This window comes from Streptomyces asoensis (assembly GCF_016860545.1).
Lineage (GTDB): Bacteria > Actinomycetota > Actinomycetes > Streptomycetales > Streptomycetaceae > Streptomyces > Streptomyces asoensis.
This window is the reverse complement of sequence record NZ_BNEB01000003.1, coordinates 739,299-795,088: the sequence shown is the minus strand read 5'-3', so window position 1 is coordinate 795,088 and position 55,790 is coordinate 739,299. Positions and strand designations below refer to the sequence as shown.

General features: G+C 69.1%; 52 protein-coding genes, 1 tRNA gene and 1 riboswitch (1 of these 54 only partly in view). Of the genes, 28 read left to right on the top strand and 25 right to left on the bottom strand.

Annotated elements, in window-relative coordinates; all coding sequences use genetic code 11:
* Positions 1-920: the 3' portion of an MFS transporter gene (locus Saso_RS16245; protein ID WP_189920938.1), read on the top strand. 277 nt of this gene lie to the left of the window's left edge; only the last 920 of its 1,197 coding nucleotides appear in the window; its start codon lies beyond the left edge, outside the window; the stop codon is at positions 918-920.
* Here the strand turns inward: Saso_RS16245 and Saso_RS16240 are convergent.
* Positions 835-1,335, bottom strand: a complete 501-nt coding sequence (locus Saso_RS16240; protein ID WP_189921423.1) for a MarR family winged helix-turn-helix transcriptional regulator — start codon at positions 1,333-1,335, stop codon at positions 835-837. The two genes, Saso_RS16245 and Saso_RS16240, sit on opposite strands and share 86 nt — an antisense overlap.
* Before the next feature lie 134 nt (positions 1,336-1,469).
* Positions 1,470-1,991 (bottom strand): DUF4396 domain-containing protein, encoded by a 522-nt coding sequence (locus Saso_RS16235; RefSeq protein ID WP_189920937.1) that lies wholly within the window; start codon positions 1,989-1,991, stop codon positions 1,470-1,472.
* Positions 1,992-2,235: 244 nt separating this feature from the next.
* On the opposite strand from Saso_RS16235, the gene Saso_RS16230 reads away from it, so the two are divergent.
* Positions 2,236-3,381 carry an acyltransferase family protein gene (locus Saso_RS16230; RefSeq protein ID WP_229901238.1) on the top strand — a complete coding sequence of 382 codons (1,146 nt, stop codon included), beginning with the start codon at positions 2,236-2,238 and terminating at the stop codon, positions 3,379-3,381.
* A gap of 28 nt (positions 3,382-3,409) precedes the next feature.
* On the opposite strand, the gene Saso_RS16225 is transcribed toward Saso_RS16230, so the two are convergent.
* Positions 3,410-5,134, bottom strand: coding sequence for a dolichyl-phosphate-mannose--protein mannosyltransferase (locus tag Saso_RS16225; protein WP_189920935.1), 1,725 nt, complete (start codon positions 5,132-5,134; stop codon positions 3,410-3,412).
* Between the two features lie 954 nt (positions 5,135-6,088).
* On the opposite strand from Saso_RS16225, the gene chvE reads away from it, so the two are divergent.
* On the top strand, positions 6,089-7,186 hold the full coding sequence (chvE, locus tag Saso_RS16220; protein WP_189920933.1) for a multiple monosaccharide ABC transporter substrate-binding protein: 1,098 nt from the start codon (positions 6,089-6,091) through the stop codon (positions 7,184-7,186).
* A gap of 77 nt (positions 7,187-7,263) precedes the next feature.
* On the opposite strand, the gene Saso_RS16215 is transcribed toward chvE, so the two are convergent.
* Positions 7,264-7,623 (bottom strand): hypothetical protein, encoded by a 360-nt coding sequence (locus Saso_RS16215; protein WP_189920931.1) that lies wholly within the window; start codon positions 7,621-7,623, stop codon positions 7,264-7,266.
* 396 nt (positions 7,624-8,019) lie between these two features.
* On the opposite strand from Saso_RS16215, the gene Saso_RS16210 reads away from it, so the two are divergent.
* Positions 8,020-9,042, top strand: coding sequence for a peptidoglycan recognition protein family protein (locus Saso_RS16210; RefSeq protein WP_189920929.1), 1,023 nt, complete (start codon positions 8,020-8,022; stop codon positions 9,040-9,042).
* A gap of 102 nt (positions 9,043-9,144) precedes the next feature.
* Here the strand turns inward: Saso_RS16210 and Saso_RS16205 are convergent, their stop codons facing one another.
* The 6 genes from Saso_RS16205 to Saso_RS16180 form a co-directional block, all read right to left on the bottom strand.
* On the bottom strand, positions 9,145-9,726 hold the full coding sequence (locus Saso_RS16205; protein ID WP_189920927.1) for a hypothetical protein: 582 nt from the start codon (positions 9,724-9,726) through the stop codon (positions 9,145-9,147).
* Between the two features lie 154 nt (positions 9,727-9,880).
* On the bottom strand, positions 9,881-10,141 hold the full coding sequence (locus tag Saso_RS16200) for a DUF7660 family protein (protein WP_189920925.1): 261 nt from the start codon (positions 10,139-10,141) through the stop codon (positions 9,881-9,883).
* Positions 10,142-10,588: 447 nt separating this feature from the next.
* The gene (locus tag Saso_RS16195; protein ID WP_189920924.1) at positions 10,589-10,789 is read right to left on the bottom strand and encodes a dehydrogenase; all 201 of its coding nucleotides are present in this window, start codon (positions 10,787-10,789) and stop codon (positions 10,589-10,591) included.
* Between the two features lie 1,342 nt (positions 10,790-12,131).
* A complete protein-coding gene (locus Saso_RS16190; protein WP_189920923.1) occupies positions 12,132-14,195 on the bottom strand; it encodes an ATP-binding protein in 2,064 nt (687 codons plus the stop codon).
* 12 nt (positions 14,196-14,207) lie between these two features.
* The gene (locus Saso_RS16185) at positions 14,208-14,690 is read right to left on the bottom strand and encodes a hypothetical protein (protein ID WP_189920922.1); all 483 of its coding nucleotides are present in this window, start codon (positions 14,688-14,690) and stop codon (positions 14,208-14,210) included.
* Positions 14,691-14,692: 2 nt separating this feature from the next.
* Positions 14,693-15,628 carry a hypothetical protein gene (locus Saso_RS16180; protein WP_189920921.1) on the bottom strand — a complete coding sequence of 312 codons (936 nt, stop codon included), beginning with the start codon at positions 15,626-15,628 and terminating at the stop codon, positions 14,693-14,695.
* Between the two features lie 233 nt (positions 15,629-15,861).
* Between Saso_RS16180 and Saso_RS16175 the strand changes: the two genes are divergently transcribed.
* Both Saso_RS16175 and Saso_RS16170 read left to right on the top strand, forming a co-directional pair.
* A complete protein-coding gene (locus Saso_RS16175; protein WP_189920920.1) occupies positions 15,862-16,041 on the top strand; it encodes a hypothetical protein in 180 nt (59 codons plus the stop codon).
* Between the two features lie 364 nt (positions 16,042-16,405).
* Positions 16,406-16,581: riboswitch (cyclic di-AMP (ydaO/yuaA leader) on the top strand.
* 8 nt (positions 16,582-16,589) lie between these two features.
* On the top strand, positions 16,590-16,892 hold the full coding sequence (locus tag Saso_RS16170) for a hypothetical protein (protein ID WP_189920918.1): 303 nt from the start codon (positions 16,590-16,592) through the stop codon (positions 16,890-16,892).
* 116 nt (positions 16,893-17,008) lie between these two features.
* Here the strand turns inward: Saso_RS16170 and Saso_RS16165 are convergent, their stop codons facing one another.
* Positions 17,009-17,695, bottom strand: a complete 687-nt coding sequence (locus Saso_RS16165) for a hypothetical protein (protein ID WP_189920916.1) — start codon at positions 17,693-17,695, stop codon at positions 17,009-17,011.
* Positions 17,696-18,865: 1,170 nt separating this feature from the next.
* Between Saso_RS16165 and Saso_RS16160 the strand changes: the two genes are divergently transcribed.
* Complete coding sequence (locus tag Saso_RS16160; RefSeq protein ID WP_189920914.1) at positions 18,866-19,399, top strand: NUDIX hydrolase; 534 nt, start codon at positions 18,866-18,868, stop codon at positions 19,397-19,399.
* Here Saso_RS16160 and Saso_RS16155 read toward each other — a convergent pair.
* Positions 19,377-20,717, bottom strand: a complete 1,341-nt coding sequence (locus tag Saso_RS16155) for a helix-turn-helix domain-containing protein (RefSeq protein ID WP_189920912.1) — start codon at positions 20,715-20,717, stop codon at positions 19,377-19,379. The two genes, Saso_RS16160 and Saso_RS16155, sit on opposite strands and share 23 nt — an antisense overlap.
* Before the next feature lie 114 nt (positions 20,718-20,831).
* Between Saso_RS16155 and Saso_RS16150 the strand changes: the two genes are divergently transcribed.
* From Saso_RS16150 to Saso_RS16140, 3 genes are all read left to right on the top strand, one after another.
* Positions 20,832-21,074, top strand: a complete 243-nt coding sequence (locus Saso_RS16150) for a hypothetical protein (protein ID WP_189920911.1) — start codon at positions 20,832-20,834, stop codon at positions 21,072-21,074.
* Positions 21,075-21,280: 206 nt separating this feature from the next.
* Positions 21,281-21,724: a glycine-rich domain-containing protein gene (locus tag Saso_RS16145; protein WP_189920909.1), complete on the top strand. Its 444-nt coding sequence runs from the start codon at positions 21,281-21,283 to the stop codon at positions 21,722-21,724.
* A 69-nt stretch (positions 21,725-21,793) separates the two neighbouring features.
* Entirely contained in the window at positions 21,794-22,630 is an 837-nt protein-coding gene (locus tag Saso_RS16140; protein ID WP_189920907.1) for a protein kinase domain-containing protein, read from the top strand.
* Between the two features lie 859 nt (positions 22,631-23,489).
* Here Saso_RS16140 and Saso_RS16135 read toward each other — a convergent pair.
* Entirely contained in the window at positions 23,490-23,981 is a 492-nt protein-coding gene (locus tag Saso_RS16135; RefSeq protein ID WP_189920905.1) for a GntR family transcriptional regulator, read from the bottom strand.
* A gap of 171 nt (positions 23,982-24,152) precedes the next feature.
* On the opposite strand from Saso_RS16135, the gene Saso_RS16130 reads away from it, so the two are divergent.
* The 7 genes from Saso_RS16130 to Saso_RS16100 all read left to right on the top strand — a co-directional run bounded on the left by Saso_RS16130 (position 24,153) and on the right by Saso_RS16100 (position 29,891).
* Positions 24,153-24,503 (top strand): SCO3933 family regulatory protein, encoded by a 351-nt coding sequence (locus Saso_RS16130; protein WP_189920904.1) that lies wholly within the window; start codon positions 24,153-24,155, stop codon positions 24,501-24,503.
* The gene (locus Saso_RS16125) at positions 24,500-24,712 is read left to right on the top strand and encodes a hypothetical protein (RefSeq protein WP_189920903.1); all 213 of its coding nucleotides are present in this window, start codon (positions 24,500-24,502) and stop codon (positions 24,710-24,712) included. Before Saso_RS16130 ends, Saso_RS16125 begins: the two co-directional genes overlap by 4 nt.
* Positions 24,709-26,115 (top strand): FtsK/SpoIIIE domain-containing protein, encoded by a 1,407-nt coding sequence (locus tag Saso_RS16120; RefSeq protein ID WP_189920902.1) that lies wholly within the window; start codon positions 24,709-24,711, stop codon positions 26,113-26,115. Before Saso_RS16125 ends, Saso_RS16120 begins: the two co-directional genes overlap by 4 nt.
* A gap of 56 nt (positions 26,116-26,171) precedes the next feature.
* A complete protein-coding gene (locus Saso_RS16115) occupies positions 26,172-26,870 on the top strand; it encodes a DUF2637 domain-containing protein (protein ID WP_189920901.1) in 699 nt (232 codons plus the stop codon).
* 151 nt (positions 26,871-27,021) lie between these two features.
* Positions 27,022-28,485, top strand: coding sequence for a replication initiator (locus Saso_RS16110; protein WP_189920900.1), 1,464 nt, complete (start codon positions 27,022-27,024; stop codon positions 28,483-28,485).
* Between the two features lie 60 nt (positions 28,486-28,545).
* Positions 28,546-28,728, top strand: a complete 183-nt coding sequence (locus Saso_RS16105) for a helix-turn-helix domain-containing protein (protein WP_189920899.1) — start codon at positions 28,546-28,548, stop codon at positions 28,726-28,728.
* Positions 28,728-29,891, top strand: a complete 1,164-nt coding sequence (locus Saso_RS16100; RefSeq protein ID WP_189920897.1) for a tyrosine-type recombinase/integrase — start codon at positions 28,728-28,730, stop codon at positions 29,889-29,891. Before Saso_RS16105 ends, Saso_RS16100 begins: the two co-directional genes overlap by 1 nt.
* Before the next feature lie 91 nt (positions 29,892-29,982).
* Here the strand turns inward: Saso_RS16100 and Saso_RS16095 are convergent.
* From Saso_RS16095 to Saso_RS16085, 3 genes are all read right to left on the bottom strand, one after another.
* Positions 29,983-30,055 (bottom strand) — tRNA-Arg (locus Saso_RS16095).
* A gap of 63 nt (positions 30,056-30,118) precedes the next feature.
* Positions 30,119-31,750, bottom strand: a complete 1,632-nt coding sequence (locus Saso_RS16090; RefSeq protein WP_189920895.1) for an IclR family transcriptional regulator domain-containing protein — start codon at positions 31,748-31,750, stop codon at positions 30,119-30,121.
* A gap of 230 nt (positions 31,751-31,980) precedes the next feature.
* Complete coding sequence (locus Saso_RS16085; protein WP_189920894.1) at positions 31,981-33,306, bottom strand: M6 family metalloprotease domain-containing protein; 1,326 nt, start codon at positions 33,304-33,306, stop codon at positions 31,981-31,983.
* 504 nt (positions 33,307-33,810) lie between these two features.
* On the opposite strand from Saso_RS16085, the gene Saso_RS16080 reads away from it, so the two are divergent.
* Both Saso_RS16080 and Saso_RS16075 read left to right on the top strand, forming a co-directional pair.
* On the top strand, positions 33,811-34,461 hold the full coding sequence (locus Saso_RS16080) for a TetR/AcrR family transcriptional regulator (RefSeq protein ID WP_189920893.1): 651 nt from the start codon (positions 33,811-33,813) through the stop codon (positions 34,459-34,461).
* A 326-nt stretch (positions 34,462-34,787) separates the two neighbouring features.
* Positions 34,788-36,326 carry an MFS transporter gene (locus Saso_RS16075; protein ID WP_189920892.1) on the top strand — a complete coding sequence of 513 codons (1,539 nt, stop codon included), beginning with the start codon at positions 34,788-34,790 and terminating at the stop codon, positions 36,324-36,326.
* A gap of 48 nt (positions 36,327-36,374) precedes the next feature.
* Here Saso_RS16075 and Saso_RS16070 read toward each other — a convergent pair whose 3' ends face one another.
* Positions 36,375-36,884 (bottom strand): MarR family winged helix-turn-helix transcriptional regulator, encoded by a 510-nt coding sequence (locus tag Saso_RS16070; RefSeq protein WP_189920891.1) that lies wholly within the window; start codon positions 36,882-36,884, stop codon positions 36,375-36,377.
* A gap of 231 nt (positions 36,885-37,115) precedes the next feature.
* Between Saso_RS16070 and Saso_RS16065 the strand changes: the two genes are divergently transcribed.
* Positions 37,116-37,925, top strand: coding sequence for a dioxygenase family protein (locus Saso_RS16065; protein ID WP_229901216.1), 810 nt, complete (start codon positions 37,116-37,118; stop codon positions 37,923-37,925).
* A gap of 101 nt (positions 37,926-38,026) precedes the next feature.
* On the opposite strand, the gene Saso_RS16060 is transcribed toward Saso_RS16065, so the two are convergent.
* Positions 38,027-38,566: a GNAT family N-acetyltransferase gene (locus Saso_RS16060; RefSeq protein ID WP_189920890.1), complete on the bottom strand. Its 540-nt coding sequence runs from the start codon at positions 38,564-38,566 to the stop codon at positions 38,027-38,029.
* A 180-nt stretch (positions 38,567-38,746) separates the two neighbouring features.
* Between Saso_RS16060 and Saso_RS16055 the strand changes: the two genes are divergently transcribed.
* Positions 38,747-39,745 carry a sigma-70 family RNA polymerase sigma factor gene (locus Saso_RS16055; protein WP_189920889.1) on the top strand — a complete coding sequence of 333 codons (999 nt, stop codon included), beginning with the start codon at positions 38,747-38,749 and terminating at the stop codon, positions 39,743-39,745.
* A 970-nt stretch (positions 39,746-40,715) separates the two neighbouring features.
* Positions 40,716-41,378, top strand: coding sequence for a TetR/AcrR family transcriptional regulator (locus Saso_RS16050; RefSeq protein WP_189921418.1), 663 nt, complete (start codon positions 40,716-40,718; stop codon positions 41,376-41,378).
* A gap of 125 nt (positions 41,379-41,503) precedes the next feature.
* On the opposite strand, the gene Saso_RS16045 is transcribed toward Saso_RS16050, so the two are convergent.
* On the bottom strand, positions 41,504-42,607 hold the full coding sequence (locus tag Saso_RS16045) for a helix-turn-helix transcriptional regulator (protein ID WP_189920888.1): 1,104 nt from the start codon (positions 42,605-42,607) through the stop codon (positions 41,504-41,506).
* A gap of 254 nt (positions 42,608-42,861) precedes the next feature.
* Between Saso_RS16045 and Saso_RS16040 the strand changes: the two genes are divergently transcribed.
* The 5 genes from Saso_RS16040 (at position 42,862) to Saso_RS16020 (ending at position 49,163) form a co-directional block, all read left to right on the top strand.
* On the top strand, positions 42,862-44,310 hold the full coding sequence (locus Saso_RS16040; protein ID WP_229901237.1) for an MFS transporter: 1,449 nt from the start codon (positions 42,862-42,864) through the stop codon (positions 44,308-44,310).
* 228 nt (positions 44,311-44,538) lie between these two features.
* Positions 44,539-45,300 carry a DeoR/GlpR family DNA-binding transcription regulator gene (locus Saso_RS16035; protein ID WP_189920886.1) on the top strand — a complete coding sequence of 254 codons (762 nt, stop codon included), beginning with the start codon at positions 44,539-44,541 and terminating at the stop codon, positions 45,298-45,300.
* Positions 45,301-45,461: 161 nt separating this feature from the next.
* The gene (gene pfkB, locus Saso_RS16030; protein ID WP_189921415.1) at positions 45,462-46,409 is read left to right on the top strand and encodes a 1-phosphofructokinase; all 948 of its coding nucleotides are present in this window, start codon (positions 45,462-45,464) and stop codon (positions 46,407-46,409) included.
* Positions 46,410-46,563: 154 nt separating this feature from the next.
* On the top strand, positions 46,564-48,702 hold the full coding sequence (locus tag Saso_RS16025) for a PTS fructose transporter subunit IIABC (protein WP_189920885.1): 2,139 nt from the start codon (positions 46,564-46,566) through the stop codon (positions 48,700-48,702).
* Between the two features lie 179 nt (positions 48,703-48,881).
* The gene (locus tag Saso_RS16020) at positions 48,882-49,163 is read left to right on the top strand and encodes a hypothetical protein (RefSeq protein ID WP_189920883.1); all 282 of its coding nucleotides are present in this window, start codon (positions 48,882-48,884) and stop codon (positions 49,161-49,163) included.
* A 44-nt stretch (positions 49,164-49,207) separates the two neighbouring features.
* Here Saso_RS16020 and Saso_RS16015 read toward each other — a convergent pair whose 3' ends face one another.
* The 4 genes from Saso_RS16015 to Saso_RS16000 all read right to left on the bottom strand — a co-directional run bounded on the left by Saso_RS16015 (position 49,208) and on the right by Saso_RS16000 (position 53,932).
* Complete coding sequence (locus Saso_RS16015) at positions 49,208-49,966, bottom strand: DUF6227 family protein (RefSeq protein ID WP_189920881.1); 759 nt, start codon at positions 49,964-49,966, stop codon at positions 49,208-49,210.
* Between the two features lie 177 nt (positions 49,967-50,143).
* Positions 50,144-51,334, bottom strand: a complete 1,191-nt coding sequence (locus Saso_RS16010; RefSeq protein ID WP_189920879.1) for a L,D-transpeptidase — start codon at positions 51,332-51,334, stop codon at positions 50,144-50,146.
* Positions 51,335-51,584: 250 nt separating this feature from the next.
* Complete coding sequence (locus Saso_RS16005; protein ID WP_189920877.1) at positions 51,585-52,613, bottom strand: P1 family peptidase; 1,029 nt, start codon at positions 52,611-52,613, stop codon at positions 51,585-51,587.
* 50 nt (positions 52,614-52,663) lie between these two features.
* Positions 52,664-53,932 carry a low temperature requirement protein A gene (locus tag Saso_RS16000; protein WP_189920875.1) on the bottom strand — a complete coding sequence of 423 codons (1,269 nt, stop codon included), beginning with the start codon at positions 53,930-53,932 and terminating at the stop codon, positions 52,664-52,666.
* 122 nt (positions 53,933-54,054) lie between these two features.
* Between Saso_RS16000 and Saso_RS15995 the strand changes: the two genes are divergently transcribed.
* Positions 54,055-54,237, top strand: a complete 183-nt coding sequence (locus Saso_RS15995; RefSeq protein WP_189920872.1) for a hypothetical protein — start codon at positions 54,055-54,057, stop codon at positions 54,235-54,237.
* A gap of 79 nt (positions 54,238-54,316) precedes the next feature.
* On the opposite strand, the gene mscL is transcribed toward Saso_RS15995, so the two are convergent.
* Together mscL and Saso_RS15985 are read right to left on the bottom strand one after the other, a co-directional pair.
* Positions 54,317-54,784, bottom strand: a complete 468-nt coding sequence (gene mscL / locus Saso_RS15990) for a large conductance mechanosensitive channel protein MscL (protein WP_189920870.1) — start codon at positions 54,782-54,784, stop codon at positions 54,317-54,319.
* A 108-nt stretch (positions 54,785-54,892) separates the two neighbouring features.
* Positions 54,893-55,555, bottom strand: coding sequence for a hypothetical protein (locus Saso_RS15985; RefSeq protein WP_189920868.1), 663 nt, complete (start codon positions 55,553-55,555; stop codon positions 54,893-54,895).
* Positions 55,556-55,790 lie beyond the last annotated feature (235 nt).

The window sequence follows — 55,790 nt, the reverse complement described above, 5'->3', positions numbered from 1 at the left end:
CCGTCCTGGCCCTGCCGGGCCTGCCGGTGTGGGGGGTCTTCGCCGTCGTCCTCCTCCAGGGACTGGTCGCCTCGCTCGGCGGCGGTGTCCGCTGGGGCCTGCTGAACGAGATCCTCACCAAGGACGGCTACCTGCCGGGGCGTTCGCTGTTCAACATGGTGAACGGGCTCATGCAGATCGTCGGGTTCGCCACCGGCGGCGCGCTCGTCACCACGCTCTCCCCGCGCCCCGTCCTGCTGCTCGCCACCGCCTTGTACGCCGTCGCCGCCGCGGTGACCCGGCTCGGCCTCACCGCCCGCCCGCCGCGGGCCTCCGGCCGCCCCTCGTTCGCGGCGACCCGGCGCTCGAACGCCGTCCTGTGGTCCTTGCGCCCCCGCCGCCTGACCTATCTTGGCCTGTGGATCCCCAACGGCCTGGTCGTCGGCTGCGAGGCCCTCTACGTGCCCTACGCCCCCGACGCGGCGGGCCTGCTGTTCGCGTGCGGGGCGCTCGGCATGCTGGTCGGGGACGTGACCGTGGGCCGTCTCGTCCCGGCGTCGCTGCGCCCCCGGCTGGCCACGCCCCTCCTGCTGCTCCTGGCCACTCCGTACGCCTTCTTCGTGCTGCGTCCCGCGCCCGCGACGGCCGCGGTGTGCGCCGCCCTCGCCTCCGTCGGGTTCGGCGCGGGCCTGGTCCAGCAGGAACGGCTGATGGCCCTCACCCCGCCCGAACTCAGCGGCCACGCACTGGGGTTGCACTCGGCCGGCATGCTCACGATGCAGGGGGTGAGCGCGGCCCTCGCCGGAGGACTGGCCCAACTCGCCTCGCCCGCGACCGCGATGACGGTCATGGCCGTCACGTCGATCGTCGTGACCCTGGCCCTGTGGGCACAGCGGGAGGATGCCGGACGCCCGGAGCCGGTCGGACCTCCGGTCCGGTGAAGACCCCGGGTGCCTCGTTGTCGAGGACGACACGGGCCAACAGCGCGGCGAGCCGGTCGCGTTCGTCCGTGTCCAGCCCCGAGGGCAGGTCCTCGACACGGCGGCACGTCTCGTCGTGGAAGAGCCGCGCGAGCCGGTCGCCCGCCTCGGTGAGGGCGACGCGGACGGCCCGTCCGTCCCGCGGATCCGGCTCGCGCCGGACCAGTCCGCGCCCGACCGTACGGTCCACGAGTCCCGTCAGGCTCGACCTGCCGAGCCCCAGCATCTCTCCGAGTTCGCTCATGCCGTACGGCTGCGGCATCAGGGCGCACAGCAGCCGGCCCTGCTGGGGAGTGATGCCGTGGACGCGGCCGGCCTCGGTGTAGACGGCGTTGACGAGGAACGCCGACCGCACCAACGCGCTCGCGACGGCCATCTGCCCACCCGCGGTTCTCCCCATGGGGGGACACAGTAGTGCGCGGGTCCGCGCCGGACGGGCCGTGCGCGGGCCCGGGGGAGTGGTCGGGAGACGCCCGGGAAGCGCCCGGGGGGAGCGGCGGCGGGCCGGGTTCAGGCGTGGCCCGCGTGGGCGACGGCGTGCCCCTTGCCGCGGCCGATCATCCACTTGTTCACGGGCGTGGTGACCAGGAAGGCGACCACGAAACCGCCGAGGAGGGTCGCCCAGAAGAGGCCGTCGGAGAGCTGGGCCTCCATCGCGCCCGGGGTGAGCGCGACGACGCCGTTGTCGACCAGTTCCATCACGGCGATCGACACGGTGTCGGCGGCCAGCGCCACCTTGACGGCGGCCCGGAGGTCCAGCCCGGCCCGGCGCAGCCCGAAGAGCGTCAGGGAGTAGCCGAAGAAGAACGCGAGGACGATCGCGGTGACCATGGTGGGCACATTGCCCCAGCCGAGGGCGGTGCCGATGACCATGCCGAGGATCTCGCCGATGGCACAGCCGGTCAGGCAGTGCAGGGTCGCCCTGGCCGCCATCGCCCAGGAGGCGTGCCGGTCCCCGTCGCCGTGCTGCGCGTGCTGCTGGTGGTGCTCGTGCTGCACCTGCTGCTGGTGGTGGTGCTGGTCGTGGTCCATGCCTCCTGTATACCCCCTAGGGGTATCCAAGGCAACGGTGGACGATGACCTGGGTCACCACCGCGCGCCGAAGGGTTTGCGCGAGCGGGAGAAGGCAAGCAGCGCCCCGGAAGAGGTCCGGACGTTTCCGCTCCCCTCGACACCCGCGTGCTCAGGACGGCGCCGCGGGCACTCCCGAGGCCGTGGGGCGGAAGCACGAGCGGGTAAGAGGTGTTCTGGTCTGTCCGCGTCGCGCCAGCAGGTCATCGGGCAGGACACCCTGCCCCCGAGCGGTACCGGGCCGGTACCGGCGGGGACCGCGCGGGAGGACCCGGGCCGAGACCCGTCGGACCGGGGCGCTCCGGAGCGGGGTGATCCGGCGCCGGACCGGGACGCGTTCTTCGACAACGTGAAGTACCTGGCCATCCTGCTGGTCGCGGTGGGCCACGCCTGGGAACCCCTGCGCGAGGGCAGCCGCACCGTCACCGCGCTCTACACGCTGGTGTACGCCTTCCACATGCCGGCGTTCATCGTCGTCTCGGGCTACTTCTCACGGGGCTTCGACGGCAGCCCGCGCCGCGTCAGGCGGCTGATCACCGGCGTGGCCGTGCCGTACGTGGTCTTCGAGGTGGCCTACACCCTCGTCACGCGGTGGACCGACGACGCCCCGGACCGTGCCGTCAGCCTGCTGGACCCGCTCTACCTGACCTGGTTCCTGGCCGCGCTGTTCGTCTGGCGGCTGACGACGCCGCTCTGGCGCGTCGTACGGTGGCCCCTGCCGCTGGCCCTGGCCGTCGCGATGCTGGCGACCCTCTCACCCGCCATCGGCAAGGACCTCGACCTCCAGCGGGTCCTCCAGTTCCTGCCCTTTTTCGTCCTCGGCCTGCTGCTCCGGCCGGAGCACTTCCGCCTGGTGCGCCGCCGTGCGGTCCGCGTGCTGTCCGTGCCGGTCTTCGCGGGCGTCGCGGCCGTGGCGTACTGGGCGGCGCCGCGCGGGATCTACCCCTGGTTCTTCCACGACGACAGCGCCACGCAGCTCGGGGCGCCCGCGTGGTACGGCCCGGTGACGACCCTGGCCACCTTCGGCTGTTCCCTCGTCCTGGTGGCCTGCTTCCTGGCCTGGGTACCGGGCCGCCGGACCTGGTTCACCTCCCTCGGCGCCGCCACGCTCTACGGCTACCTCCTGCACGGCTTCGTCAAGCAGGCCGCCGGTCCCGCCCACTGGTACGACCACCCCTGGATCCACCGGCCGCTCGGCGCCGCCGTCGTCACCGCGGTCGCCGCCGTCACCGTCACCCTGCTGTGCACTGCGCCCGTCCGGCGGGCCCTGCGGTGGGTGGTGGAACCGAAGGCCGCGTGGGCGTTCAAGGACGACGACGCGGCCGGCGCCGCCGCACGCGCGGTGCGGTAGGGCCCGGACGCCGCTCGGATCCAGGTGTTCAGATCCAGGTGTCGAGCCACATCCTGGCGTGCCAGTCGTCGTACGGGATCGTCCGCCCGGTGTAGAGCGGGAAGAAGTACACGAAGTTCCAGGCGATGAGCAGCACCACCACGCCCGCGGCCACCAGCCCGCGCACGCGCCGCCGCGGCCCGGCCCCCGGCGGACCCGCCAGCGCGCCCAGCAGCATCGCCACCGCCAGGCACAGGTACGGCACGAAGGCGACCGCGTAGAAGGAGAAGATCGTCCGGTCCTGGTACAGGAACCAGGGCAGGTAGCCGGCGGCCACCGCGCACAGGACGGCGCCCGCCCGCCAGTCGCGGCGCAGCGCCCACCGGTAGAGCAGGTACACGAGCGCGCAGCACGCCGTCCACCACAGCAGCGGCGTGCCCAGCGCCAGGACGGCCTGGGAGCAGGAGCCCGCCGTGTGACACCCGTCCTCACCCGGCTTCGGCGACTGGTAGTCGAACAGCACCGGGCGCCCCATGACCAGCCAACTCCACGGGTTGGACTCGTACTTGTGCGGGGTGTGCAGCCCCACGTTGAACCGGTACACCCCGTACTCGTAGTGCCACAGGCTGCGCAGCGCGGCCGGGACCCACGACCAGCTGCCGCCTCGGCCGTCCGCCCAGTGCCGCCCGTACCCGTCGTCGGACAGCAGCCACCCCGTCCACGAGGCCAGGTACGTCAGCGCCGCGACCGGGACGACGGTCAGCAGCGACCCGCCCAGTTCCTTGCGCAGCACCGCCCGGTAGGGGTGGCGGGCGCCCGCCACCCGGCGAGCGCCGACGTCCCACAGCAGGGTCAGGACCAGGAAGAAGGCGAGGAAGTACAGGCCGTTCCACTTGGTCGCGGCCGCCAGCCCCAGGAACGCGCCGGCCGCGAGCCGCCAGGGACGTATGCCCGTCCCGGCGTGGTCGCCGGTCGCCCGGTGCGGACGCGCACGGCCGTCGGCGTCCAGCGGGAGGGCCGCGGCGAGCCGGGCCCGCGCCCGGTCACGGTCGAGCAGCAGACACGCGAAGGCGGCCAGCACGAAGAACATCACGACGAGGTCCAGCAGCGCGGAACGGCTCATCACCAGGTGCAGACCGTCGATCGCCATCAGCGCCCCGGCCAGGCAGCCCAGCGACGTCGACCGGAACAGGCGGCGCCCCGTCCGGCAGAGCATCAGGACGGACAGGGTGCCCAGCAGCGCCGTCATGAACCGCCAGCCGAACGGCGTCAGGCCGAACGCCCACTCGCCGAGCGCGATCACCCACTTGCCCATCGGCGGGTGCGCGACGAACGCGCCGGTGTCGGAGAGCGGGATCACCTGCGGGTGCGCCAGGAGCTGCGGGTCGGCGATCTTCCGGTCCGGCCAGGTGCCCTCGTACCCGAGCCGCAGCAGCGCCCAGGCGTCCTTGGCGTAGTACGTCTCGTCGAAGACGAGGTCCCGGGGCTGTCCCAGTCGCCGGAAACGGATCACCCCGGCCAGCACGGCGACCAGGAGCGGCCACAGCCATTCCATCGCCTTCGCCGCGCGAAAGGCCCGCGCCCGGTCCAGCCCCGCCCTTTCCCAGAGCCGGGTGGACGGCGTCGGAAAAGGCGGAACAAGACGCTCGCGGACATCGACGCCGGGCAGCCCGGCATATCCGAACCGGCGCAGTCGGATCTGCCAGGGGCCGGGTTCCGCAGCGGGACGGGCGCTGTCGAGGACCGGGGAGCGCGGCGCGCTGCTACTCGTCACCGGACGACCCTAGACGGTGGCCCCCGACGCCAAGTGCACCGGGCGGCAGAGGAAGTTGGCTGGAAAGCGCTCCCCATGCGGGCGGCTTCCGGCGCGGGATGCACAGCGGATCCACAGCCGCGAACGACCCGCCCACGCTTTGCAGTATTCGACTCGAAAGCGCCAATGACCAGCGGACATGTGAATGAGCAAAGAGAATTTACGAGGTCGGTGCAAAGGCGGCCGGGGAGATGGAAAGCGATCTCGGTCACCTTCTGGAGCCGTTTCCGTTCGCACCGTTGACACCTCCCGCACCCCCTCTTATTGTCGCGCCACTATTCCGACCCCGTGACGAAATTTCGAACGGCTGAAAGGCAAGTGTCCTGCGCGCCACCGAAATCAGCACATACGTGACAGGAGCGCCCCCGTGCGGCCTGACGTGTGGACGGGTGCGCACCCCCGACGGCGCACTCCAGGGCGCCGACGCCATCCGGTCGCGCGGCCGCACCCGCGCACCGGCGGGCGGTGCACGACGCCTGCCGGCGCATGCGCACCGAGGGGCACGCCGTGCCGGACGGCCCGACCGTCAGTCGGTCACGCGGGACCCCCCACCGGCACACCACGCCCGCACCGTGCACCGGTGAGACCCGCGCGGTCGCGGTCCGGACGGCCGGGCGTACCGCCTCACCCCGTCCCCGGTCCGGCGGGACGCACCACCCCAGCGTGACGCCGACGCCCTCCGGGACACCCGGCCGGAACGCGCACGGCACCCCTTGCGCCACCCGAACCCCCCACACCCCGGCACACGGTGACGCTCCGTCGGACCCGCACGTCCGGACGGCCGCCGCCCGTCCCGGTCCGGCGTCCACCCGCGCCGGCCGCTCACCCCGCCCCGCCAACGGTTCCCCACGACCGGCCCCGACATCCGCTACGCCGCAATTCTCTCAACGACGAGAAGAACGAGGAACGATCCCCATGCTCAACCGAAGAGCTGCCCTCGCCGCCACCTCCACGGCCGCCTCCCTCGCCCTCACCCTGTCGGGCTGCGGCGAGAGCACCGGCAGCGGCGAGAGCGGCGCCAAGGGCGACACCATCGGCATCGCCATGCCGACCCAGGCCTCCGAGCGCTGGCTCACGGACGGCAAGAGCGTCGTCGACAACCTGAAGGCCGACGGCTACCAGACCAAGCTGGTCTACGGCCAGGACAGCCCGAAGACCCAGGTCGCCCAGATCGAGGCACTGATCAAGCAGGGTGTCGACGCGCTGATCATCGCCGCCATCGACAACAAGTCCCTGAACAACGTGCTCCAGAAGGCCGCCGACGCGGACATCCCGGTGATCTCCTACGACCGCCTCATCCTCGGCACCCCGAACGTCGACTACTACGTCTCCTTCGACAACGAGCAGGTGGGCCGCTTCCAGGCGCGCTACATCATCGACAAGCTCGGCCTGGAGGACGGCGCCGGCCCGTTCAACGTCGAGCTGTTCGCGGGCTCCCCCGACGACAACAACACCAAGTACTTCTTCGACGGCGCGATGCACCTGCTCCAGCCCTACCTGGACACCAAGCAGCTGGTGGTCCGGTCCGGCCAGACCGGGCTCAAGGACGTCACCACCCTGCGCTGGGACGGCCCCACCGCCAAGAAGCGGATGACCGGCATCCTCTCCGACTCCTACCGCAGCAAGAAGGTCGACGCCGTCCTGTCGCCGTACGACGGCATCTCCATCGGCGTCCTGAACGCGCTGAAGGAGAACGGCTACGGCTCCGGCAACAAGCCCCTGCCGATCATCACCGGGCAGGACGCCGAACTGGCCTCCGTGAAGTCGATCATCGCGGGTGAGCAGTCCCAGACCGTCTACAAGGACCTCCGCGAACTCGCCGCTGTGGCCGCGGACATGGCCGACGACATCCTCAACCACAAGACGCCCAAGGTGAACAACCGGCGGGCCTACAACAACGGCGTCAAGGCCGTGCCGGCGTTCCTGCTCCAGCCGACCACCGTCGACAAGAGCAACTACGAGTACGTCCTCGTGGCGGGCGGCTACTACACGGACGCCGAACTGAAGAAGTGACCACCGGACCCGGCCGGAACGCCCACCGCGCAGCCCGCGGCGGGCGTTCCCCTTTTCCGGCGTCCCCTTGTCCGGCGTCAGTACTTCCAGCACCAGAACTGACCCCAGGGCGTGAACGTCAGTCCCGCCCTCCGGCGCGGTTTCGCGTAATAGGCCTGAGCGGCGCACACCGTGACGGCGCTCTGGCACACGCCCAGTGCAAGCACCTTCCCGCCGATACCGGAATTCCAGCAGATGACGGTCGCCCCCCAAAGACTCCGGCGGGCCTGCTCGGTTTCGTACGAGTCCATCAACAGGTCGATCTGACCGGCCTTCGCACCGGGCCGCACGGTCGTGGCCTGCGCCGACTCGGGCACGGCCAGCGTGAGCGAGAGCGCCAGAGCCGTACCGGCCACGAGGGACGTCCCGGCCCTTTTGAACGCGGACTTAAATGCCATATTCACCTCTACTGCTTTTCGGGCGATCGACGGAACCGTAGTGCGTTCGGCGCAGAATCCACAATCGAGAAAATGAGTTCTAGAATGGATTGTTTGTTCGGCAGGTCCGGGGGCTGGAAATAGCCCGGGGGCGGGAACAGTACGAGTACGAGATACGAGTACGAGAGCGGCGAAAGCGGGGGCCCGGCCGGGGGTGGGGAGGGCCGGCGGGATGGGGGAGCGGAGAGCCGGGGCGCTTGCGTGGGCCGGCGGAGCCGCAGGGTGGCAGAGCCGCGGGGCGGCAGGGCGGTAAGACCGACGGACGGCAGGCTTGTCCGCTAAATCCCACGGTGGTGATTCCATCGACGGGGAAGCTGCATGGGTACGGGGGCACGGCTTCTCCGAAAGGAACCACCCATGGCAACTCCCCTCACGGCAGCCCGAGTTCTCGCCGCTCTCAGAGCCGAGGGCGTCACCGTCGTCGAGGTCGGCAACTGGCGCACCCACAACCGGGCCGGGCACGGCGCGTGGGGCCCGGTCGCGGGCGTGGTCGTCCACCACACCGTGACGTCCGGGACCGCCGCGTCGGTGGCCATATGCCGCGACGGCTACGCCGGACTACCAGGACCCTTGTGTCACGGCGTCATCGACAAACAGGGCGTCGTGCACCTGGTCGGCTGGGGCCGCGCCAACCACGCCGGCAAGGGCGACGGCGACGTACTGGCGGCGGTCGCCGCGGAGAAGGCGCTGCCCACGCCGAACGAGAACGACACGGACGGCAACGTCCACTTCTACGGCTTCGAGTGCATCAACCTCGGCGACGGCAAGGACCCCTGGCCCGACGCCCAGCTCGAAGGCATGGTCCGGGCCTGTGCCGCGCTGTGCCGGGCGCACGGCTGGTCGGCCGGCTCGGTGATCGGCCACAAGGAATGGACGAACACGAAGACCGACCCGCGCGGCTTCACCATGGCCGGCTTCCGCGCCAGGGTCGCCGCCCGGCTGCGCACGGCCCCCGGAACCACCACCCCCACGACCCCGCCCCAGGAGGACGACGTGCCCAACCCGATGATGCTCAACGAGTCGAACGCGACGGATGTGGAACTGCCCCCCGGCAAGTGGGTCGGCCTGGCCTTCGCGGACCCGGTCCTCCACTCGGGCCCGCGCCTGCACCACACCCTGGTGCACGTCACCCTCGACGCCGCCGCCCCGGACGACGCGCTCGTCGAGGGCCGCTTCTACCTGACGGACACGGCGGGCAAGCATCCGTCGGCCTTCCAGACCGTGACCCGCTACGGCGGCGGCGGCCACCAGTTCGCCCTCTCCGGCACGGTCCCGGCGGGCAAGCACCTGCGCTTCGAACTCCGAGCCAAAACCTCCGACGCCACGTCCCTCACCCTCCTCCACCGCACAGCCACGGGCCCGTACTGGCAAACCCCCTGACCCCAGCCCGGGGAAAGACAGCAGGGTGTCACCTCCGCAACATCCGGAGGTGACACCCCGGGACGGCCTTGAGGACGCCGGTGAAGACGAGCCCGCGGGCGTTCAGTCGAGGAAAGAGGACCAGAAAGGGATCGTGGCGTAGCGATGGTCGTCGGGTGTCGGCCCAGGGTGACCGAACTCGTGGTGGAAGTAGTCGACCAGATCGGCGCCGTAATAAATGATGTCCGTCTGGTACATCGACAGCACAGGGGTACCTGTGCGATCCGGGTCGGCCAGCAGGTACCGGTGTGAGTAGACCGGCACCATGACCGGGACCTTCGCCAAGTACGTGCGGGCCAGTTCCAAGGCATCCTGAGGACCCGCGGGCCGAGGCTCCCAGTCCGGATGCCAGAAAGAGTTGTGCTCCACGTCGAACAGCACCCCGTCCACCGGCCACGCCAACCGCTTCGCCAGGCCCTCCGGCTCACCGTCCCGCCAATCGGGCCAATTACGGCCCCCCGTGGGCAGCCCCGCCCCCAGCAGGGTCCGATGCTCCGGCGCGAAGCGGAACCCCCAGCGCTCCTCGACGTGGTCCAGTTCCCGCTCGCTCATACCTGGCTGCACATCGGCACGGGCGGAGATCATGGCAAGCAACGCCTCGGCGTCCTGGGAAGTCAACGGGCTCTCGGGGCTGATCGAAGTCATGCGTCGAACCGTAGGACACCCCAAGGAGCCCGGCTCCCTTCGGAAGGGTGGCCGGACCGACCCGCGGCGAGCAGGTGAGTGACCCGACGAGCCGACCTTCCGTCCCCCGCGACTCGCCCCGTGGCCACCGCCCGACTGGGCAGCATTGCCGGGGTCACTCGTAGACGACGGCGGCCCCCAACGCGCGTGCGAAGAACGCCCAGTCCCCATGCGGCGGCATCTCCCGCTGGAAGTTCTTGTACAGGTTGGGCGAAGCATCGATCCAGGCGGCCAGTGCTTCCAGAAAGCAGTCCAGGGTGGGGTTCTCCCACTGCTCACCTCGTTCTGCGAAGTCATCGCGGAGATGAGCGATGAAGGCCACCAGATCTTCCCTGCTGGTGACGGCGTCTTCCGGGTTTGGCGGCAACTGCACCATGACGACACCCTAGGCCGGTCCACCACTCGAGGACCCCGCCTCAGGAGTTCGACCCCCTCCCGTTCCAGTGCCGTCAGCCCGAAGAGGAGCAGCGACGGAAGCGGTCACCATTCGCCCCGGTCGAGCCACGGGCACGTACACGCTCCGACTGTGGTGGTGGTCCCGGGGCCCTCGCCGTCCGTCTCAGTTCCCGCCTCGTTCAGCGCCGTGCACAGCCGTTCAGACGGGACCGAAGCCGGTAGTCGCTCAACGACGAAGGGCCAGCCTGGGAGGAAACCCTCCTGAGCTGGCCCTTTTGCTGTGCCCCCGGCAGGATTCGAACCTGCGACACCCGCTTTAGGAGTTCGATCTCCTCTCGCCCTGGATGGGGCCCACTTCGGTCACCGGTGCCACACGTGGGTGCTGAGTGTCGCCGCCGTCCGGGGGCGTTGATGTCAACGTTGGATGTCAGCGGAAGAGCTCCGGCACGGGGCAGGGCTCCAAAGGCTCGTCCGGCCGGTCGGCCCAGTTCCACCAGACATGCCGACCGCTGCACCCCCACAACGTCCGGCAGGTCCGCCGGCCGTCGTCCTCCCGCCCGCAGAGGACGAAGCCGCCGGACTTCATGGGCTGGCTGCACTCGGGACAAGCCGGGGCGTCGTCGGTCATGCCGCGCACCTTAGCGGAGCGACCTCTTCGTCCCGAAGCAACTTGGGCGGGGGCGCTGCCTTGGGCTGGTGTGCCTCGCACCTGCGCTGATGGTCCGCAGACGTCCGTGGTTGTCCGCTGCTGTTCGTCGGCGTTGTCACGCAGTTAGACACTCACCCGGTGTGGTGCTCGTGCAGAGGAACCACCGGTGAGGGTCTCTTGAGTGCTGTCCTGCGAGCCCGCTGCCCCTCTTCGTCCGGCCTGGCGAGTGCCGTAGCGCCCTGAATCGCAGGGGGAGGGCTGGGCAAGCATGCCGCGGGGCAGACTACTTGGCGGCACACGGAAGGGAGCGATTGCGTAGTTCGATCTGAGATTCACCGATCTATTTGGGGGACATGTGAGCTTGGCTGTTCAACTCCCAACTCTGATAGGCGTCGTGATCGGCGGGGTTGTCTCCTTCGCTGGCAGTGCGCTATCTGAGCGATTCCGATGGAAGCGGGAAGTGCAACGCGAGTGGAGCCAGCGCCGATTCGAGGCGTACCGAGAGCTAATCCATGTAGCACATGTTCAGGTTGGTGCTGCGCGTTCGCTTGCTACCACAAGGAATCTCCTCGAAGGGCCCCCTCCTGTTTCCACTGAAGATGGGATGAAAGAGATTGCTGAATCTGACAGGCGCCTGGCACTCGCCTACGAAACGGTACAAATGATCGGAGATGAGCAAGTCGGTAGGGCTGCACATGCGTTTCGCTCGTCCTTGTGGCAATTGAGCGACTATGCACGCGGATTGATTGAGGCGGACGCAGCGGAGTGGGAAAGGGCATATAAGAGATACCGGATATCGCGCGACGGATTCCATTCCGCGATTCGCCACGATCTCGGCATAGCTGGGCGAGGGTATCAGCGCAATACAGCAGGACTTTCCTCTCGGCCCCCCACCGTTGAGTCCCCGTGAGGACGGGCAGAAACTGCTTCCGAGATCGCCCCTGTTAAAGCCCCGCTTTAGGAGAGAGGCTGGGTAGTAAGGCAGGTGACCTGCGGATACCCCGGCCACGCTAGTCGACACGATGCTGCCTGCCACTCACCCCTGGTAACCGCGGCTGACCCCTGCATCTGGCACGACTGTGGCACGTGCCGGGCAGACGGCTCGGAGACCAGCCGGCGTCGCCGTCGTTCGTACAGTGGCGCGCTCCACCTTGACGCCCTGAACCACGCCCGCTCCACGGTGTATGGGTCGACGGCAGACGGGATGGGAGCCAGGGAAAGCGGTGGGCCGAGGAATGGCCATGTCAGCCGGCAAAACTCATCACCTTTGACCTCACGGACCTCGCTACAAAGGGGTTCGCATCGGGAAGTTCGATCAGTCTCAGCTATAGGAGAGCAATTTGTCCTCAATGTTGATAATTGAGTAGTTGAAACCAGAAAGCCATTCTGCGATGACTTCTGGTTTCTCGCTGAGTGTCAGAATGATCTGAGACCTACGTCCTTGCACCGGGAGATCTGCGCACGTCTGAAGGAAAGGCTTCATTGCTGATGCCTCGACGTCATACATTCGTGGTCCATCAAGCAAAAGCAATCCAGGGTGGCATCCCCCCGTTGCACTGCTTGACTGAACGAGGCTCAGCATGTAGGCCCAGCGCATCTTAAGTCCATCGCTGGCGGATCCCTGGAATCCTAGATCGCCCTGCATGTGGGTTGGCCGCATCGTCTGAGGATCAATTGAGATCTCAGAAGGTGAGAATACGCCGAAGTGGAAAGCGGAGAGCATGACGCGCAGCGCGCTTTGCCACAAATCGAACTTCTCTAGATCTGCCGCGCTAAATACCTCATCACCCAGGCCATCGAGTTCCGTCTTCACGGCCACGGCTCGCCGTTGAGCGTCAATGAGGTCATTGCAAGTGACCTGGGCACTATCGCGAAGTCGCACTAGCTCTTGCAACCGCGCCTCTTCGACGATTCTCTTCTGGATCTGCGCAATTGAAGCACGTGGGGCATGCCCCTCAAGGTCGTCCTGGATAGCCCTGATGCGCGCCCGAATTTCCCCAGATTCGCGTTCCAGAGTTCCTCGAATTGCTTCATTGGTACGGGCGCTGCGCTCGGCGTCACCGATGATCGTAGTTATGGTCTGGATCTGCTGGTCTACGAGGGCAGCGCTCTCCAAGGTAGATAGGGCTGGCGCTCCAGACATCAGCTCAGTACCTTCAAGCGACTGCTGGCATGTTGGACAATCGTGATGGGCAATCGCATGTCGGGAAAACTCAGCACCTAGACTTTCTAGCGAACTGATGTCTTTGTATCGACGCTGCTCCTGCTCCAGCAGTCGGTGGCGTTTAGCCAAAGTGCCTCGCTGCATATCGAGCATATTTGCTGAGTCATCAAGCGCTTGCAGTTCGGCTGTGATCGAACGAAGTCTTTCCCTTGCCTCATGGAGCTCGACTCCTAGAGTTGCAGACTCCGGCCCTAGAATGGGATTGCGCTCTTCAGCGGCTAGAGTTTGGATGCTAATTTGCAAGCGCAGCAGGTTGGCATTGAGCGATTCCCAGTGATCGTCTTGATACAGGGTGATGACTGTGCCAACGTCGACGGTATCCGACGTGGCGCCAAATAGGGGTGTTCTATAGAAAGCCGATGTGCCGAATTCATTAGTTGGCATAACTCGCGCATTGGAAAGGTGTGCAGCAGCGTCTAGCGCACCACGTAGGCTGGCGTACTCAGCGCGAATTACAGAAAGTCCTTGCTGTAGTTCAGCTCGCCTACGAGCACGCTCTAACACGTCGAGTCTGAGGTAGAACTCGATAGAGCGCCTTAGGGGCTCCCGAATCTGATATTGCGTTGGAAGCTTTGGGACGATGCCTGACCAACCTTGTTTTTGCTCCACAAAGAAGAGTGCAGCCAGGACTTGGAGATAGAGCGGCACTTCTTTTCCGTTATATGTTGGAACCTGAGGGAGGTTCCAACTCAGAAAGCGGGCGAGGAAGTGATGAAATCCTGCTTCGTTCTGCGCGGTTCCACCGCGGCCTACGTAATAGTGCCGCGGCTGTGGAACAGCTTCTGCTGCCCTCGAAAGTAGTGCCTGATCCCAGACAGTGATTAGTCCGGGCTTAATGCCGTCCGGCGGCAACGCGTATCGCCGAACCGTAATGTGCGAGGTCCCGTTCGAGATTTCGAGATCGATCCAAGATTGCCGTATTGGATGTTCTCTTCCATTTACGGTCACTGTCTTGGTAAGGGCGGTGGTCAGTACGCCTTGCTTACCTGGCTGCAGGGTGCCTTCCAGGCCGAGAGCGTACATCATCGAATTGAGCAGCAGAGTCTTGCCAGAAGTATTCTTGGCACGGATCACGGTAAGCCCATCCGTGAACTGTGTTGAAAAGGAAGCCGTTCCAACTGCTGTAACAGAATTGATGGAAATTGCAGTGATACGCAGCATGGCCGGCGCCCCTTAACGAATGAGCGCCATGGCGCGAGTCAGTTTAGCGGTGGAGATCGGGACAATGCTTTCAAGGAACTGTTTTTCCTCCGTGAGGACGTCGTCCTCACGGGCGATCGCTAGCGCAAACTGCATGCCCGGTTCCAGGAGCTTGATTCTTCCTTTTGGGGAAACGGAAACCAGCCCATCGGCGTGGGCAAGCCTGATCGTGATTTCTAGAGATGGCTCCAGGTTGAACGATCCGATGCCTGCTACGAATGATCCCTCCCACCATGCTACAAATCGAGCGCGTGTCGTAGGAGTGCGCAGCGAATGCATCAGGATGTTCAGGTGGTCCGCACTTGCAGAGGAACCATGAAATTTACTCAGCGTGAGGATCAAGGCAGAAATGCGCCATGCGGTGACGCTGGTTGGGGGAACGGGACGAGGGCGGCTCCTGAAAATGATGGGTTGCTGATTAATTTCCGAGTTGATCGAAGTGTCACCTTCTCGCATCTCTAGCCAGCCTCCTCAAAATCAAGCGGACAGAGTTGCAGCCATTCGACAACTGCCATGTAGGCGATACTTTCAGCATTGCTGCGGGCGATTCCAGGGACTACTTGTTCGACTCGCTCTCGAACCTCATCTACTACCCCTCCTAGTACCTTGTGGGGCAAATCGCCCGGACCGTACGCCAAGAGGAGCCCTCTCTCGACACTTTCGATGCAATCCAAAATCTGTTGATGCACCTCGGGGATGGATTCCAGATAGCGATCAAGAAGGCCTTCACCGGCAAGGTGGCTCCCCAAGAGATTTCCCCGAAAAGTTGCGCGTTTCTCGGCGTTCACCAGTTGGGGAATCTTGGCAAGCTTCTCGTCCATTTTTGAGATGAGAGGGCTATTTACGAGACGAAAGTCAATGCCGTCGGCGCTCTGCCGTGGCACGGTCGCCGGGATTCTGACAGGTGCTGGAAGTACGGGGCCGCGATTTAGGATCTCGGCAGATTCCTTATAGTCGGCAAGTTCATGGACATCTACAATGAAATCTGCTGTCACGTAAGGGAGGTTCGCCGCACGCACTAGAGCTGCCTTATCTGCGCAATGCTGGACCGCTCTATAAGATTCGTGCCGTGGCGTAAAAAGAATCCAGCTTCTGATTTTCACACTGCGCAACAAGCGAATCAGCTCGTCCTTGTTGCCGATGAATTTCTTAATGTCGGCGGTAATCTTGTTTCGGTGATTTTCATAGAGTGCGCGGGGTGCAAGGTCCGGATTCTCCGGACAGTAGCATTGATAGACGATTCCGCTGCGTGTGAAGCATTCGATTCCGAGATCCCCGCCATCCTGGTCTGGGACCTTGAAGACGTTGTCTGCGCCGTATTGTTGGCGAAGAAGTCTGATGGACCACTCTTGCCATGAGTCCGGATCCCAGATCCAGCCAGTTACCCCAGTCACGGAACAGATCATAGAGAGCGCCGCGCCTGTGCGCGATGGGTCTGTCACAGAAAGCTAGGTCTCCTGCCGTGCGCAGTGGTGATGGGCGGGGCCGTGGGGTCGGCCGGCGGAGGGAGCCGTCGACTCTGTATCCCACTGAAGGCCAACGGCGGCCAGTTCGCACGAGCTCTGCGGGCCGCAGCGCCCCGATACCGCGCGGTCTGTGCCCCGAGCACTGGGAAGCCGCCCGTCAGTTGCGGGACAACCACTACGACTTCCGCAACCCCTCCGAGTGGCCCGGCGGAAGTCACATCCTCGACTCCCGGACCACCCACGACGAGCGGGAGGCCGAGTGGGACCGGAAGAACCTGGCGCAGATGGCGTTCGCCGTGTCCCTGCGCCGTCGGCAGTGCGCGGGGGCGCGCACCCCCTGACGTCCGTCGTACGCCCGGAGCCCCCTCCCGGAAGCCCGTCAGACGTCGATCTGCCTGACACAGGTAACAACTCCTGGACCCCGGAGTCCGCCCTCTGGCGATCTGTCTGTGGCACGACGTCCCGAAGGTGTCTACGCGCATCTACCAGGTACTTCCCCGATATTGAGCTGACGCATCGTCAACACCGTTATGACCTGCGGTTATTAGTCATACTGGCGCGGCACTGAGTGTCAGTCGTGAGTAACCCCACAAACGCCCGGTTCCGTTGGGATTTTCGGACATCGGTGAGCCAAGATCTCCCTCACGACAAGCCCCCGCCGCAGACTCGGTGGGGCCATCCGGGCGGAGCGCCGAATCCTGCCGCCGCGTACGGATGCCCAGTCGATGATCAAAGGGAACGGCAGGAGCGGGGGACCCAGGTAGGTGCCGACAGCTCACAGTCGGCTAGGGGTGAAGCCGCATCTCTCCCAGGGGTGCGGCCGGGCAACTCAACCGGCCCGAATCCGACAGCTCACCTCGTAGGCGCGCTAAAGAAGGATCGGTTGCAAATGAATGCGGCGCACAGCAGCCCGCAGGTTCCGGTACCGAGCGTTGGTAACGGTGGCGGTAGCGGTAGCAGCTCCGGCGGTAGCAGCGGCCACAACGGAGACGACGGCGGCAAGAAGCTCCGGAAGTACGAGATCTGGATCATTCTGCTGACTGGGGGTTTCGTCGGCTTCGTGGCCGGGACCCTCAAGCGGATGATGGATCACGTTTCGTACTTCGAGGCCATCGCCACCGGGGTCGTGGTGGGGTTCGCCCTTCCCGGCTTCATCATCATGATCATCAGGTTCATCCGGAACCAGTCCTGACCTAGCAGCACAGGTGCACCCGAAGGTCGTCCTCCACCCTTAAGGGTCGACTAGGGCAACGACACGGAGACCCCGTGCGAGGCACAAGCAGACAGCGGAAGGCCCTGACATACCAGTCAGGGCCTTTCCTGCGTTTTGGGCTCAGCCCTGCTGCTGCCCGTCGGGGGAGAAGGATGGACGGGCAACCTGTCGCGCATTTGTTTCTCCAGAAGAGTCAGGTTGCTACGGACGTATTCATGCCTCTGAAGAACCCTGTGCAAGCGGACCGCCCTGCTGGTCACCTCCCGGCCGTTGGTGAGCGTGACGCGGAGCCTGATCATCCCGAAGGCCTCTGGTGACCACACATCCAGCGAGTCGCGTGAGTCGGGTAGCAGCGAGTCGTTCACGACCCAACGTGCCCCTCCATAGGGCTCGATGCGCATCTTGTCTGCCCCGTCCAGCCAGACCACCCCGGTCCGAAGGGCTCTCGCTCCGCCTGGTCGAGACACGAACTTCCGAAGGAGGATCTTCCCGGGGAAGAGGGCCAGTCTCACCAGACGCGGTGGGATCCAAGGGGTGACTTCAACCTTCTCCACCTCGATCGCTGCTGCCCCTGTGTTAGCCACGTGCACATGCCAGGACACCCGCATCCTGGAGGGATCTGTTGCCCCCTCCTTTGGGAGGAGTCCATACGGAGCGAACTGGACCTTGACCTTCAGCCGCGGTCCGCCCCTCCGGTAGGTAGCCATGGAGGTCAACCAGTTCGCCAACGTGAAACTGGCACTGGCGACAGAGATGCACATGGCGATGACCGGAAGCGACATGGGCCAAGGATGCCCAACCGCACTCTCGCAGCACGCGACTTGAGGAACATCAGCGGTTCCCGTCCACGCCTCCCCTACCAGGATCACCGTGATTTCCCCGAGCGCTTCAAGCCGAGGCGAGATGTTGAAAGGACGTAACGAGGCGCACCACAAGCGCACCAGATCAGGCGGGGAACAGCGGGGAAGCGACACGGCAGAGGGAGGCCCGCACCCCTACCGTCCGCCCGGGTCGGCCCCTATGAGCAACAAATGCTCGCAGCATCCCAGGCTGAGGGCCTTCTGAGGCGCACAGCTCCGATCGGCGCCCCGGTCTGACAGGTGGTTACGCGTACTGCTGCACGGGGTCTGCTGGCCCACCCCAAGTCACGGCAGGGGCACACTGATCGCCTCTGGCTGCCCCTCCCAGACAACCCATACCTCGCCCGGCAAAGGGTTGCCGAACGTAGGAGCCATTAAGAACTGCAGGGACTCGCCGGGGCGCACCGTGGCGTTCTCGGGCATGTTGCGAACGATGGGCGTCGCTCTATTGCGATCAACATGAACGCCTGTTGCCGTGGCCGTACCCACATTCCGCAGCAAGTAGGAGTGCTTCCCCCGCCGCTCCAAGTTCCAACGGACTGCGCCAGGTCCGCCCGACATGGCAGGCGTAGGGGGTGCCTCTGTGAGGCCACGCTCAGCCAACAGGCGCAGAGCCTCAGCGAGGCTGTCCTCAACGGCAACTGCCCTCCGCTGAGCTGCTTCGACCTGCTCTTGGCTCGCAATGTTTGCCTCGTCCGCGATACGCGCCTGCCTGCGTGACTGGACATATGTCGCCACTGAGATACCAAGGGTGATCAGAACGCCCACCCATGTAGCGATGTCTCCAGCTTCCATGCCGGCACACTACTTTCCCCGAGCCTGCTTCGTACCCAGCGCTGAGATTCATCCGAAGCACTGGCTGCGAGTGCCGATCGCCCCGTCCCGACTGAGCCAGCCGTGGCCTATCCATGGACTCGTCCCGCCTCCCTTTCCACGTGGAAGGTTGTGGCCTGCTGCGTTGCTCATGACCCATGCAGCCTCCGGAGCCGTGTGCACGGCGGCTTCTCGTCAAGCTGACATGAAAGAGGTGAACTTGCGTCCGCCTTCGGATCGGTCTGAGATCCTGGAGTCCGATCGAGAGGGGCCGCAGGTATGGAGTGGAAGACCCACGGTGAGCGACAGATCTACACCAACCCTTGGGTGAATCTGTGTCTGGTCGACGTCCAGCAGCCTGACGGGCGCAGGTGGGAGTATCACGTCGTTCGCCTGCGGCACCTGGCCGTGGCCGCCGTCGTCAATGACCGCCAAGAGGTGCTGATGATGTGGCGGCACCGCTTCATCACGGACTCCTGGGCCTGGGAGTTGCCCATGGGCCTGGTCGAGGAGGGCGAGACTCCTGAGGAGGCGGCGGCCCGCGAAGTCCTGGAGGAGACGGGCTGGCGGCCTGGGCCCATCAAGCCCCTGATCTACGCCGAGCCGGCCAACGGCATCACGGACTCGCAGCACCACGTCTTTCGTGCGGACGGGGCAACTTACGAGGGTCCGCCCACGGAGAAGAACGAGTCTGACCGCATCGAGTGGATACCCCTCAGCGAGATACGGGGGATGATCGACCGCCGCGAGATCGTGAGTAGCGGATCCCTCGTCGGCCTCCTGTACCTGCTCATGGATGAAGCGATCCGCTGACTGTTGGCAGGAGCTCCCGTAGCCGTGACTCGAAGGCCAGGGCTACGGGCTCCTGCCTGTGTGGGGCCAACTGGTCGTAGAACTCCCTGAGGTGGCCCGACACCCGCTCCGAAGCCACCGCCGATGCGGGCTCCAGAGCTTGCGTGGCGGTGTGGCACGCCTGATCGAGCTTGCCTTGGTCCAGCTGCGTACGAGCCAGCCAGAACGCGTGAAACGCGCGGCCCCGCTGGTTGGTGTGGGCTTCCCGGCGCAAGGCGTCCGCGATCAACGGTTCAGCGGTCGCTGCTTCGCCCAGTCGGCCGTGGGCAATGCCCGTATCCACGATGAGCTTCGGCTCATCGAAGTAGGCCACCCACGACGGGTCCGGGTCGCTCGCCTGGATCTGCTCGAACTGGCGGTGCGCTTCCGTGATCGCCCGGTGAGTGGACGTCTTGCTGCCGAGCGTGGCATGGGCGAACGCTTCGCGCATGGACAGCATCGACAGAACGCGCGGGGTGGTGTCGCTGGCTGAGCGGGCCTGGTCCTGGGCGGCGGTCACGAGTGCCAGGGAGTCCGCGGGCTTGTCCTGGTAGGTCGCCTGCAAGCTCATGCAGGCGAGGACGTTGGCCATGAACTGGCGGTCGTCGATGGCCTTCGCGAGTTGCAGTGCCTCGGTGAAGTAGGCGCGCGCCTGGTTGTACTGGCGGGCGTCGAAGTAGGTCCAGCCGGTGAGGCGTGCGAGCTCGGCCGCGATTCCGTACAGGCCGTTCTGGATGGCCGGCGGTCGGCTTTCCTTCAGAAGTCCGACCACATACCGGAGCTGTCCGACGACGGCCGGCCTGAGAGCTTCCCCGCCGTGTTGGTCGTCTCGTCGCCAGTAGTCCTCGATAGATGACCGGAAGGCTGCAAGTGTGGCTGCGCTGAGGTTGGTTCGCGTGGTCAGCGCAAGGATGCTGTCCACGTCGGGGCCCGGAAGCGACGCGGGAGGCTGCTGTTCCGGCCCCGCCACCTGGGGTGCCTCGCGCTCGGTGACGACGAGAGCCTGAGGTGTCTCCCACGTGCGCCGGGCGAGCCCGAGCATGTGCCCTGGAATGCGTAGGCCGTCGGCGATGCGCTCGACAACGTCCATGTGGAGCAACTGGCGACGGCCTGCAATGACTTCACCAACACGGCTGGGCGTCAGCTCGCATCGCCTGGCGATCATCGACGGGTAGATGCCCGCTCTGGTCTTCACCAGCCGGAAGACTCTGCCGAAGTCCCGTACCCGGCACGCATTGATCATCTCGGGATCGGTGAGCAGCCGGGCAGGGAGCTCCTGTGGCCGGTCGGCGTCGGGCATTGGGCAAGCTCCCACACTGCGAGGGCTACGCAACGTCGCGGATTCTCTACTTGTCGCGATGTTACCCAAGTTGGGTAATCAGCCTGACCTTTTGGCGGTGGTGCCCGGCTCGCGATGCTCGTGTGCATGGCGAGCAATCAGCAGACCAGACCAGACATCGGTGAACTGGCGAAAGACAGTGTCACCGGGCATATCGGTGTCGTCATGGGTGAGATCGGTGGCCGAGTGCAGATGCGGCCGGTCCGTGGCGGCAAGGAGTGGGATGCCCTGCCCAGCAATGTGGTGGCACCCAGTGCGCGGGAAGAGCTGAGCGCACGTCTGGCCGCGCGGAACGGCAACAGTCAGGTCCCGCTGTGAAGCGCGTCATCGGCTTATGTGCCGGGGCCTTGTTCTTCCTCGGCGCCAGCCAGTAGACCGGCCGCCCCGAACGGGTGCCGATTTCCCGGCTCCCCGACCCGTTCGGGGCCGGCCTTCAAGCCCGCTTCCCGATCGTCCGCGCGCCAAGCTCGGCGATCAGGGCGGGATGTAAGCGCCACGCACCACCTCACCTCAGGAGATGGCACATGACGGCAACGGCGAGCGACCAGAAGACCGGTCGCGCGGTGGCTGGTGAAGAGCTGTTCGAGAGCCTCGCCCGCTTCGTGGTGGTCCACGACGGGCAGTCCCCCGAGCGCGCTGAACGGATCGCGGACCAGGCGGTCGCGTTCCTCGTCGCGGCGGCCACGGCCACCGTGCCCATGGTTCCGTCGGACGACGTGGACCTCGGGCTGCACGCGCTCATCCTGCACACGAAGGAGTACGCCGAGCTGTGCGCACAGCACGCGGGCCGCTTCCTGCACCACAACCCGAAGCCGGGTGGAGGAGCGCGCGACCCGGAGAAGGTCGCCACCTCGGCGCGCGCCATGAAGGCGGCCGGGTTCGTGGTCTTCGATGACCTGTGGACCGTGGACGGAACGAACCTCGCACAGTGCGATTCGGACTGCGGCCGACCGTACGGTCAGGCGTAACCCTCGACACAGTGACGCGGCCGGCCTCGCCTCGAGGTCGGCCGCGCTCGCTCGGAAGGAGAACAGACCTTGTCCGGCCCAACCCCTGAACTGCCGATCGTGGTGCTCGACGCGCTCATGCCCACGACTCAGCGCCTGGTCATCAACCGCCGGGGCTCCACGGTCTGGGAGGTGCAGAGCCACCGGGGCCACTTCGCCGTGAAGCTGGGCTATCCGATCGAGGCAACGGCCGAGTGGCCTGCCCAGCCTTGGACCGCGCTCGCGCCTGCACGCGAGGGTGCCGTCCTGCATCGCCTCGGCCTCGACGAGATCGCGTACGGCGAATGGGAACACGGCACGTGGAACTTCCAGCCGTGGCACGACGGGCCGGATCTCCACAAGCTGTGGGAGCCGTGCCGCAAGCAGGGCTCGTCCATCAAAGCGAGCACCAGCGTGGCGCTGGGATGCGTCGAAGCCCTGGCCGATCTCCACGTGAGGGGCTGGGCACACGGCGACGTGCAACCCGCCCACTTCATCGTCGGCCCGGAACGAACGCACCTCATCGACCTCGCCCTTGCCCGGGGCGGCCAGGTACCCCAGGGGTACGACTTCCCGTTCCGCGGCTGCCTCGTCCACTACGAGGCTCCGGAGATCGCCCGCAGCGTGCTGGACACCGGAGAAGCGGAGCCGACGCAGGAAGCCGACATCTACGCGCTCGGGGCGTCGCTGCTCGTCTCCGCCACGGGCTGGCGGGCGGTCGAGTACCCGGACGACGCTCCGCGCCCCGTGCAGCGAGAGGCGGTGGCCAACGGTCGGCGTCGGCCCGTGAAGGTGCCCGGTGAGCTGGGCGACCTGGTCGAAGCGATGCTCAGCCATGCGCCGGGGGACCGGCCCACCATCTACGAGGTGGGCAAAGCCCTGATCTGACCCGAACCCCAACCGACCCGTCTCGCGCCACCCTCGCGGGGACGACAACAGCAAAAGACCGGACCACCCCTCAGCCTCGACAGCATTCCGGGTGGTCCGGTCGCGGAAGCCCTGATCAGGACCCCGGTGCCGATGGTACCGGGGCGGTCGGCGTGCTCGGATCCGGGTGCGACTACAACCTCCGTCGGCTGTCACTGAGTTACAGAGGAGAGCGGTTGAAGGCCAGTAATGGGAAGCGCAGTTCTGGCCTGCGCCCCCGAAAGTCAGCCACGGCGGCGAGTGCGCCGAACGAGCACCCGTCACGTGTGTCTCCAGCAACCCCGTTCCGGTATCAGCCACGTCTCCCGCTTTCGAAACGGCGGCCATCTGGACGGCGGGGGCGTGCTTGCTCGGGCTCGGCCTGGTCCTGGTGCTCGGGCTGGGCGAGTCGCTTCCTGGCCTGGCTGTCTGGCTTGGCGGTGCTGCGCGCTGAGTGGCCGGGGGCCGGCGCAGCGGTGGCGGAGACAGGGAGCGGCGGCGGCCCGTGGCCGCCAGCGCGCGCGGACCGCCGTAGGCGGGCCGCCTTGATCCAGTAAAGAAACTCTGAACAGCACCGCAGCGCAGTAGTCGATCAACCTGAGAGAGAAGCGGATGCCGTGGGCAAGTCCCGGCGGTTCGAGCAAGTGCGGCACGGAACGGCGGCGCGGCAGCAAGCAGGGAGCGATGACCGAGCACATACCGGACAACGAAATGGGGTCGACCAGCATTCACGTCGGGGACACGGATCAGGTAGTCGCGCTGATCGAGGAGATGCGGGCCATGGTCGTCCGCCTCAGCAGGGAGACCGGGGAGTTGCGAGAGGAAGTGGCCCAGATCAGGACTACGGCTTCGGCTGCTGAGCCGTCTTCAGCTCCTCGACCTCACGTCGCAGTTCCTGATGATCAGCGCTGAGAACACGGATCTCGTCACGTAGTGCGGTGAGTACTTCAGCCAGGGTGGTCCCGGCGTCTTCGGCCGCTTCGGCGGCGTCGGGCCCGCCCTCACCCTGCCCTGCCCTGCCTGGCTTCTCGTCCTGGTTCGCCAGGTACCAAGCTGGAGCGGTGTAGTTCGCCGAGGGCTCCCCGCCGGCGCTGTGGTCCGCGACGAAGCTGCCGCGTCCATGGATCGTGTAGATCAAGCCCTCGTCGCGCAGCACATTGAGTGCGGACCTCGCGGTCATGTTGGCCACGCCGAAGCGTTCTTGCAGCTCGCGAATGGACGGCATCTGCTCGCCCGGCTTGATCCGCCCCTGCAAGATGTCGCGCCGAAGCTCGTCGGCAGCGTGCTGATACGGCGGCCGACGGTCCTGCTTGCTCTCTGGCGCGGGGCTCATGGCCCAAGAGTAGCGATTTCTAGCACCCCTAGCACACCCCACTGACGTAGGTGGCCTATGTCAGCTGATACCTAGCTCACCCGATTCACTTGACACTGCTAGGTCAGCTATGTTCAATGGTGATCACGCCCCACCGCTCTGGTGGAGCGCAACCGAAAGGAATCAACTCCCATGGCACGCATCCGTGTTGGCCTGCTCCCCACCTCGTCGTTCATGGTCGGCACCCTGCCGGTGCCGAAGTACGCGGACCAGGAGAAGACGCAGTTCGCCACCGACCGTGAGACCGGCGCGAAGCTCTACACGATCACCCTCTTCTTCATGGAGGAGGACCGTGCCGAAGCTCTGAAGATCACCGTTCCGGAGACCGGACTGCCCAACGGCCTCCGACCGGGTGTCCCGGTCATGCCGGTGGAACTGTTCGCCACCCCGTGGGCGCGGATCTTCAACGGCTCGCTCTCGGACGGCATCGCCTACCGCGCGGCTCGCCTGGACCTGACGACCCCGGCCGCTGAGGCGGCGTGAGCGTCACCACCTCCCGGTCCGGCGCTGAGCGCAGCTACCCGCTGCCTCACGCCGGGCCGGATGCCCGGTTCACCGAATCACTCGTGAACTCGGTGGCGGCCGTGCTCGTCGGCTACGGCTATCCCGGCCTCGACGCGTCGGCGGATCGGGCAGCCCTCAAATCGGCCCTGGCGGCCTTCCTCTACAACCCGTTGGAGAGCCACACATGAAGGACTCGAACGTCCCGACGGAAGGGATCTTCGGTCAAGTCCCGCTCGTCGTCGCCCTGCCGCTCGCCGTGCTCGTCGGATGGGCGGTCTGGTGGGTCGTCCGCTACGTTCGCGCCGATGCCATGACCCAGCAGTCCATACGGCAGGCCGTACGCGTGCGTTGGGGCTGGAAGCGGCTCGCACCAATGCTCAAGCTGTCGGCCACGGACAAAACCCCGACCGCCCTGGCGTCTCTGGCGAACACGAACGGCAAGCCCATCAAGCCGCGCGTCCTCATCCCCTCCCTGAAGGTGAAGCACGACGCGTACGGAGTGATCGCGCGGGCACAGTGCCTGCCTGGTGTTGGACTCCAGCAGTTCCAGAAAGCGGGCCCGCACCTCGCGGACGCCTGGCGGTGCACACGAGTGGCGGTCACCCAGGACAAGCCTGGGCAGGTCCTCATCCGGGGTGTGCGACTGGATCCGCTGAAGTTCCCCACCGAGCACCACCCCACGGGTGAGCCACCGGAGGAGACAGCCCGGTGGGATCTGGGCCTGGACGAGTACGCGCAGCCCGTCTCGGTGAACCTCACGCAGGTACCCGGCGTCACCGTGGCCGGCCTCCCCGGCTTCGGCAAGACCAGCCTGATCAACCGGCTTCTCTCCGACTGGGCACCATCGCCCGCGGTACAGTTCGCCTGCGCGGACGGCAAGGTGTCGGCTGCGTACGAAGGCGACTACGCCGACTGGGTCCAACGCATGTTCGCCTTCGTGGGCGATGACCTGGAAGAGGCCAACAAGCTGTTCCGGCACCTGGTGGCGCTCCGCCGCGCCCGGTCGGCTTCGGTGCGCCAGATGCTCGGGGTGAAGTCGATGTGGGACGTCGGCCCGTCCGAGCATTGGCCCCTGGTCGTGCTGATCGTCGACGAAGCCCACACCTACTTCCGCGACCACAAGGGCAGCGACCAGCAGACGAAGAAGCTGGCCGCGCTCGCCGCCGAGAACGCCCGGCTCGTGGAAGACCTGGTGAAGAAGGGCCGGTCCGTGGGACTGCTCGTCATCCTCACCACTCAGAAGTCCACCGGTGACGCGATCCCCACCTTCATCCGCGACGTGTGCCCCGTCGGCCTGAGCTTCGCCCAGAAGACTGCCGAAGCCGCCGTGGCCGCACTCGGTGACGAGATCCGGGAATGGCCGGACGCCAACCCGATCAACCTCCAGGACCCCACCTACGTCGGCGTCGCGTCGATGAACCACCAGTCGCAACCCGGCTTCACCCGCATCCGCACGCCCTACGTGCCCGACACGGAAGCGGCTCGCGTCGCCGAACAGACGGCGCACCTCACCGCCGACCCCTCCGTCCTCCTGGAAGCCTTCCTCGGCCTTCGCCTGACGGACGTGGACCTCACCAAGCTCGACGCCTGAGCAGCCTGCCCCCCCGCTCGCGCGTTCCCGACACCCAGGAGAGGAGGTGAACACCCATGACAGAGGACCGGATCACTCAGCGCACCATCACCGCCGTCATGATCGTCATCGCCGCACTGGCGTTCGTCTTCTCCTTCGGCAACGTCTGGTCCCTCGCCCTGCGCCTCGGCGTCCCCGACCCGATCGCCCCGCTCATCGCCCCGATGGTGGACCTGTCCGTGGTCGGCCTACTGGTCGCGCTCCGCTACCTCTCCCTGCGTGGCTTGCCCGCAGACCAGATGACGGCTGCCACCCACCTCATGCACTTCTCCGGACTGCTGACCCTCGCCCTTAACGTCGCAGAACCGATCGTCGCCGGACACTACGGCCGCGCCGCCGTCGACGCGGTGGCCCCGCTGCTCCTCCTCGGCTGGGGCTCCGTCGGCCCGCAGCTCCTGCGTGCCTTCCACACCGTTGCGCGCCCCGCCGTACCGGCTCCCGTGCCGGACGAGATCCACCCGCAGCCCGAGACGGCAACTGAGGCCTCCCGCCCTGCGGCGCCCTTCACCCCTCTGGCCCCGGCCCCGATCGCTCCTCAGATCGCCCCGGCTCCCACTGCGCCCGTGGCCAAGATTCCTGAGCCGCTACTGACCGAAGCACGCTCCATCGCGACGTCCCACCGCACCGAGCACGGCGAACCGATCACAGCGGCCCAGCTCAAGACGCGACTCGGGATCGGCCTGCCCATGGCCACCGCGCTGCACGCCGCTCTGTAGGGCCACCCCTTGCGCCGGCTTCCCCGGCACTCCCCACCCCTGCCCGCCCCTGGGCCCGATCCGCCATGCCTGCGGGCAGCAGCCCGAGCGCACTGATCGCTGCTGCCCGCAGGTCCCCCACCCTCGTGCCAGAAGGGACACCCCGCCACTCATGCGCCGCCCCCTCGACCTGCGCCACGTCATCAGCCCCGGCCTGCGGGACCTGGTCGAACTGGCCAACACCGACGACTTCGACCGCGTCACCGAACAGGTCCGCGACCTTCGCGGCTGCACCAGTCCCGTCAACCTGCACGGCTGGACGGTCACCACCGACCAGACCACCCAGCAAGTCGTCCGCTCCTACCGCTCCGAGGACGAACCCTCCGGACGCCTCCTCACCACTTGCGGCAACCGCCGCGCCTCCCGCTGCCCCGCCTGCTCCCGCCTCTACGCGGCCGACACCTACCACCTGATCAAAGCCGGACTGTCCGGCGGCAAGAACGTCGCCGAAGCCGTTCGCGACCACCCACGTGCCTTCGTCACCCTCACCGCCCCGTCCTTCGGCCCCGTCCACAACCGCCCCACGACCAACGCGGGCAAGTCCCGCCCCTGCGCGTGCGGCGAGAGCCACCCCCAGGACGCTCCCGAACTCGGCACTCCACTCCGCCCGGCAAGCTACGACTACTCCGGAGCCGTGCTGTGGAACGCTCACGCCGGGGCCCTGTGGGCACGCTTCACCACCTACCTGCGCCGCGCCCTCGCCGAGCACCTCGGCATGACACAGAAGGCGCTCAACGCGGCCCTCCGCGTCTCCTTCGCCAAGGTCGCCGAATACCAGCAACGCGGCCTCGTCCACTTCCACGCGGTCGTCCGCTTCGACGGTCCCGACGGCCACACCACCTCGCCCCCAGCCTGGGCCACCTTCGATGCCCTCCGCGTCGCCGTCGGCCTGGCGGTAGAGCGCGCCCGGCTCACGGTCGAGTCGGACGCCGTCGGCGAACGCGTCATCCGGTGGGGCGACCGCTTCAAGGTGGATCAGATCTCCGCCCTCGGGGACGGCGAACTCACGGACGCCAAGGTCGCCGGATACGTGGCCAAGTACGCCACCAAGAACGCCGAAGGCGCGGGCACCGTGGACCGCACCCTCGTATGCCGCCCCTGCGCCGGACGCGGCCACGTACGAGGCCCTGACGGCTTCCGCGACCTCTGCGCCGACTGCGACGGCACCGGCCAAGCCGAATCCCTCGCCAGCCTCCCCGTTCAGCAGCATGCCCGGCAGATGATCCGCACCGCGTGGGCCCTCGGCCACCTCCCGGAGTTCGCCGACCTCAAGCTCTGGAAGTGGGCGCACATGCTCGGCTTCCGCGGCCACTTCTCCAGCAAGTCGCGCGCCTACTCGACCACCCTCGGCGCACTCCGCGACGTACGCCGGGCCTGGCGCACCGCCCAAGCCGAAGCTGCCCGCATTCGCGCCGGCCTCCCCGTGGACGACGAGAACACCACCCTCGTCACCGCCTCCTCGTGGACCTACCTCAGCAGCGGCTACCGCCCCGGCGAGGAACTCCTCGCCGCCCAGGTCCGCCACGACATCGCCCACACCCAACGCGCCAAACAGGAAGGGCTGCTGCCTGCATGACGACGGCCTGGCTCGCCGCATCACTCGAACCCGCCCCCGGGACGGAAGGACAACCCGCCCATGCCTGACGAAGAGCTGCTGACCGTCCCGGACGTCATGGCCCGGCTCAAGCTCGGCCGCTCCACGGTCTATGACCTGATCCGCTCCCGGCGTCTGCCCTCGCTCACCATCGGCCGGTGCCGTCGCATTCCGGCCCGTGCGGTCCGCGACTACATCACCAACGAACTGGAGGCGACGGCCTGATGGCCCAGCAACGCAAGCGGAACCCGAACGGCGCGGGCACCATCACCAAGCGCAAGGACGGCCGCTACCAGTGCGCGGTCTACGTGCTCCAGCCGGACGGTACGCGCGCCCGCAAGTTCGCCTACGGCAAGACGTGGGCCGAGTGCGACACCAAGCGCCGTGAGCTGCTCACCAAGGTCGACCAAGGCGTGCCCGTGCCCACCCGCTCGGCCAAGCTCTCCGACTGGCTGCCCTACTGGTTGGACAACATCGTCAAGCCTCGGCGGAAGCTCAGCACGTACGACAAGTACGAGGCGCACGTCAGGCTTTACCTCGTGCCCATGCTCGGCTCCAAGCGGCTCGAATCCCTCAGCGTCGCTGACGTCCGGCGCTTCCTGACCCAGCTGGAGAGCAAGACGACAGCGGCCACGGCCAAGGAGTCGCACCGGGTGCTGCGTACGGCCCTGTCCGCTGCCTGCCGGGAAGAACTGATAGCGCGGAACGTCGCGGGCCTCGTCGAACCGCCCCGGGCATCGTCGCGTGAGCTGAGTCCGTGGACGCTCGACGAGACGCTGGACTTCCTCGCCGCCTCCCGGAAGGACCCGTTGTACGCGGCGTTCGTGCTCGCCATTGCCATGGGGCTGCGCCGGGGTGAACTCGTCGGTCTGCGCTGGACTGACGTGGACCTGGAAAAGCGCGTCCTGTACGTCCGCCAGCAGACTCAGCGGCGGCGAGGGGTCCTCTATGACGACGACACCAAGAACCGCCGCAACCGCGCCCTTCCGCTCCCGGCCATGTGCATCGCTCCGCTGCGATGGCACCGGATGCGGCAGGCGGCTGCCAAGCAGCGCGCGGGGGAGTCGTGGGATGACGGTGGCTACGTCTTCGCCACCCGGAACGGCCGTCCGATCGAGCCGCGCAACATGTACCGCTCCTTCACCCGCGTCGCCGAGTCCGCCGGCCTCCGCGTGATCCGGCTGCACGACGCCCGGCACGGGTGCGCCACGCTGCTGACCGCTGCCGGGGTTGCTCCCCGCGTCGTGATGGAGATCCTCGGACACAGCCAGATCAGCATCACCATGGACGTGTACACGCACGTCGTCCAGGACACCCAGCGGGAGGCCATCAGCCACATGGATCGGCTGCTCAAGAGGCGGCCGGTCGTGAAAGACCGCCCTCGTTGATGTCAGAAGTGGATGTCACCCACCTAGGAACGTTCCTAGGTGGGTGACGAAGGCCAGCTAGGAGCATGCTCCTAGCTGGCCTTTTCCCTTGTGCCCCCGGCAGGATTCGAACCTGCGACACCCGCTTTAGGAGAGCGGTGCTCTATCCCCTGAGCTACGAAGGCGGGGTTGTGGCCCTGTGGGTCACAGGCGTCAGCGTACCGGATACGGGTTCGGGGGTGGGGAGGTCAGGTCAGGGGGACGTGGGTGAAGCGGGCCGCCGTGTGGAGGTCCGTCTCGATGTGGCCAGCGGTCGACAGCAGGGCCGGGAGGATGTCGTGGACGCACTCCTCGGCCGTGCGGCGGGCGACGTGGGTCGCCGCGCCGAGGGCGGCGATCACCCGGCCGTCCCGGTCGTGGACCGGCACGGCGATCATGCGTACGCCCTGCTCCGGTTCCCCGTCGGCCAGGGTGTAGGCGGGGGAGGAAGGCGGGCTTCCGTGGGGCGCCGGTGCGGCCAGGAGGAGGCGGCCCGTCGACGTCGAGCGGGCCGGCAGACGCGTGCCCACCGCGATGTCCACGCTCATCACGTGGTGCGCCGTCGCCCGGGCCGTGTACTGGATCTCGTCGCGCCGTTCGGTCAGGACCGCCAGGGACGTCGTCTCCTGGATCTCGTCCGCCAGGCCCGTCAGGCGGGGGGCCGCGATCCGGGGGAGGGACGTGCGGGAGAGGGGCGGGAAGCCGAGGGAGAGGACCCGCGGGGTGAGGGCGAACGTGCCGCGGTGGGGTGTGGGTGCCACCAGGCCCAGGTGCTCGTACGTGATCAACGCCCGGCGCGCCGTCGCCCTCGCCAGGCCCGTCGCCTTCGCGACCTCGGTGAGGGTCAGTTCCGCCCGGCCCTCGTCGAACGCCGACAGGACGGTCAGGCCCCGGGCGAGGGACTCGATGAACTCGCGTCCCAGTTCCAGCTTCGACGCGCCCGTCCAGGTCGCCAGCCCGGCGGGCGGCGGGCCCGGTTCGGGACGCGGCGCGCCGCGCAGGTCGTCCTCCATCGCCGCCACGGCCACCCGGAGGCGGGGCAACAGCGTCTCGCGCAGATCCGCCGAGGTGTGCCGGCTCGTGTGGCTGACGACGCTCGCCACGCACGTGATCCGGGCGGTACGGGGATCCCGTACGGGTACGGAGACCGCCACCAGGCCGGGTTCGATCAGCTGGTCGTCCACGGCGCAGTTCTCCACCGCGGCCCGGGCCGTCCTCGCCTCGAAGTCCTCGTCACCGCCCGCGCTCCCCGGGGGCGGCGGGACCGTCGGGAAGGCTCGGTTGCGGGGGTCCTCCGCCCTCCTGGTGCGCCAGGCCTGCCACACCTGCGGCGTCCACTCCGTCGCGAACAGCTGCCCCGGCGCGGTGCGTTCGGCCGGGAGCAGGTCGCCGATGCGGAAGCTCAGGGACATCGCGCGGCGCCTGGTGGCCTGGTGGATGAAGCGGATGCCGTCGCCGTCGGCCACGGCCAGGGAGACCGACTCGTCGAGCTCGTCGGCCAGGCGGTCCGCACGGGCGGACAGCAGCGCGGGCAGCCGCAGTGCGCCCAGGTAGGCGTTGCCCAGTTCCATGACGCGCGGGGTCAGGACCGCGTCCCGGCCGTCGAGACGGACGTATCCCATCCGGGCGAGCGTCGCGGTGATGCGGTCCACGGTGGAACGCGCCAGGCCGGTGGCCCGCTCGAGCCCGCTCGGGCTCATCGTGCCGCCCGCCTCGGTCAGTTGCCGCAGCACGGTGATCCCGCGGATCAGCGGAGTGACCGCCTCCGCCGGGGCCGGCCCCGGCCCCGGCCCCGGCCCCGGCACCGGTGACGGGGCGGATGCGGTCGTCTTCGCGGACATGGGTGCTCGACTCTCCGGTACGGCGGCGGAACTCTGGCAGTAGCCATAGTGGCGGGTGAACCGCGGTGCGGGTGCGGCGGTGCCCCGTGTGGGGCGGGTGGTGACGCCCATGGCCGGGTGCGGCGGGGCGGATCCCGTAGGCGGGCGGTCGTCTCACGGGCGGGCGGTCTCCCGTACGCACGCATCCACGCGCGTGTACGTGCGTGTCTCGCGGGCGGGCGGTCCCCGTACTAGCCCCGGGTCACCCGCACCCGGTAGTCCCCCGCCAGGTCCGCCGAGACCACCGAGATGCGGATGTCCCTCTTGGGGTCCTTGAACGTCTCGCCCGGTGCGAAGGGGGCGTCGGAGAGCTCCGCGTGGACGTTGGGGCTGCGCGTGCAGCCGCCGCTGTCGGTGCGGGAGTCGTAGACCGTCACCGGGCCCATGCCGGTGTCGACGTCGGCGTCCACCTTGTAGATGAGGACGCCCGGGCGGCACACCGTCTCGTCGTTGCCGCCGCGGGCGCGCAGTTCGACGGCGTACCCCGTGCGGTCGCTGATCGGGACGAAGACCAGCTTCGGGCCGGTCGGGCGGAACAGGGGGGTCAGGGGGTACTCCGTGGTCCCCTGCGAGGCCGCGCAGGCGATCTGGGAGGCGTCCAGCCAGCCCAGCTTCCACTTGTGCCAGCCGAGGAGATCGTTGTTGGCTCCCCAGTCCTCGCTCATGATGTCCCAGTGGCCGACCGCGCCCCCGCCCTCCTGCGTGTAGAGGTCGGGCAGGCCGAAGACGTGCCCGTTCTCGTGGGGCAGTACGCGGTAGCCGGTGTGGTCGTAGGAGCCGGAGCCGTCGTCCTGGCGGGAGTAGACGAAGGACGCGTTCGCCACCGTCACCCCGTCGGCGACCGGCGCCTCCGCGTTGCCGGCGAACGTCACCGACAGGACCGTGTCCAGCGCGGAGGGGCCCGCGTTCGGGGTGACCAGCACGTTGAGGAGGTCGTACGAGCGGAAGTCCACCGTGGGGTCCGCCGCGGCCACGATGTCCTGGACGAGTTCGCGGTACCCGGGGTCGAAGGGCGCGCCGCGCTCTATGCCGTACGCGCGGAACGGTTTCGGCATGCGCAGCCAGTGCGGGACCGGGGTCTCGGCGCGGTAGTCGAGCCGGCCGTACGACGCGGTGCGGAACCATTGCCGGGTCTGCGGGAGGAACTCCTGGTAGCGGGCGAGCGCGCTGCCCCGGCCGGGCGCGTCCGGGAAGTCGATCATCAGGGTGAGCGCGCGGACGGTGCCGGTGGAGCGGGCGTAGCCGCGCGCTGTGGGCAGGCCCTCGGACATCTGGACCGTCGTACGGCCGTTGATCATGCAGGGGGCGAGGGCGGAGGAACGGGCCAGGGAGGCCGGGCCGGCGCCGGCCGTCGTCGCGCCGGGGGCAGGGGTCAGGTCACCCGTGCCGGCCGATGTGCCCACGGTGAGCATCAGGGCGCTCACGCAGACGAAGGCGGCGACGCGGCGCGGGCGTATCCGACGGCGGGGCGACTCGCCTGCGCGGGCCGGCGCGGGGCGCAGGGGCTGCGGCTGCATGCAGGGCCTTTCGCTCCAGGCAGCCCCTGGTCACCGGCTGCGTCCTCCCGATCACCCTCCGACGAGGCGCACGCGGACGCGCGCTGGAGGAGACCGATCGTGGATTACCGGCCGGTACGTCGCCGTGGCGCCTTGCGCGCCCTTGCCCGGCGCCTTGCCCGGCGCCTTGCCCGGCGCCTTGCGCGCCCTTGCCCGGCGCCTTGCCCGGCGCCTTGCCCGGCGCCATGTGCGACGCGAGGTGTGACGCCATGTGCGGCGTCGTGTGCGGGCGCGTGTGCCGGCCCGCGTGGTGCCCCCGAGCGGCTTAAGTGCCTGGTCACGGGGTCGTGGTCGGCCGCCCGGCATATGTGGTCCAGGTCACATCGAAAAACTTCCGGGATCGGGAAATAACCGGGGACGCCTTCCCCGTTTAGCCATGTGTCCGAGCGAAACGGGGAGTCGATCCCCGGATCGTGAAAGTCCCGCAACACAACGAAGCGTCCAGGACGTCAGAAGGAGTGCGCCGTGCAGACCGCGACCGCCACCCCAGCCGTGCGCAAGGTGACCCGGCCCCGTGCCGACGCCCTGCGCAACCGGGAGCGGATCGTCGTCGCCGCCCGCGAGATGTTCGTCGAGTTCGGCCCGGATGTGCCGCTCGACGAGATCGCCCGCCGGGCCGGCGTCGGCAACGCCACGCTGTACCGCAACTTCCCCGACCGTGACGCGCTGGTCCGTGAGGTCGTCTTCTCCGTGCTCGACCGCACGGTCGAGCACGGACAGGCCGCCCTCGCCGAGACCGGTGACGCGTTCGGGGCGCTGGAGAGGTTCGTGCACGCCTCCGCCGACGAGCGGATCAGCGCACTGTGCCCGATGATCTCCAGCACCTTCGACGAGCACCACCCCGACCTCGAAGCCGCGCGTGAACGGGTCGAGCTGATCATCGAGGAGATCATGGACCGCGCCAAGGCGACCGGGCAGCTGAGGCCCGACGTGGGCGTGGGTGACGTGATGATCGCGGTGGCCCAGCTCAGCCGGCCCCCGGCCGGCACCGCCTGCCTGAACGCCGACCGGTTCGTCCACCGACACCTTCAGCTGTTCCTGGACGGGATGCGGGCTCCGGCCCCCTCCGTGCTGCCGGGTTCGGCTGTGACCATGGAGGATCTGCGCCAGGCCTGAGCGATCAGTTCGCACCACCGAAGCGGTATCACCACCGAAGCGGCATCACCACCGAAGCGGCATCACGACCGAAGCGGCACCACCGCTGAAGCAATGCCTCCCCAGCACCACCTCCCAGCAGCTGCCTCACCGAGGCGGCGACACCGCAGCAGTACGACGTGCGGCAGCGCGGCCCCCAGCGCGCACCGGCACGGCACCGCAGCACGGCATCCCGTCGTGTGAGCGCACAACGCCGCGGCACTTGAAGTGAAGCGACTCGTCGACGCGGACGAGCCGCCCCTTACCTCACCTTTTTTCCGTCACGAAGTCCCGAAGCGGGTATCTCCATGTCTGAAACAGCCCTGAAGGCCCCCGGTGTCCCGGGTGCCCCGGACGCCAACCGCTGGAAAGCGCTGGCCTTCATCGCCCTCGCCCAGCTGATGGTCGTCCTCGACGCGACCATCGTGAACATCGCGATGCCCTCCGCCCAGCTCGACCTGGGCATCTCCGACGGCAACCGGCAGTGGATCGTCACCGCCTACGCCCTCGCCTTCGGTGGTCTGCTGCTCTTCGGCGGCCGGATCGCCGACCTGTGGGGCCGTAAGCGCGCCTTCGTCGTCGGCCTCGGTGGCTTCGCCGCGGCCTCCGCGCTCGGCGGTGCCGCGGCCAACGAGGCGATGATGTTCGGCGCCCGCGCCCTCCAGGGTGCGTTCGGCGCCCTGCTCGCGCCCGCCGCGCTCTCCCTGCTCGCCGTGATGTTCACGGACGCCAAGGAGCGTGCCAAGGCGTTCGGCATCTACGGCGCGATCGCCGGTGGCGGCGGCGCCGTCGGCCTCATCCTCGGCGGCTTCCTCACCGAGTACCTGGACTGGCGCTGGACGTTCTTCGTGAACATCCCGTTCGCGATCATCGCGGCGGCCGGTGCCTACTTCGTCATCCGTGAGCCCGAGGGCGGCCGCAACCGTTCCCCCCTCGACATCCCGGGCGTCATCCTGTCCACCCTCGGTCTGGTCTCCCTGGTCTACGGCTTCACCCGCGCCGAGTCCGAGGGCTGGAGCGACTCCCTGACCGTCGGCATGTTCGTCGCGGCCGCCGTACTGCTGGCCGCCTTCGTCATCGTCGAGTCCAAGGTCAAGGCCCCGCTGCTGCCGCTGCGCGTGATCACCGAGCGCAACCGCGGCGGTGTCTACCTCTCCCTGGGCCTCGCGATCATCGCGATGTTCGGTCTGTTCCTCTTCCTGACCTACTACCTGCAGATCGTGAAGGGTTACACGCCGGTCAAGACCGGTTTCGCCTTCCTTCCGATGATCGCGGGCATGATCACCGGCTCCACCCAGATCGGTACCCGTCTGATGACCCGGGTTCCTCCGCGCCTGCTCATGGGCCCGGGCTTCCTGGTCGCCGCGGTCGGCATGCTGCTGCTGACCCAGCTTCAGATCGACACCTCGTACGCGGCCGTGCTGCTGCCGGGCATGCTGCTCCTCGGCCTCGGCATGGGTACGGCGTTCATGCCGGCCATGTCCATGGCCACGCTGGGTGTCGAGCCGCGGGACGCCGGTGTCGCCTCCGCGATGGTCAACACCTCGCAGCAGGTCGGCGGCGCGATCGGCACCGCCCTGCTGAACACCATCGCCGCCTCCGCGACGACGTCGTACATCAAGGACCACGTCGCCGGCGCCGCCTCCAAGCCCCAGCAGCAGCTGGTGCAGCTGGAGGGCATGGTGCACGGCTACACCAGCGCCATCTGGTTCGCCGTCGGCATCCTGGTCGCGGCCGCCGCGATCGCCCTGACCCTCATCAACGCCGGCAAGCCGGACATGGGCGCGGTCGCGGGCTCCGGGGCCGAGGAGGGCGAGGACGCAGCCGTCCCGGTCATGGTCCACTGACCCGGCCCCTGGCCGGACCCGCCTCGGGGGCAGGCGAATGACAGGGAACTAGCGGAGCCAGGGCAGGTCCGCACCCGCTTCCTCGGGCTGAAGTCCCTCGGCGACGATCTGCATGATCTCGCCGAGGGACTTCTGCTGTTCCGGGGTGAGCCGGTCGAACACCGCGTGGCGCACGACGGCGACATGGCCCGGCGCCGCGCGCTCGAGCACCTCCAGGCCCTGGTCCGTCAGTACGGCGAACTGGCCGCGCTTGTCCGAGTCGCACTCCTCGCGGCGCACCCAGCCGTTCTTCTCCAGCCGCGCGATGGCGTGGGAGAGGCGGGAACGGGTGATCTTCGCGTACTTGGCCAGCTCGGTCATCCGCAGACGCCGGTGGGCGGAGTCGGCGAGCTTGACCAGGAGGCCGTAGTAGACGTGCGGCATGCCGGCTTCCCGCTGGAGCTGGCGGTCCATGTGATCCTCGAGGAGGGTCGTGGCGTGCACGTAGGAGCGCCAGATGCGCTGCTCCTCGTCGGTGAGCCATCGGGGCTCGTCAGCGGAAGTGGATGCCTTCGTCATGTACTCCACTGTAGACGCCTTCTCCTTGAAATTTAAACCAGTTAGGAATATGCTGCCTGATGGTGACGTTTTAGATTTCAAGCAACCAGCGCCAAGCGTCCGGGCGATCAACGGCAATCGACACGAAGCGCCCGTTGCCCGAGTGCCCAGGCGCCCGAGCAGCCGAAGACGTCGAGCGGTCGAAGCGTCCGCAGTCGGTCAGGGGCCGAGGTCCCGGAAGGAGCAGTCGTCATGTCCGTCGCACCCCAGGAACGCGCTCTGCCTAAGGAGCGCATGCCCGCGCTCTACCTCAGCCACGGCGCTCCGCCCCTCGCGGACGACCCGATCTGGCCCGGCGAGCTCGCCGCCTGGTCCGCCGACCTGCCCCGCCCCAAGGCGATCCTGATGGTCTCCGCCCACTGGGAGGAGGCTCCCCTGGCCCTCGGCGCCGTGGACCCGGTACCCCTCGTCTACGACTTCTGGGGGTTCCCCGAGCACTACTACCAGGTGAAGTACGACGCCCCCGGCGCACCGGAGCTCGCCGAGAGCGTGCGCAAGCTGCTGCGCGCCCCCGGTGTCCCCGTACAGGACATCCCCGACCGCGGCCTCGACCACGGCGCCTACGTACCGCTCGTCGAGATGTTCCCGGCCGCCGACATCCCGGTGCTCCAGATCTCCATGCCCACCCTCGACCCGGTGAAGCTGATGGACATCGGCCGCAAGCTGGCGCCGCTGCGCGACGAGGGTGTCCTGATCGTCGGCTCCGGCTTCTTCACCCACAACCTGGCCGCGCTGCGGCACACGGGTGGGGGAGTGCCCACCTGGTCCTCGGAGTTCGACGACTGGGGACGGCGCGCGCTGGAGGCCCGCGACTGGGACGGCCTGCTGGACTTCCTCCACAAGGCCCCGGCCGGACGGTACGCCCACCCGCGCACCGAGCACTTCGCCCCGCTCTTCGTGACCATGGGCGCGGCGGAGATGTCCGGCGAGCTGGACGCGCAGAAGTCGGTGATCGACGGCTTCTGGCTGGGAATGGCCAAGCGGTCGGTCCAGTTCGGCTGACGTGACCTGAGCTCGGTCGACCTCGGCTGACCTTGGCTGACCTCGGCTGACCCGGTCGACGGGTCGGCGCCGCCGGCCTGGCCGCCCCGCCGGATGTGGTGTCAGAGTTCCTTCTCGTACCAGGCCACGTCCCAGTAGCGGCCGAACGTGCGGCCCACCTCGCGGTACGTGCCGACGTGCCGGAAACCGAAGCGTTCGTGCAGTCGCGCGGACGCTTCGTCGGGCTGTGCGATCACCGCGTACGCGCGGTGCAGATCCTCCCCGGACAGCGCCTCGAAGAGCGCCTCGTGCAGAAGCGTGCCGATGCCGCGCCGGCCGGCGTGCGGGGCGACGTACACCGTCACTTCCACGGAGGTGGAGTAGGCCGCCTTCGGCCGGTAAGGGCTGGATGTGGCGTAACCCAGGATTTCCTGTGAGGCCCCTGGAATGTCCTGTGAGTCCGCTTCCGTGGCAACCATCAGGCGGTACGGCCCGTCTTCAGGGTGGGAGAGCAACCAAGGGCGTCGCTCTTCCGCAGTGAAGGCCACGGTGTCGAATGTGATGGGCGTCTCACGTACGTAATGGTTGCAGAGGCTCGTGAGGGCCTCCAGATCACTCCCGACTCCGGGTCTGACCTGCACCTCTGTACGGTCCGACGGCATCACGTCTCCTCGCGTGGTCGCACAGGGTACTGCAAGATCATAAAAATCGGGGTGCGGGTTGGGAATTCTGTCCTGATTCCAGTCGTTGTTTCCAACGGATGCAGGGCACCCGAGGAGAGTGCCGAAAGTGCCGAGCGTCCACAGGGCAACCCGCTGAACCTCCATCGCAAGGGAGCACGCATGGCAACCCGTGCCGTCGCCCGTCGCAAGTCCGCCAACGGCGAGACGACCGACGCGGCCCGCAGTGTTCGCGCCCATGGCGGCGAGATCGCCGACCGCGACCTGGTCGGCATGTACCTCGACGAGATCGCGCGCACACCCCTGCTCGACGCCGCCAAGGAAGTCGAGCTGTCGCAGATCATCGAAGCGGGTGTGTTCGCGCAGCAGGTCCTCGACGGCGACGAGGAGTCCCAGGCGGACGCCTCTCGTGAGGAGCTCGAGGCCCTGGTCGCCGACAGCGAGCGGGCCAAGGACATCTTCATCCGTTCCAACCTCCGCCTGGTCGTCGCGGTGGCCCGCCGCTATCCCCGCAGTGGTCTGCCCCTCCTCGACCTGATCCAGGAGGGCAACGCGGGCCTGGTGCGCGCGGTCGAGAAGTTCGACTACCGCAAGGGCTTCAAGTTCTCCACGTACGCGACCTGGTGGATCCGTCAGGCCATCACCCGCTCCATAGCCGACCAGTCACGCACCATCCGCCTGCCCGTCCACCTGGTGGAGGAGCTCGGCCGGATCCGGCGCGTGCAGCGCGAGTTCAACCGGGAGAACGGCCGCGACCCCGAGCCGGCCGAGATCGCGACCGAGCTCGGCTCCACCCCGGAGCGCGTCACGGACGTCCTGGACTGGGCCCGCGACCCGGTTTCGCTCAACATGGCGGTCGACGACCAGGGCGAGACCCAGTTCGGCGATCTGCTGGAGGACACCTCCGCGGTCTCTCCGGAGCAGTCCGTCCTCACGCTGCTGCGCAGCGAGGAGCTGGACGGCCTGATCGACCGTCTCGACCCGCGCACGGCCTCCATCATCAAGATGCGTTACGGCATCGACGACGGCCGTGAGCGCACCCTCACCGAGGTCGGCAAGGAACACGGCCTGACGAGGGAGCGCATCCGTCAGATCGAGAAGCACGCCCTGTTGGAACTGAAGAAGCTGGCCCGCGACACGGGCTTCGAGGCCGCCGCGTAACCCTGGCGGTCACGACCCGGGGCGGTCAGGCAACTGCCCTGCCGGGCACGGGCCGGGCATCCGTCGGGCGGCCGGGAGGCGAGGCTCCGCGAGGGGCTGCGCCGTCCGGTTCCGCCCGCACCGGCGGAACCGTCCTCGCTCCGGCGGCCGCGAGTCGATTGGCCGACGCGTGCAGGGTCTTGGGCGGGCCCGGGCGGGCGGACGGGGGTGGCCGGGACCGTACGGCACCGGTCTGCGCGGGGCGTGCCCGGTGGCGCGGGGCGGTGCGAGGCCGTGTGGCGCCGCTCCGGAGGACGCCGGGCGGGTGTGCTTCCGCCGCGACGCACCGGACTGAACAGCGGCCGAAGCGGTGTCGGGCCGTTTTTCCGGGGCACGTCGAGTCAGGGCCCCAGGCCGCGGTGAACGGCCCAGGGCGCCCTGTGGCGTTGGGTTGCCGCCAGCGCGCGCCGGGTGGTGGAGGGCCGCGCAAACATGGCGGAGGAACGTCGCTTCAATGGGGAGGAGCGCGGGAAAAAGACTTCTGGGCACGGGAGTCCGAATCGGTACGGCAGTTCGGGCCGACCGGACCTCGAAGCCCCTACGACCCCTTCGCCCCACCACAAGAGCCACGTCCCGACGCACATCCCCCCGGCGCCGGGACTTTCCCCGAGCCGGGCTTCGGCGCCTCTCCCCCCAGGCGCCGGAGCCCGGCTTCTTGCCGCACCGGGGGCGGGACGCCTGACCACTCCTCTTCCCCCAGCGGCGGACGTCCGACCGCGCCGCACGGCGGAATTGCGGGCGCACACGTCCCGTCGGCATATGACAGGCGATGCGGGTGCGCCGGGAAGGCGGGGCACCCCGTACCTGAACCACGGGGTGGCCCGCCCGAATGGCAGATTGTGCCACATGGGCATAGCCTGCCGACGTGATCAGCTCGACCTCCCGTCCCACCCCGGCTTCACTGACCGAGCGGCGCAAAGCGGCGACGCGCATGGACATCGCCCGAGCGGCGGCCGGCCTCTTCGCCGCCCGGGGCCTGAAGGCCACCCGGGCCGAGGACATCGCCCAGGCCGCGGGAATCGCCCCGCGCACCTTCTACCGGTACTTCGCGACCAAGGAGGAGGCCGTCGCCCCGCTCTACGCGGCGGGCGCCGAGCGCTGGACCGAGGCGGTGCGCGCGGCCCCGGCCGGACTGAGCGTGCCCCAGGCCCTGGAACACGCCGTACGGCACACCCTCGTTCCCGGCGGGGGAGTGTCCGCGGCGGCCTGGGAGTGGGCCCGCACGCTGATCCGGCTGGCCGGAGCCAGTCCTGCCCTGGGCAAGGTCTGGGCAGAGGTCTGCCACACCTCGGAGACGGTGCTCATGGACGTGCTGGCCGAGCGGGCGGCGGCCACCGCGCCGCAGACGGGCACCCCGGCGCCGGCCCTCGACGCCTCTCCTTCCGCCTCTCCTTCCGCTTCCGACAACGTTGCCTTCGCGTACCGCCGCTTCACCGCGACGGTCGCCGGTGCCGCCGTCCGGGTCGCGGTCGAGAGCTGGGCGGCGACGGACTCACCGCCCACCGGCCGACAGGGCCCGGCAGAGCTGGCGCTGCGCAATCTGCGAGCCCTGCACGGGTTGAGCTGGGAGGAAGGGCCGGGGGAGGAGGCCTGACGGCGGGGCCGGGGGCGAAAGCCAGACGCGCGCCCCCGGCCCCTGCCTCGCCCCCGGCCCTCACCTCGCCCCCGGCCCCTGCCTCGGCTCATGCCCTCACCTCGGCCCAGGCCCGCCTCCCGGGGTCAGCCTTCTCCGGACTCGGCCTCTCCCGACCCGCTCTCCCCGGGCCCCGCCGCTCCACCCCCGGCGGCACGGCTCAGGCGCCCGCCCAACTCGTCGGCGCACCGGACCAGTTCTGCGGGTCCCTGGATCGAGAACGCGCAGCCCAGCGTGGCCAGGCGCACGGCCACCCACTCCACGGGCGCACTCGTCGTGGCCCGGAGCCGGCACCTCCCGTCTCCGTACGGCGACACCTGCGCCCCGGCCTGCGCCGACGGCTGCACCGCAACGCGCTCCGGAGTTCCGGCCTGCGCCGGTGGATCCGTGGGCGGCGTGCCCAGCCACCTCGGCAGCCGCGCCGACACGAACTCGGCCGGGGCCGCGAAGGTGACGTCGATGTCGTACTCGTAGGCGTCCGGACGGCGTTGGATGGAGCGCCGGAGGTATTCGGCCGCGTCCCCCGTCGGCGGTTCGCGCGGAGTGAAGCGGGCGCCGGTCGCGAACAGGTCCCCGATCCGGTCCACCCGGAACGTCCGCCAGTCCTCGCGACCGAGGTCGTAGGCCACGAGGTACCAGCGCAGGCCGGTGGACACGAGGCGGTGCGGCTCGGTCAGGCGGCGTGACTCCGTGCCGTCCTTCGCGCGGTAGCCGAACCGCAGCCGCTCCTGCCCGGCGACCGTGGAGGCGATGACGGTCAGTGTCTCCGGTGCGATGCTCGCGCCGTCGCCGCTGGTCAGCGGTGTGGTCGCGGCCTGGAGGGTGGAGACGCGGTGGCGCAGCCGGGCGGGCAGCACCTGCTCCAGCTTGGCGAGGGCCCGTACGGACGCCTCGTCGACGCCCTCCAGCGCGTGCCCCGCCCCCGCCCGCAGGCCGACCGCGATCGCCACCGCCTCCTCGTCGTCGAGGACGAGCGGCGGCATCGCCTTCCCGGCGACGAGCCGGTACCCGCCGTCCGAGCCCATGGTGGCCTGGACGGGATAGCCGAGGTCGCGCAGCCGGTCGATGTCCCGCCGGACCGTGCGGCGGGACACCCCGAGACGGCCGGCGAGCTCGCCGCCGGGCCATTCGCGGGGCGTCTGGAGGAGGGAGAGGAGTTGCAGCAGCCGAGCCGGAGTGTCCGTCGTCATGCCTCCGAGGATGCCGCACAACTAGGACACGATCTGACCTACTGCGGTCCTACTGTCACACCATGAACTCCACGAACTCCACGGAGACGACTCCCGACACCCCGCCCCCTGCCTCGCCGGCGCTCACGGCCGAAGCCGCCTCGGACCACTCGCGAGAGACCTCGTCCGGGGCTCCGTCCGAGACCCCGACCGGTCCCGGGGCGGCGGGGGCGGCGCCGGGTGACCGCCGCCGGTGGCTGGCGCTCGCCATCGTCATGACCGCGGCGTTCATGGACCTCGTCGACGTCACGATCGTCAACATCGCCATCCCGTCCATCCGGCAGGACGCGGGCGCCTCCTGGAGCCAGATCCAGTGGATCACCGCCGGCTACGCGCTCGCCTTCGCCGCCGGACTCGTCACGGGCGGCCGCCTCGGTGACATCCACGGCCGCAAGCGGCTGTTCCTCCTCGGCATCGGCGGCTTCACGCTCGCCTCCGCGCTGTGCGGCTTCGCCGTGAACCCGGAGATGCTGGTCGCCTCCCGGATACTCCAGGGCGGCATGGCGGCGATGATGGTGCCGCAGGTCCTGTCGATCGTGCACGCCACCTTCCCCGCGCACGAGCGCGGCAAGGTCTTCGGACTGTTCGGCGCGATCGTGGGGCTGGGCGCCGTCTCCGGGCCGCTGCTCGGCGCGCTGCTGACGGAGTGGAACCTGTTCGGCCTGGAGTGGCGGCCGATCTTCCTCATCAACCTGCCGGTCGGTATCGCGGGACTGCTGCTGGGCAGCCGCTTCATCACGGAGTCCAAGGCGCCCAAGGCACTGAAACTGGACCTCGTGGGCGTCGTCCTGGTCACCCTCGGTCTGCTCATGCTGCTCTACCCGCTCACCCGCGGCCGCGAGCTGGGCTGGCCGGTGTGGGGGTACGTGTCGATGGCGGGCGCACTCGTCGTGTTCGGGGCGCTCGTCGCGTACGAACGGCGCAAGGGCGCCCGGGACGGCTCACCGCTGATCGAGCTCTCCCTCTTCCGGGTGAGGAGCTTCGCGGCCGGCGTCGCCGTGCAGACCGTCTTCGGCATCGGACTCGGCGTGTTCTTCCTGGTCTGGACGCTGTACATGCAGACGGGTCTGGGCTGGAGCCCGCTGCGGGCCGGCCTCACCGGGGTGCCCTTCTCGCTCGCCGTGTCGACGGCCGCCGGGCTGTCCGTCCAGAAGCTCGTCCCGCGCTTCGGCCGCAAGGTGCTCCAGGCGGGCGCCCTCGGCATGGTCCTCGGCGTGGTCCTCTACATCTGGGAGTCCGAGCGGTACGGCCTCGGCATCGCCTCGTGGCAGATGGCCCTCCCGCTGGTCGTGATGGGTGTCGGCATGGGGCTGATCGTCGCGCCGCTGACGGACGCGGTGCTGTCGGACGTGCCGCGCGAACACGCCGGTTCGGCGTCCGGTCTGATCAACACCGTCCAGCAGATGGGCAACGCGCTCGGGCTCGGTCTGGTCGCGGTCGTCTTCTTCGGCCGGATCGGTGACCGGCTGACGGCGGCCGAGGTGGGGCCCGCCTTCGTCGACGCCTTCGAACACGCCCTGATCTGGGTGGCCCTCGTGATGTCCGTGATCTTCCTGCTGATGTTCGCGCTGCCCAAGCGGCCGGCCCAGCACGTGGAGGGCGGCGCGGCGGACTCCGGGGAAGCGGCTCCCGCCGGGAAGCGGGAGCGCGAGCTCGTCGCCTGAACGGCGTCCCGACCACGTGGGGCGCGAGGGCCCGTCACCGATGCGGTGACGGGCCCTTTGATCCGTTCCGTTCGTCGCCCGGGGCCCCCGAGACTCCGAGGCCCCGAGGAAGTCCGTTCATGTCCGGATGATGCCCGAACCTGTTTACTTTCCGGAAATCCGGGCGTAGCCTCCGAGGCGAAACCACAGGTTCGGGCACAAACGGTGAACGGTCGGAGGGCGACGGACATGTACGCACCGGAGCGGCAGCAGGAGATCCTGCGGCTCGCCCGCGACGGCGGCCGGGTGGACGTCCTGTCACTGGCCGAGGAGTTCCAGGTCACCGCGGAAACGATCCGTCGGGACCTGAAGGCCCTCGACCGCGCCGGCCTCGTACGGCGCGTGCACGGCGGTGCCATCCCCGCCGGGCGCCTCGACTTCGAACCGGACATCGCCGAACGCGAGGGCACCTCCACCGACGAGAAGGACCGCATCGCCAAGGCGGCCCTCACCGAACTGCCGACCGACGGCACGATGATCCTCGACGCCGGTACGACGGTCGCCCGCCTGGCCGCGGCCCTCCCGCTGGAGGCCTCGCTCACCGTCGCCACGCACAGCCTGCCCATCGCGGCCCGGCTCGCGGACCACCCGGGGATCCAGCTCCACCTCATCGGGGGGCGCGTACGGCACCGCACACGCGCCGCCGTCGACGCGTGGGCGCTGCGCGCGTACGGCGAGATCCGCGCCGACGTCCTGTTCCTCGCCGCCAACGGCTTCTCCGCCGAGCACGGGCTGACGACGCCGGACCTCGCCGAGGCCGCGGTGAAGCGGGCCGCCGTCGCCGCCGCACGCCGCGTGGTGCTGCTCGCCGACTCCGCCAAGCACGGCCAGGAGCACTTCGCCCGCTTCGGCGACCTGAGCGACGTGGACCTGCTGATCACCGACAGTGCACTGAGCCCCGACGACGCGGCCGCCATCGAACGCGGCGGCACCGAAGTGGTGCGCGCGTGAGCGCCGCCGACGCCCGCGGTGACTCCCGCGGTGACTCCGGCGGCGGCAGCGACGCCCCCGGCACCGGCGGCGGCGACCGCGCCACGAGCGGCGACACAGGCCCCAGCCCCAGTCCCAGCACCAGTCCCAGCACGAGCGGTACGAACACGAGTGGTACGAGCATGATCCTCACCGTCACCCCGAACCCGTCCCTGGACCGGACCTACGAGGTCCCCGCCCTCGACCGCGGCGAGGTCATCCGCGCCACCGGTGAGCGGATGGACCCCGGCGGCAAGGGCGTGAACGTCTCCCGCGCCGTCGCGGCGGCGGGACGGCGCACGGTCGCCGTACTGCCCCTGGGAGGTGCGCCGGGCGCGCTCGTCGCCGAACTGCTCCACACCCAGGGCATCGAGGTCGCGCCGGTCCCGGTCTCCGGAGCCACCCGCTCGAACATCGCGCTCGCGGAGTCCGACGGCGTCCTCACCAAGATCAACGCGCCGGGGCCCGAACTGTCGGCGCAGGAGCAGGAACTGCTCCTGGAGACGGTGCGCGAGCAGTCGCGCGACGCCGACTGGATCGCCTGCTGCGGCAGCCTGCCCCGGGGACTCGACCCCTCCTGGTACGCCGAGGTGGTCGCGCGGGCACACGCCGGGGGCGCGCGCATCGCCCTGGACACGTCCGGGCGTGCGCTCCTGGAGGCGCTGCGCGAGCGGCCCGACGTGGTGAAACCGAACGCCGAGGAGCTCGCGGAAGCCGTCGGGCGCCCCCTGGCGACCGTGGGCGACGCGGTCAAGGCGGCCGAGGAACTGCGCGAGATGGGCGCCCGAGCCGTGCTCGCGAGCCTGGGCGCCGACGGGCAGCTGCTCGTGGCGGACACGGGCACCTGGTACGGCCACGCGCGCGTGGACGCCGTACGCAGCAACGTGGGCGCCGGTGACTCCTCCCTCGCCGGCTTCCTCGTCGCCGGCGGCAGCGGCCCCGCGGCACTCGCCTCCGCCGTCGCGCACGGCGCGGCCGCCGTCCAGCTGCCCGGCAGCGTGATGCCGACCCCGGACGACCTCGACCCGGCGGCGGTGACCGTCACGACCGTGGTGCCGCTCGACCGTGAACTCGAGGAGCCGGTGTCATGACGCCGATCCCCCTCCTCGTCGTCCTCTCCCCGTCCCTCCCGTCTCCCCTTTCCCTCTCACCCCACCGCACCGCCGCAGCAACACCCGTCCCCGTCACCACCCCTGCCCGGCGTCACCCCTCGTCCCGGGCGATACGCGTGCGAAGGAGCCCGCGATGAGCGAGATGATCACCGCGGACCTGGTCGACCTCGACCTGTCCGCCGAAACCAAGGAAGCGGCGGCGCGGTCCCTCGCCGAGCGCATGGTCACCCAGGGCCGGGTGACCGACCTGGAGGGCTTCCTCGCCGACGTGGCCGCCCGTGAGGCGCAGATGCCCACCGGCCTCGACGGCGGCATCGGCATCCCGCACTGCCGCAGCGCCCACGTCACCGCACCGACGCTCGCCTTCGGCCGCAGCGCCGCCGGCATCGACTTCGGCGCACCGGACGGCCCCGCCGACCTGATCTTCCTCATCGCCGCTCCCGCGGGCGCGGACGACGCCCACCTGACGATCCTTTCGTCGCTGGCCCGCCAGCTCATGAACGCCGAGTTCACCGACGCCCTGCGCTCGGTCGAGGACGCGGCGGCCGCGGCGGCGCTGATCCGCGGCGACGAAGCCCCGGCCGCCGAAGCAGCGGGTGCCGAAGTCGAGGGCACCGAAGCAGTGGGCGCCGAAGCCGAGGCTGCTTCCCCGAACTCCGTGTCGGCGTCGGCGGCGGCCTCCGCCGACGCCGACACGGCCCCCACCGACGAAGGCGCGACCAGCGAGGGCGCGACCACCGAGGGCGGCGGCTCCGATGCCCCGCGCCCGTTCCGGATCGTCGCCGTCACCTCCTGCCCCACCGGCATCGCCCACACGTACATGGCGGCCGAGTCCCTGGAGAAGGCGGGCCGCGAGGCAGGCGTCGAACTGGTCGTCGAGACGCAGGGCTCGGCCGGGTTCACCCGGCTCGACCCGGCCGTCATCGCCGCTGCGGACGGCGTGATCTTCGCGCACGACGTCCCCGTGCGCGACAAGGACCGCTTCGCCGGCAAGCCCACCGTGGACGTGGGCGTGAAGGCGGGCATCAACCGCCCCGCCGCACTCATCACCGAGGTGCGCGGGAAGGCGGCACGCGGTGAGCGGAGCGCGGCGGCGGCCGGTGGGGCGACGCCCGTCGAGCGCGCCGGCGAGTCAGGCGACAGCTACGGCACCAAGCTGCGCAAGTGGCTGATGACGGGCGTCAGCTACATGGTCCCGTTCGTCGCCGCGGGCGGTCTGCTGATCGCTCTCGGCTTCGCGATCGGCGGCTGGGAGATCAACAAGGCGCCCTCGGTCATGGAGCACTTCTCCTGGACCCAGGTCGACAGCTGGGGCGCCCTGCTCTTCCAGATCGGTGGCGTCGCCTTCGGCTTCCTCATCCCGGTCCTGGCCGGCTACATCGCGTACGGCATGGCGGACCGGCCCGGCCTGGTGCCCGGCTTCGTGGGCGGCATGATCGCCTCCAACATCGCCGCCGGCTTCCTCGGCGGCCTGGTCGCCGGTCTGCTGGCGGGCGGCATCGTCCTCGCGATCCAGCGGATCAAGATCCCGCCGGTGTTCCGCGGCATCATGCCGGTCGTGGTGATCCCGCTGATCTCCTCGCTGATCGTCGGCTTCCTGATGTTCGTCGTGGTCGGCAAGCCCATCGCCGAGGCGCAGAAGGGCATGACCGACTGGCTGGCCGGTCTCTCCGGCACCAACGCCGTGCTGCTCGGCGTGCTGCTCGGCCTGATGATGTGCTTCGACCTCGGCGGCCCCGTCAACAAGGTCGCGTACGCCTTCGCCACGGCCGGTATCGCCGTCCAGGACCCGAGCGACTCCGCGATGAAGGTCATGGCCGCGGTGATGGCCGCGGGCATGGTCCCGCCGCTGGGCATGGCCCTCGCGACCACCGTCCGCAAGAAGCTCTTCACCCCGACCGAGCGCGAGAACGGCAAGGCCGCCTGGGTCCTGGGCGCCTCCTTCATCTCGGAGGGTGCGATCCCGTTCGCCGCCGCCGACCCGCTGCGGGTCATCCCGGCCTCGATGGCGGGCGGCGCGGTCACCGGCGCCCTGTCGATGGCGTTCGGCGCCACGCTGCGCGCCCCGCACGGCGGCATCTTCGTGGTCCCGCTGATCGGCAACGCGTTCCTGTACCTGATCGCCATCGCGGCGGGCGTGTGCGTGACGACGGCCGTCGTCGTCGTCCTCAAGGGCCTGCGCAAGCCGGTCCCCGGCGCCACCGAGCCCGGGACGGCACAGGAACCCGCTGCCGCCACGGCGACGGAGCCGAAGCAGCCGGTGGCCGCCTAGACACCACCGGCACCGCCGGCCGAGGCTGCCTCGCCGAGAGGCAGCCGGTGACCATCTGTGGTGATTCGTCGATCTCCGCATTGAACGGGCCTATCGCGCGATCTGCGCGATAGGCCCGCCCTGCGAGATTCGTCACGGTCCGGCGCGCGGGCCCCGGACCGTGGTGTCTACTGGTTGGTATGCCCGTGCACCTAACGCCCCCTCAGCTGACGGTCCTGACCGTCCTCGCCGTGGCGTCCGTCGCCTGGCTGCTGTTCATGACGCGCCTCCTGCGCCGCGTCCGCTCGACCGGTCCCGCCCGGGCCGCGCTTCCCGCCGCGCAGGTCCCGCCGGTGCTGCCGGTCCTTCCCGCGCTCCCGTGCCAGCGTCGGAGCGGCCCGCACCTGGAGGTCGTCGAGCTGACCCCGGCGGAGGAGGACGCCTTCGCGGGCCTCGTACGGCAGCTCGGCGGCGGCAGCTGAGGCAGCTCGGCAGCGGCTGGACGACTGCTCGGCGACGGCGACGGTCACTGAACGGCTCGGGAGACCTGTTCCGCCCGGCGCTCCATCGCGTCCCGGGCCGCCGCCTCGGAGGCGTACACCTCGCACATGTGACGTCCGTCGGGTGTCGCCGTGTGCTCGACCTCCCACAGGGAGAGCTCCCGGCCGTCACTCAGCAGGAACGCGTGCTCGTACAGCGAGTAGCCGAGGCCGATCCGGCCCGCGCGGCACGGCCGGCCGAAAGCCTGCGTGATCTGGTGCGCGAACGCCGACTTCAGCAGCGCGGACATGTCCGCGTCGGGCCGGTCGGGGTTCTCCGCTCGGCGCAGCAGTCTGCGCGCGTGATCCGCCGAGTCGTCCGGCACGTACACGTGCCGGGGGCCGGGCACCGGCGAGAGCTGCACCAGGACCGGCAGTTCGAAGTCGGGCGCGTCGGACGGCAGCGGCAGCCGGGCCGTGGCGGCGCGCAGCTCCTCCTCGTCGACGTACACCTCGTGCTGCGGCTCGCTGCCCGGCGCGGTGTTGTGCACGAGCTCCCACAGTGTGAGCGCGCAGCCGTCGGCCAGCAGCCAGGTGTGCCGGTACGTCTCCCGGTGCAGCCCCGCGCTGTGGTGCGCGGAGTGCAGGGAACTGTCATGGGCGAGCGCGCAGTCGAGCCGCCGCAGGGCCTCGTCGGGCAGCTCGAACGAATTGAGGGCGCGGCCGAGCAGCCGCGCGAGGTGCTCCTCCGGAGACTCGGGCGACTCGGCTGGTTCGTACGCTGTTGTCTCGTACGGAACGCTCAAGGTTTCTCCCGGCGTTGCTGCATGTCACCTTGTGGGTGCATACCGTAGCCCCTCGGTCGGACATCATGTCCGGGAACCGAGAAAACCTACGCCGTGAAAACGAGGGGGCCGCGCGAAAAATTCCCGCGCGGCCCGACGCTGCGTCAGAAAACGCCGGTCAGAGGGTGTCCCCGGCGATCAGGCGGAGCCGCCGGCGGTCCACTCGGCCCAGGACATGTTCCATCCGTTGAGGCCGTTGTCCGGAGCGACCGTCTTGTCGGGGGAGTTCTTGACGGTCACCACGTCGCCGATCAGCGAGTTGTCGTAGAACCACTTGGCGGACGTGTCGCTCCGCGCGCCCTGCTCGTCCGCGAGTCCCACACAGCCGTGGCTGGTGCCGGTGCGGCCGAAGGGCGGATTGCCGCGGTTGTACCAGTAGTTCCCGTGGAGGAAGGTGCCGGACGTCGTCAGGCGCATCGCGTGCGGCACGTCGGGGATGTCGTACTCGCCGCCCAGGTTGACCGTCCGGCTGTTCATGCGGGTCTGCGTGAACTTCTCGGAGATCACCATCTGGCCGTTGTACGTGGTGTGCTCCGGGCTGCCCGACGAGATCGGGACCGTCTTCAGGGTCTGCCCGTCCCGCACGACCGTCATGGTCTGCGTGGCGACGTCGACCGTGGACACCTGCGACCGCCCGATGGTGAAGGTGACCGTCTTCTTCTGCACCCCGTAGACGCCGTTCGCGCCCTCGACGCCGTCCAGGTCGATCTTCATCGTGACCTTGGAGCCGGCCTTCCAGTACTCCTCGGGCCTGAAGTCGAGCCGCTGCGCGCCGAACCAGTGCCCGACCACCTGCTGGCCGCTGCTGGAGGTGACCGTGATGTGCGACTGCACGGTCTTCGTGTCGCTGATGGCCTTGTCGAAGGTGAACGACACCGGCATCCCGACGCCGACCGTCGTGCCGTCGTCCGGCGTGTAGGTCCCGATGAAGCTGTTGGACGAGGTGACCGTGGTGAAGATGGAGTTGGCGGCGGCCGTCTTGCCGTTCGCGTCCTTCGCGGTCGCCGATATCTGGTACTTCGTCCCCCGCTCCAGCTGCTCCTTGGGCTTCCAGGTGCTGCCGTCCGCCGACACGCTGCCCTCGACGGCCTGACCGGACCCGGCCACGGTCATCTTCACCTCGGTGATGCGGCCGCCGCTCACCTTCACGCCCGTCGCGTTGATCGACGCGCCCGTCGAGCCGTCCTTCGCCGAGATGGCGATCTTCGCGGTGGACGTCTTGACGTCGCCGCCACCGCCCTTGGCGTCGTGGTCGTCCTTCGCGTTGGCGCTGCCCCCGCAGGCGGTCAGGGTCAGGGCGCCGACCACCAGGGCGGCCGCGGCTCCCATTGCGCGCCGCACTGTCTTGTCCGCCGTAGTCACGGGCTGCTCCAGGTTCGTGTGAGGTGAGTGATCCGCTTCGGTACGTGGGGAAGGAGCGGTCCGGCGGCCGGTGGGGTTCCCGCCGTCCGCCCTTGACGCCATCACGTGACAGAACCAGGACAATCACCCGCGGCCCGGTACCCACCCGCGACCTTCCCGGGTGGTGCGCCGGGCGTCGGCCCTGCCGGCGGCACCGGAGTCCTCCCGGGGGAGGAGGTCACCGGCGGCCGTACAGCTCCTCGTACGACGGCCACACCCCTCCCGGCCCGTCCACCGACTCGGCGGCGCGCACGGCCCGCACGATCGCCCGGGTCACCATGTCGGCGCCCGCCGCGAGGATGTCGTTCAGGGCGAGCGGGTGACCGGGGTCGAGGCGGCGGGCACCCGTGGCCATCGCGAACACGGTGTCGCCGTCGTTGAGCAGGTGCACCGGACGCACGGCCCGCGCGATGCCGTCGTGCGCCGTGCCCGCCAGCTTCTGCGCCTGCGCCTTGGACAGGTCGGCGTCGGTGGCGACCACCGCGAGCGTCGTGTTGAGCGGGGGAGGCGCGTGGTGCGCCGCAGTCTCGGCGAGACGACGCCGCGCGGCTTCGTGCACGCTCGCGTGCGGATACTCCGCTCGCCCCTGGAACAACTCCCCGTACAGCACGCCCGTCTCCGGGTCCGTCACCGAGCCGGCCGCGTTGGCCACCACCAGCGCCGCCACCGTGATCCCCGAGTCGAGGAGCACGCTCGCACTGCCGACCCCGCCCTTCATCGGGCCGACGGCGGCACCCGTCCCGGCGCCCACGCAGCCCTCCGGGACCCGGGCCCCCGGAGCGTTCGCCGCGGCCGCCTCCACGGCCGCCCGGCCGGTCGCCGCGCCCGGACGGGCCCGGAAGTCACCACCCCGCCCCAGGTCGAAGACGCACGCCGCGGGCACCACGGGCACGACATGGGCCGGCTGCGGCCCCACGCGGACCCCACGGCCCTGCTCCTCCAGCCACTCCATCACCCCGGAAGCCGCGTCGAGCCCGTAGGCGCTGCCCCCGGTCAGCACGATCGCCTCGACCCGCTGCACCACGTTGCGTGGATCGAGGGCGTCGGTCTCCTTGGTGCCGGGGCCGCCGCCGCGCACGTCCACAGCGGCGACGGCGCCACCCTCGGGCGCGAGGACGACCGTCGTACCGGTGAGCCGACCGTCGCCTGTCAGCGTGGCGTGTCCCACGCGGATGCCGGCGACGTCCGTCAGAGCGTCAACTGTCATGGGAGCCAGTCTCGCCCGCCCGGGAGCCCGCGCGGTGGTGTCACGGCACGTCACACCACCGCGTCCGAGACCCGTGCGGCGCTCTCCCGTGCCTCGCGCGCGGCCAGGCGCGCCGTCAGCGTCGTGCCGGTCGCCACCGCCAGGGCCGACACCAGACCCGCCGCGAGGACCGCCAGGTCGCCCAGGAAGGTGCAGCAGATCACCAGCAGCGCCGTGACGGGCAGCACCGACTGCTGGGCCAGGCCCACCTTGAAGTGCCGTGCGTGCAGCGCCCAGACCGTCAGGAGGAACAGTGCCGTCGGCAGCGTGACGGCGGCCGACGCGGCGAGTGTGGAGAGATGGGCCTCGCCGACCGCCTGCTCGACCGCTACCTCGAGACCCGCGCCGATCGCCGCGGCCGAGGCGAAGACGAAGTAGTGCCCGTAACCCCACAGAAAGGACTGCCTGTTGGACCGCAGATGCCCATGGATGGGCACCACGAAGTAGATCCACCAGGCGGCGAAGACGATCAGCAGCCCGCCCACCGCGATCGGCAGCAGCTCGCCCAGTGCGTCGTTCTCCTGGATGCCGGACTTCACGGCGACCGTGGCCGCCGCGATCGTCTCGCCCAGCACGATGATCGTGAACAGGCCGTAGCGCTCCGCGATGTGGTGGGGATGCCAGGACGTCGGATGGTCCTTCTCGGCGTAGACCGGCACGCACATCTCGAGCAGCGCCATCACCAGGAACAGCCACGCCCGGCCGCCCTCGGGAAGGATCAGCAGCCCCAGCCAGCCGACCTGGCAGAGCAGGACGCCCCCGGCGTACCGCAGCGCCATCGTCCGCTCCGGCCCCTCGGTGGACCACGCGACGCGCAGCCACTGCGAGCTCAGCGCGCACCTCATGATCGCGTAGCCCAACCAGACGGCCACGAACTCGTGGTCCTCGAACGCCTGGGACACGCCCGCCGCGAGGACCAGGACCCCGGCGATCTGCACCAGCGTGACGATCCGGTACAGCACGTCGTCGTTGTCGTACGCCGACGCGAACCAGGTGAAGTTCATCCACGCCCACCAGATGGCGAAGAAGAGCATCGCGTAGTTGAGGATTCCCTCGCCCGCATGGGACTCGGCCACGGCGTGCACCAGTTGGACGCCCGCCTGGGCGATGGCCACGACGAAGCACAGGTCGAAGAAGAGCTCCAGCGGCGTGGCGACCCGGTGCGTCTCCTCGCGTCCGCGCGCGGTCAGCCTCCGCAGGGGTTTCATGCGGCCGGGTAGCGGCGGGGCGGGAGGTCCGGAGGGGGAAGGGGCGGCAGGCGGGGGCGTACTGGACGTCATGGGTACCAGCAGAGCAGACAACCGGCGGAAAATCTTCCGCCGAATCCGCAGGCCGCGCGCGGGATGCGCGGCAGAGGGGTCGGCCCTGACCCGGGCCGGTGCCCGCGCCGTACCCTGGAGGGATGAGTACCCCCTCCGCCCCCGAGCCGCGCGACCCGAAGGCCGCGCTGATCTTCGACGACCCGCTGGACCGGCAGTCCTCGGACGACACCGACCGCGGGTGGGGCGAGCGGCCGGCCGCCGAGAGCGGCGGTGCTGCCGACCTGAAGCGCTTCCTCGACGAGAAGCCGCCCCACCACATCTGAACCCGGCGGCCCGTGGGGGTGCCGAGACAGGCGCGCCGCCCCGCGAGCAGGGCCGGCCGCAGCGCCCCCAGGGCTGCCGCTACCGCTCGTTGTGGCCGGTGCCGCGCTGGGCGACCAGCGCGTCGCGGATCTCCTTGAGAACTTCCAGCTCGGTCACCTCGATGACCTCCTGCGTACCCTCCTTGGCCTTTCGGCGGGCCTCCACCGTCGCCAGGTACTTCGCCATGGGCAGCACCATCAGGAAGTAGACGACCGCGGCGGTCACCAGGAAGGTCAGCGTCGCCCCGAGGACGGATCCCCACAGGATCCGCACGCCCGTCGCGCTGTCCCCCGTGCCGGTGCAAGGACCCTTCAGGCAGGAGCTGTAGCCGTCCAGGTTCTTGGTGCCGACCGCCCCGATGAGCGGGTTGATGATCCCCTTCACCACCGAGTTGACGATGTTCGTGAAGGCCGCGCCGATCACCACCGCGACCGCCAGATCGACGACGTTCCCCCGCATCAGAAAGGCCTTGAAGCCCTGCCAGACGCTTGCCTTCTTCTCGCTCACCTCGGGGACACTCCTCGCATAGACATGTTGTGGAACAAACAGCTCCGCAACCTACGTCAACGCCGGGCGTCCTTGTCCAACGCGGTCCCTCGGACGAGGGACTCGACCTCACCACAGGGTCACCGCCAGCCGGGCGGTGGCGCCGGCCCCGGCCAGGCGCGCCGCGGTGGACCGGGGCACCGAGAGGACGACCAGCGCCCCGCCGTCGGCGGTACCGGGAACGGCTCCGACCAGCGGTTCCGGAACCTTCGTCACCAGGGCCCCACGGGCCACCACGTGGGCGTCACCGCCCCCGCCGCCCATCGCCGTCGGTTCCACGGCGATGACGTCGACCCGGTCGCCGGGGCGCAGCAGCCGCACCGTGGCCGCGTCGGCGATCCGTACCGGGGCCGTCACCTTCTGCCCGGCGCGAGGAGCGCGCCCGGGGGCGCGAGCCGACCCCTGCGCGCGGGAGGGCGGCCCTCCCGCGCGGGCGTTCTCGTGCGGGGGCGGGGGCCCCGCGTCCGGGTGTCCGCGCCCCGGGTCGCCACCGCGTGAGCCGCCCGCCAGGAGCGCGGCCGCGGAGACGGCGAGACCCAGGGCGAGGGCCCGCCGCCGGCTCCGGGCGAGCCGTCCCCACCGGTACCGCCCGCCGCGGACCCGTACGGGAGCGAAAGGCGGCACCTGGCACGTGGCTGGGGCGTCCGCGCCCGGCGGCCGCGACGTGAACGCGAAGGGGGAGGGGCCGGCGGAGGACGAGGGGAGGGGAGACGGGACGAGAGGGTCGGACATGGGATCACCACCTGCGAGGAGGGACGGGTTTGCGAACCCACGATGGGCCTTCTCGCCGCCGCTCGCCGGAGTCGGTGGATCCCCGACGGGTTGTGGAAAACTCGCTCACCCGAAGGGGGAGTTCCGCCCACGAGTCGCCCGTTCTTGCCGCGACTCGTCCTGCCCGCGGTCCGCCGTTCCCGAGGTGCGTCCTGCCCGCGGTCCGTCCTTCCCAGGACGCGTCATCCCAGAGGTC

What these genes read in the sequence shown, in the direction of transcription:
- Saso_RS16240 (WP_189921423.1), bottom strand. Translation starts at nt 1,335, where the DNA reads ATGGCCGTCGCGAGCGCGTTGGTGCGGTCGGCGTTCCTCGTCAACGCC.
- Saso_RS16235 (WP_189920937.1), bottom strand. Translation starts at nt 1,991, where the DNA reads ATGGACCACGACCAGCACCACCACCAGCAGCAGGTGCAGCACGAGCAC.
- chvE (WP_189920933.1), top strand. Translation starts at nt 6,089, where the DNA reads ATGCTCAACCGAAGAGCTGCCCTCGCCGCCACCTCCACGGCCGCCTCC.
- Saso_RS16215 (WP_189920931.1), bottom strand. Translation starts at nt 7,623, where the DNA reads ATGGCATTTAAGTCCGCGTTCAAAAGGGCCGGGACGTCCCTCGTGGCC.
- Saso_RS16210 (WP_189920929.1), top strand. Translation starts at nt 8,020, where the DNA reads ATGGCAACTCCCCTCACGGCAGCCCGAGTTCTCGCCGCTCTCAGAGCC.
- Saso_RS16205 (WP_189920927.1), bottom strand. Translation starts at nt 9,726, where the DNA reads ATGACTTCGATCAGCCCCGAGAGCCCGTTGACTTCCCAGGACGCCGAG.
- Saso_RS16200 (WP_189920925.1), bottom strand. Translation starts at nt 10,141, where the DNA reads ATGGTGCAGTTGCCGCCAAACCCGGAAGACGCCGTCACCAGCAGGGAA.
- Saso_RS16195 (WP_189920924.1), bottom strand. Translation starts at nt 10,789, where the DNA reads ATGACCGACGACGCCCCGGCTTGTCCCGAGTGCAGCCAGCCCATGAAG.
- Saso_RS16190 (WP_189920923.1), bottom strand. Translation starts at nt 14,195, where the DNA reads ATGCTGCGTATCACTGCAATTTCCATCAATTCTGTTACAGCAGTTGGA.
- Saso_RS16185 (WP_189920922.1), bottom strand. Translation starts at nt 14,690, where the DNA reads ATGCGAGAAGGTGACACTTCGATCAACTCGGAAATTAATCAGCAACCC.
- Saso_RS16170 (WP_189920918.1), top strand. Translation starts at nt 16,590, where the DNA reads ATGAATGCGGCGCACAGCAGCCCGCAGGTTCCGGTACCGAGCGTTGGT.
- Saso_RS16165 (WP_189920916.1), bottom strand. Translation starts at nt 17,695, where the DNA reads ATGTCGCTTCCGGTCATCGCCATGTGCATCTCTGTCGCCAGTGCCAGT.
- Saso_RS16160 (WP_189920914.1), top strand. Translation starts at nt 18,866, where the DNA reads ATGGAGTGGAAGACCCACGGTGAGCGACAGATCTACACCAACCCTTGG.
- Saso_RS16155 (WP_189920912.1), bottom strand. Translation starts at nt 20,717, where the DNA reads ATGCCCGACGCCGACCGGCCACAGGAGCTCCCTGCCCGGCTGCTCACC.
- Saso_RS16150 (WP_189920911.1), top strand. Translation starts at nt 20,832, where the DNA reads ATGCTCGTGTGCATGGCGAGCAATCAGCAGACCAGACCAGACATCGGT.
- Saso_RS16145 (WP_189920909.1), top strand. Translation starts at nt 21,281, where the DNA reads ATGACGGCAACGGCGAGCGACCAGAAGACCGGTCGCGCGGTGGCTGGT.
- Saso_RS16135 (WP_189920905.1), bottom strand. Translation starts at nt 23,981, where the DNA reads ATGAGCCCCGCGCCAGAGAGCAAGCAGGACCGTCGGCCGCCGTATCAG.
- Saso_RS16130 (WP_189920904.1), top strand. Translation starts at nt 24,153, where the DNA reads ATGGCACGCATCCGTGTTGGCCTGCTCCCCACCTCGTCGTTCATGGTC.
- Saso_RS16120 (WP_189920902.1), top strand. Translation starts at nt 24,709, where the DNA reads ATGAAGGACTCGAACGTCCCGACGGAAGGGATCTTCGGTCAAGTCCCG.
- Saso_RS16115 (WP_189920901.1), top strand. Translation starts at nt 26,172, where the DNA reads ATGACAGAGGACCGGATCACTCAGCGCACCATCACCGCCGTCATGATC.
- Saso_RS16110 (WP_189920900.1), top strand. Translation starts at nt 27,022, where the DNA reads ATGCGCCGCCCCCTCGACCTGCGCCACGTCATCAGCCCCGGCCTGCGG.
- Saso_RS16105 (WP_189920899.1), top strand. Translation starts at nt 28,546, where the DNA reads ATGCCTGACGAAGAGCTGCTGACCGTCCCGGACGTCATGGCCCGGCTC.
- Saso_RS16100 (WP_189920897.1), top strand. Translation starts at nt 28,728, where the DNA reads ATGGCCCAGCAACGCAAGCGGAACCCGAACGGCGCGGGCACCATCACC.
- Saso_RS16090 (WP_189920895.1), bottom strand. Translation starts at nt 31,750, where the DNA reads ATGTCCGCGAAGACGACCGCATCCGCCCCGTCACCGGTGCCGGGGCCG.
- Saso_RS16085 (WP_189920894.1), bottom strand. Translation starts at nt 33,306, where the DNA reads ATGCAGCCGCAGCCCCTGCGCCCCGCGCCGGCCCGCGCAGGCGAGTCG.
- Saso_RS16075 (WP_189920892.1), top strand. Translation starts at nt 34,788, where the DNA reads ATGTCTGAAACAGCCCTGAAGGCCCCCGGTGTCCCGGGTGCCCCGGAC.
- Saso_RS16070 (WP_189920891.1), bottom strand. Translation starts at nt 36,884, where the DNA reads ATGACGAAGGCATCCACTTCCGCTGACGAGCCCCGATGGCTCACCGAC.
- Saso_RS16065 (WP_229901216.1), top strand. Translation starts at nt 37,116, where the DNA reads ATGTCCGTCGCACCCCAGGAACGCGCTCTGCCTAAGGAGCGCATGCCC.
- Saso_RS16060 (WP_189920890.1), bottom strand. Translation starts at nt 38,566, where the DNA reads ATGCCGTCGGACCGTACAGAGGTGCAGGTCAGACCCGGAGTCGGGAGT.
- Saso_RS16055 (WP_189920889.1), top strand. Translation starts at nt 38,747, where the DNA reads ATGGCAACCCGTGCCGTCGCCCGTCGCAAGTCCGCCAACGGCGAGACG.
- Saso_RS16050 (WP_189921418.1), top strand. Translation starts at nt 40,716, where the DNA reads ATGGACATCGCCCGAGCGGCGGCCGGCCTCTTCGCCGCCCGGGGCCTG.
- Saso_RS16045 (WP_189920888.1), bottom strand. Translation starts at nt 42,607, where the DNA reads ATGACGACGGACACTCCGGCTCGGCTGCTGCAACTCCTCTCCCTCCTC.
- Saso_RS16040 (WP_229901237.1), top strand. Translation starts at nt 42,862, where the DNA reads ATGACCGCGGCGTTCATGGACCTCGTCGACGTCACGATCGTCAACATC.
- Saso_RS16035 (WP_189920886.1), top strand. Translation starts at nt 44,539, where the DNA reads ATGTACGCACCGGAGCGGCAGCAGGAGATCCTGCGGCTCGCCCGCGAC.
- pfkB (WP_189921415.1), top strand. Translation starts at nt 45,462, where the DNA reads ATGATCCTCACCGTCACCCCGAACCCGTCCCTGGACCGGACCTACGAG.
- Saso_RS16025 (WP_189920885.1), top strand. Translation starts at nt 46,564, where the DNA reads ATGAGCGAGATGATCACCGCGGACCTGGTCGACCTCGACCTGTCCGCC.
- Saso_RS16020 (WP_189920883.1), top strand. Translation starts at nt 48,882, where the DNA reads ATGCCCGTGCACCTAACGCCCCCTCAGCTGACGGTCCTGACCGTCCTC.
- Saso_RS16010 (WP_189920879.1), bottom strand. Translation starts at nt 51,334, where the DNA reads ATGGGAGCCGCGGCCGCCCTGGTGGTCGGCGCCCTGACCCTGACCGCC.
- Saso_RS16005 (WP_189920877.1), bottom strand. Translation starts at nt 52,613, where the DNA reads ATGACAGTTGACGCTCTGACGGACGTCGCCGGCATCCGCGTGGGACAC.
- Saso_RS16000 (WP_189920875.1), bottom strand. Translation starts at nt 53,932, where the DNA reads ATGACGTCCAGTACGCCCCCGCCTGCCGCCCCTTCCCCCTCCGGACCT.
- Saso_RS15995 (WP_189920872.1), top strand. Translation starts at nt 54,055, where the DNA reads ATGAGTACCCCCTCCGCCCCCGAGCCGCGCGACCCGAAGGCCGCGCTG.
- Saso_RS15985 (WP_189920868.1), bottom strand. Translation starts at nt 55,555, where the DNA reads ATGTCCGACCCTCTCGTCCCGTCTCCCCTCCCCTCGTCCTCCGCCGGC.